52 protein-coding genes (1 of these 52 only partly in view) are annotated in these 55,907 nt (G+C 68.6%); 33 read left to right on the top strand and 19 right to left on the bottom strand.

What is annotated here, in order from left to right; genetic code table 11:
• Window positions 1-344 carry the 5' end (the start) of a site-specific integrase gene (locus tag L540_RS13300; protein ID WP_043208276.1) on the bottom strand. It extends 640 nt beyond the left edge of the window, so the window shows 344 of its 984 coding nt (coding positions 1-344); the start codon lies at window positions 342-344; the stop codon falls past the left edge of the window.
• Between the two features lie 215 nt (window positions 345-559).
• Between L540_RS13300 and L540_RS13295 the strand changes: the two genes are divergently transcribed.
• From L540_RS13295 to L540_RS13275, 5 genes are all read left to right on the top strand, one after another.
• Complete coding sequence (locus tag L540_RS13295) at window positions 560-1,540, top strand: DNA-binding protein (protein ID WP_043208279.1); 981 nt, start codon at window positions 560-562, stop codon at window positions 1,538-1,540.
• Between the two features lie 649 nt (window positions 1,541-2,189).
• A complete protein-coding gene (locus tag L540_RS13290; protein WP_043211928.1) occupies window positions 2,190-3,395 on the top strand; it encodes a hypothetical protein in 1,206 nt (401 codons plus the stop codon).
• A gap of 32 nt (window positions 3,396-3,427) precedes the next feature.
• Window positions 3,428-4,063 carry an NHL repeat-containing protein gene (locus L540_RS13285; protein ID WP_043211974.1) on the top strand — a complete coding sequence of 212 codons (636 nt, stop codon included), beginning with the start codon at window positions 3,428-3,430 and terminating at the stop codon, window positions 4,061-4,063.
• A 54-nt stretch (window positions 4,064-4,117) separates the two neighbouring features.
• On the top strand, window positions 4,118-5,029 hold the full coding sequence (locus tag L540_RS13280; RefSeq protein WP_043211927.1) for an NAD(P)-dependent oxidoreductase: 912 nt from the start codon (window positions 4,118-4,120) through the stop codon (window positions 5,027-5,029).
• A 125-nt stretch (window positions 5,030-5,154) separates the two neighbouring features.
• Window positions 5,155-7,242 carry a putative bifunctional diguanylate cyclase/phosphodiesterase gene (locus L540_RS13275; RefSeq protein ID WP_043211924.1) on the top strand — a complete coding sequence of 696 codons (2,088 nt, stop codon included), beginning with the start codon at window positions 5,155-5,157 and terminating at the stop codon, window positions 7,240-7,242.
• On the opposite strand, the gene L540_RS13270 is transcribed toward L540_RS13275, so the two are convergent.
• Window positions 7,214-8,191, bottom strand: a complete 978-nt coding sequence (locus tag L540_RS13270) for a SphA family protein (protein WP_043211923.1) — start codon at window positions 8,189-8,191, stop codon at window positions 7,214-7,216. The two genes, L540_RS13275 and L540_RS13270, sit on opposite strands and share 29 nt — an antisense overlap.
• Before the next feature lie 321 nt (window positions 8,192-8,512).
• Between L540_RS13270 and L540_RS13265 the strand changes: the two genes are divergently transcribed.
• The 15 genes from L540_RS13265 to L540_RS21245 all read left to right on the top strand — a co-directional run bounded on the left by L540_RS13265 (window position 8,513) and on the right by L540_RS21245 (window position 28,511).
• Window positions 8,513-9,655, top strand: coding sequence for a formylglycine-generating enzyme family protein (locus L540_RS13265; protein WP_043211921.1), 1,143 nt, complete (start codon window positions 8,513-8,515; stop codon window positions 9,653-9,655).
• 49 nt (window positions 9,656-9,704) lie between these two features.
• Entirely contained in the window at window positions 9,705-10,670 is a 966-nt protein-coding gene (locus tag L540_RS13260) for an AAA family ATPase (protein ID WP_043211919.1), read from the top strand.
• A 9-nt stretch (window positions 10,671-10,679) separates the two neighbouring features.
• The gene (locus tag L540_RS13255; protein ID WP_043211918.1) at window positions 10,680-11,606 is read left to right on the top strand and encodes a DUF58 domain-containing protein; all 927 of its coding nucleotides are present in this window, start codon (window positions 10,680-10,682) and stop codon (window positions 11,604-11,606) included.
• Window positions 11,603-12,091, top strand: coding sequence for a DUF4381 domain-containing protein (locus L540_RS13250; protein WP_043211916.1), 489 nt, complete (start codon window positions 11,603-11,605; stop codon window positions 12,089-12,091). The genes L540_RS13255 and L540_RS13250 overlap by 4 nt, the downstream gene beginning before the upstream one ends.
• Window positions 12,078-13,067 (top strand): vWA domain-containing protein, encoded by a 990-nt coding sequence (locus L540_RS13245; protein WP_043211914.1) that lies wholly within the window; start codon window positions 12,078-12,080, stop codon window positions 13,065-13,067. Before L540_RS13250 ends, L540_RS13245 begins: the two co-directional genes overlap by 14 nt.
• On the top strand, window positions 13,052-14,599 hold the full coding sequence (locus L540_RS13240; RefSeq protein WP_043211911.1) for a vWA domain-containing protein: 1,548 nt from the start codon (window positions 13,052-13,054) through the stop codon (window positions 14,597-14,599). Before L540_RS13245 ends, L540_RS13240 begins: the two co-directional genes overlap by 16 nt.
• Window positions 14,596-15,915: a BatD family protein gene (locus L540_RS13235; protein ID WP_043211909.1), complete on the top strand. Its 1,320-nt coding sequence runs from the start codon at window positions 14,596-14,598 to the stop codon at window positions 15,913-15,915. Before L540_RS13240 ends, L540_RS13235 begins: the two co-directional genes overlap by 4 nt.
• On the top strand, window positions 15,912-16,919 hold the full coding sequence (locus tag L540_RS13230) for an HAD family hydrolase (protein ID WP_043211907.1): 1,008 nt from the start codon (window positions 15,912-15,914) through the stop codon (window positions 16,917-16,919). The genes L540_RS13235 and L540_RS13230 overlap by 4 nt, the downstream gene beginning before the upstream one ends.
• 54 nt (window positions 16,920-16,973) lie before the next feature.
• Window positions 16,974-18,623 carry an arylsulfatase gene (locus L540_RS13225; RefSeq protein WP_043211905.1) on the top strand — a complete coding sequence of 550 codons (1,650 nt, stop codon included), beginning with the start codon at window positions 16,974-16,976 and terminating at the stop codon, window positions 18,621-18,623.
• A 57-nt stretch (window positions 18,624-18,680) separates the two neighbouring features.
• Complete coding sequence (locus L540_RS13220) at window positions 18,681-21,188, top strand: fused MFS/spermidine synthase (protein WP_043211901.1); 2,508 nt, start codon at window positions 18,681-18,683, stop codon at window positions 21,186-21,188.
• Window positions 21,185-21,484: a hypothetical protein gene (locus tag L540_RS22130; protein ID WP_043211898.1), complete on the top strand. Its 300-nt coding sequence runs from the start codon at window positions 21,185-21,187 to the stop codon at window positions 21,482-21,484. The genes L540_RS13220 and L540_RS22130 overlap by 4 nt, the downstream gene beginning before the upstream one ends.
• A 16-nt stretch (window positions 21,485-21,500) precedes the next feature.
• Window positions 21,501-22,982, top strand: a complete 1,482-nt coding sequence (locus L540_RS13210) for a GGDEF domain-containing protein (RefSeq protein WP_043211896.1) — start codon at window positions 21,501-21,503, stop codon at window positions 22,980-22,982.
• A gap of 37 nt (window positions 22,983-23,019) precedes the next feature.
• Window positions 23,020-23,790 (top strand): bestrophin-like domain, encoded by a 771-nt coding sequence (locus L540_RS13205; RefSeq protein WP_043211894.1) that lies wholly within the window; start codon window positions 23,020-23,022, stop codon window positions 23,788-23,790.
• Complete coding sequence (locus L540_RS13200; RefSeq protein ID WP_043211892.1) at window positions 23,787-24,737, top strand: hypothetical protein; 951 nt, start codon at window positions 23,787-23,789, stop codon at window positions 24,735-24,737. Before L540_RS13205 ends, L540_RS13200 begins: the two co-directional genes overlap by 4 nt.
• A 192-nt stretch (window positions 24,738-24,929) precedes the next feature.
• Window positions 24,930-28,511 (top strand): autotransporter outer membrane beta-barrel domain-containing protein, encoded by a 3,582-nt coding sequence (locus tag L540_RS21245; RefSeq protein WP_082384652.1) that lies wholly within the window; start codon window positions 24,930-24,932, stop codon window positions 28,509-28,511.
• A gap of 27 nt (window positions 28,512-28,538) precedes the next feature.
• Here the strand turns inward: L540_RS21245 and L540_RS13190 are convergent, their stop codons facing one another.
• From L540_RS13190 to gtdA, 6 genes are all read right to left on the bottom strand, one after another.
• The gene (locus tag L540_RS13190; protein WP_043211890.1) at window positions 28,539-28,943 is read right to left on the bottom strand and encodes a ribosomal maturation YjgA family protein; all 405 of its coding nucleotides are present in this window, start codon (window positions 28,941-28,943) and stop codon (window positions 28,539-28,541) included.
• 33 nt (window positions 28,944-28,976) lie between these two features.
• On the bottom strand, window positions 28,977-29,963 hold the full coding sequence (locus L540_RS13185; protein ID WP_043211887.1) for a Bug family tripartite tricarboxylate transporter substrate binding protein: 987 nt from the start codon (window positions 29,961-29,963) through the stop codon (window positions 28,977-28,979).
• Between the two features lie 57 nt (window positions 29,964-30,020).
• Window positions 30,021-31,241 (bottom strand): 3-hydroxybenzoate 6-monooxygenase, encoded by a 1,221-nt coding sequence (locus L540_RS13180; RefSeq protein ID WP_043211885.1) that lies wholly within the window; start codon window positions 31,239-31,241, stop codon window positions 30,021-30,023.
• A gap of 84 nt (window positions 31,242-31,325) precedes the next feature.
• The gene (gene maiA / locus L540_RS13175; protein ID WP_043211883.1) at window positions 31,326-31,967 is read right to left on the bottom strand and encodes a maleylacetoacetate isomerase; all 642 of its coding nucleotides are present in this window, start codon (window positions 31,965-31,967) and stop codon (window positions 31,326-31,328) included.
• A complete protein-coding gene (locus L540_RS13170; protein ID WP_043211881.1) occupies window positions 31,964-32,665 on the bottom strand; it encodes a fumarylacetoacetate hydrolase family protein in 702 nt (233 codons plus the stop codon). Before L540_RS13170 ends, maiA begins: the two co-directional genes overlap by 4 nt.
• A 59-nt stretch (window positions 32,666-32,724) precedes the next feature.
• Complete coding sequence (gene gtdA / locus L540_RS13165) at window positions 32,725-33,780, bottom strand: gentisate 1,2-dioxygenase (RefSeq protein WP_043211880.1); 1,056 nt, start codon at window positions 33,778-33,780, stop codon at window positions 32,725-32,727.
• 141 nt (window positions 33,781-33,921) lie between these two features.
• On the opposite strand from gtdA, the gene L540_RS13160 reads away from it, so the two are divergent.
• Window positions 33,922-34,860 (top strand): LysR substrate-binding domain-containing protein, encoded by a 939-nt coding sequence (locus tag L540_RS13160; RefSeq protein ID WP_043211877.1) that lies wholly within the window; start codon window positions 33,922-33,924, stop codon window positions 34,858-34,860.
• Window positions 34,861-34,868: 8 nt separating this feature from the next.
• Here L540_RS13160 and ykgO read toward each other — a convergent pair whose 3' ends face one another.
• The 5 genes from ykgO to L540_RS13135 all read right to left on the bottom strand — a co-directional run bounded on the left by ykgO (window position 34,869) and on the right by L540_RS13135 (window position 38,856).
• Entirely contained in the window at window positions 34,869-35,012 is a 144-nt protein-coding gene (gene ykgO / locus L540_RS13155) for a type B 50S ribosomal protein L36 (RefSeq protein ID WP_043211873.1), read from the bottom strand.
• 127 nt (window positions 35,013-35,139) lie between these two features.
• The gene (locus tag L540_RS13150) at window positions 35,140-35,763 is read right to left on the bottom strand and encodes a glutathione S-transferase family protein (RefSeq protein ID WP_043211969.1); all 624 of its coding nucleotides are present in this window, start codon (window positions 35,761-35,763) and stop codon (window positions 35,140-35,142) included.
• A 51-nt stretch (window positions 35,764-35,814) separates the two neighbouring features.
• A complete protein-coding gene (locus L540_RS13145; RefSeq protein ID WP_043211870.1) occupies window positions 35,815-36,843 on the bottom strand; it encodes a LacI family DNA-binding transcriptional regulator in 1,029 nt (342 codons plus the stop codon).
• Complete coding sequence (leuD, locus tag L540_RS13140; protein WP_043211868.1) at window positions 36,831-37,439, bottom strand: 3-isopropylmalate dehydratase small subunit; 609 nt, start codon at window positions 37,437-37,439, stop codon at window positions 36,831-36,833. Before leuD ends, L540_RS13145 begins: the two co-directional genes overlap by 13 nt.
• Before the next feature lies 1 nt (window position 37,440).
• Complete coding sequence (locus L540_RS13135) at window positions 37,441-38,856, bottom strand: 3-isopropylmalate dehydratase large subunit (RefSeq protein WP_043211862.1); 1,416 nt, start codon at window positions 38,854-38,856, stop codon at window positions 37,441-37,443.
• Between the two features lie 151 nt (window positions 38,857-39,007).
• On the opposite strand from L540_RS13135, the gene L540_RS13130 reads away from it, so the two are divergent.
• From L540_RS13130 to L540_RS13120, 3 genes are all read left to right on the top strand, one after another.
• Window positions 39,008-39,997: a Bug family tripartite tricarboxylate transporter substrate binding protein gene (locus L540_RS13130; protein ID WP_043211859.1), complete on the top strand. Its 990-nt coding sequence runs from the start codon at window positions 39,008-39,010 to the stop codon at window positions 39,995-39,997.
• A gap of 71 nt (window positions 39,998-40,068) precedes the next feature.
• The gene (locus L540_RS13125; RefSeq protein WP_043211857.1) at window positions 40,069-41,241 is read left to right on the top strand and encodes an enolase C-terminal domain-like protein; all 1,173 of its coding nucleotides are present in this window, start codon (window positions 40,069-40,071) and stop codon (window positions 41,239-41,241) included.
• A gap of 14 nt (window positions 41,242-41,255) precedes the next feature.
• Window positions 41,256-42,176 (top strand): ketopantoate reductase family protein, encoded by a 921-nt coding sequence (locus tag L540_RS13120; RefSeq protein ID WP_043211854.1) that lies wholly within the window; start codon window positions 41,256-41,258, stop codon window positions 42,174-42,176.
• A gap of 31 nt (window positions 42,177-42,207) precedes the next feature.
• Here L540_RS13120 and L540_RS13115 read toward each other — a convergent pair whose 3' ends face one another.
• From L540_RS13115 to L540_RS13090, 6 genes are read right to left on the bottom strand one after another with little or no spacing between them, the layout of a single operon-like run.
• Window positions 42,208-43,278, bottom strand: coding sequence for an ABC transporter ATP-binding protein (locus tag L540_RS13115; RefSeq protein WP_043211852.1), 1,071 nt, complete (start codon window positions 43,276-43,278; stop codon window positions 42,208-42,210).
• A gap of 17 nt (window positions 43,279-43,295) precedes the next feature.
• Complete coding sequence (locus L540_RS13110) at window positions 43,296-44,015, bottom strand: ribonuclease activity regulator RraA (protein WP_043211850.1); 720 nt, start codon at window positions 44,013-44,015, stop codon at window positions 43,296-43,298.
• Between the two features lie 20 nt (window positions 44,016-44,035).
• The gene (locus L540_RS13105; protein WP_048026407.1) at window positions 44,036-44,980 is read right to left on the bottom strand and encodes an aldo/keto reductase; all 945 of its coding nucleotides are present in this window, start codon (window positions 44,978-44,980) and stop codon (window positions 44,036-44,038) included.
• A 4-nt stretch (window positions 44,981-44,984) separates the two neighbouring features.
• Entirely contained in the window at window positions 44,985-45,815 is an 831-nt protein-coding gene (locus L540_RS13100) for a carbohydrate ABC transporter permease (RefSeq protein WP_048026406.1), read from the bottom strand.
• 4 nt (window positions 45,816-45,819) lie between these two features.
• Entirely contained in the window at window positions 45,820-46,668 is an 849-nt protein-coding gene (locus L540_RS13095; protein WP_048026404.1) for a carbohydrate ABC transporter permease, read from the bottom strand.
• Between the two features lie 37 nt (window positions 46,669-46,705).
• Window positions 46,706-47,998, bottom strand: coding sequence for an ABC transporter substrate-binding protein (locus L540_RS13090; RefSeq protein WP_043211849.1), 1,293 nt, complete (start codon window positions 47,996-47,998; stop codon window positions 46,706-46,708).
• A gap of 174 nt (window positions 47,999-48,172) precedes the next feature.
• Between L540_RS13090 and L540_RS13085 the strand changes: the two genes are divergently transcribed.
• From L540_RS13085 to speB, 9 genes are all read left to right on the top strand, one after another.
• Complete coding sequence (locus tag L540_RS13085) at window positions 48,173-48,898, top strand: GntR family transcriptional regulator (RefSeq protein ID WP_043211847.1); 726 nt, start codon at window positions 48,173-48,175, stop codon at window positions 48,896-48,898.
• 217 nt (window positions 48,899-49,115) lie between these two features.
• Window positions 49,116-49,949, top strand: coding sequence for a transporter substrate-binding domain-containing protein (locus L540_RS13080; RefSeq protein ID WP_043211845.1), 834 nt, complete (start codon window positions 49,116-49,118; stop codon window positions 49,947-49,949).
• Between the two features lie 13 nt (window positions 49,950-49,962).
• Window positions 49,963-50,670: an amino acid ABC transporter permease gene (locus L540_RS13075; RefSeq protein WP_048026402.1), complete on the top strand. Its 708-nt coding sequence runs from the start codon at window positions 49,963-49,965 to the stop codon at window positions 50,668-50,670.
• Window positions 50,667-51,314: an amino acid ABC transporter permease gene (locus L540_RS13070; protein ID WP_060831951.1), complete on the top strand. Its 648-nt coding sequence runs from the start codon at window positions 50,667-50,669 to the stop codon at window positions 51,312-51,314. The genes L540_RS13075 and L540_RS13070 overlap by 4 nt, the downstream gene beginning before the upstream one ends.
• A gap of 10 nt (window positions 51,315-51,324) precedes the next feature.
• Window positions 51,325-52,125: an amino acid ABC transporter ATP-binding protein gene (locus L540_RS13065; protein ID WP_043211840.1), complete on the top strand. Its 801-nt coding sequence runs from the start codon at window positions 51,325-51,327 to the stop codon at window positions 52,123-52,125.
• Window positions 52,122-53,402, top strand: a complete 1,281-nt coding sequence (locus L540_RS13060; protein ID WP_043211838.1) for a M20 family metallo-hydrolase — start codon at window positions 52,122-52,124, stop codon at window positions 53,400-53,402. The genes L540_RS13065 and L540_RS13060 overlap by 4 nt, the downstream gene beginning before the upstream one ends.
• A 36-nt stretch (window positions 53,403-53,438) precedes the next feature.
• The gene (locus tag L540_RS13055; protein WP_043211835.1) at window positions 53,439-54,131 is read left to right on the top strand and encodes a DUF1989 domain-containing protein; all 693 of its coding nucleotides are present in this window, start codon (window positions 53,439-53,441) and stop codon (window positions 54,129-54,131) included.
• A gap of 64 nt (window positions 54,132-54,195) precedes the next feature.
• On the top strand, window positions 54,196-54,759 hold the full coding sequence (locus L540_RS13050; protein ID WP_048026399.1) for a cupin domain-containing protein: 564 nt from the start codon (window positions 54,196-54,198) through the stop codon (window positions 54,757-54,759).
• Between the two features lie 16 nt (window positions 54,760-54,775).
• Window positions 54,776-55,723 (top strand): agmatinase, encoded by a 948-nt coding sequence (gene speB / locus L540_RS13045; RefSeq protein WP_043211834.1) that lies wholly within the window; start codon window positions 54,776-54,778, stop codon window positions 55,721-55,723.
• Window positions 55,724-55,907: the final 184 nt, after the last annotated feature.

Below are 55,907 nucleotides of genomic sequence, written 5' to 3'. Positions count from 1 at the left end.
AGGGCGCGCACGGCGCGGTCGCGGCAGGGGTTGGGCAGCGCCTGGGTCTCATGGGCTTCGGACAGCACCGCCAGGCGATGGCGCACGGTCGAGAGCTTCAGCGGCCCGGGCGCGCGCTTGGCTCCCGAGGCCAGCAATTGTTGCTCGATCTCCTTGGGCAGATCGTGCGCCAGCCCGGTGCCGGTGCTGTGCTCCAGGTGGTCGGCGATGAATTGCAGCACGGCTTCGACCGGCACCGGCAGGGCAAAAGGCCGCTCCAGCCGCAAGACATGCCAAGCCTCCCAATAGCGGATGGCCGCGCGATAGGCCGCCTGGGTATTGGGCGAGCTGCCTTCGCGCAGCAAGGCGCGCAGCGATTCGGCGCTGCCGCCCAGACGTTCCAGTGCCTGCCCCAAGGGGGTCGCGCTCGGCGCCGATCCCGGCGTTGCGGGCGGTTTTTGCTTGGATATGTTGTAAATCATATGTAGTATGTAGTGATTGATATTTTCTACATGCTATTAGCGCGGATAAACATCCATTATCCGCGCTAAATACGGCCTTGGCGCGCAAAGGAATGATGATGGCCATTGGGATTCAGCAACAGGATGTCTGGGCGGCGGCGGATGCCTTGCTGCGCGCGGGCGAGCAGCCCACGATAGAGCGCGTGCGCCAGCATCTGGGGCGCGGTTCGCCCAATACGGTGGGGCCGCATCTGAAAGCCTGGCTGCGCGAACTGGGCGGGCGGCTGGACGGCGCCGGGCCACCCGATGCCATCATGGAGGCCGCCCAAGGCCTGTGGCGCCAAGCCCAGGCGCTGGCGCGCGCTGAAGCCGCCGGCCTGGCCGCCCAGGCCCAAGCCGGGCTGGAGGCCGAGCGGGCGGCCATGGAGGCCGAGCGCCAGGCGCTGGCCCAGGCCCAGGCGCGGCTGGCCCAGCGCGAGGCCGACCTGGAAGCGGCCTTGGCCGCGGCGCAGGCCCTGGGCAGCGCCGCCCAGGCAAGGGCGCAAGCCCTGCAAGCGCGCCTGGAGGACGCGGAGGCGGAACTGCAGGCGCAGCGTCAGGCGACCGAGACCGCGCGGCAGGAAGCCCAGCGCGCCGAGCGGCAGGGCCGCGACAGCCTGGCCGCCGCGCAGCAACAATACCAGCAGGCCCTAGCCCAGGCCGAGGCCCGCCACGCCAGCCATGAGCGGCGCTGGCTCAATGACCTCGACGCGCAGCGCCAGGCCGCGCGCCGGCTGCAAGAAGAGCGCGATGCGGCGGCGCGCGGCCTGGCCGGGCGCGAACAAGCCCATGCCGAAGCGCTGCAGGCCTTGCGCGAAGACGCGCGCGCCGAGGCCGAAGGCCTGGCCCGCGCCCTGGCCGCCGCCCAGGCCGCGCAGGCGCACTGGCAGGCCCAGGCCGAAGCCGGCGCGCGCGCCCTGGCCCTGCAAGAACAGGCTCTCGCGCAACGCCATGCGGACATCGAGGCGCATGCGGCCCAGCTGCGCGCGCAATTGGCCATCAAAGACGAACAAATCGCCCGCCTCCTGGCCGCGCCGCGCCGCAAGGCGCGGCCGGGTTGAGGACGGGCGGCGGCTCGCCGCAGCGCCGCGCCAATCGCGGCGAGTGCTACAAGTGGCGGAGGCCGGTGGCGGCGGTGTCTGACACCGCGGGAGACAGTCGCGGTGGCGGCGGTGTCAGACACCGGGTGGCAGGCTGTTGCGGTCACGGACGGTGCTTGGGGGTGTCTGACACCGCGGGAGACAGTCGCGGTGGCAGCGGTGTCAGACACCGGGCGGCAGGCTGTTGCGGTCACGGACGGTGCTTGGGGGTGTCTAACACCGCGGGAGACAGTCGCGGTGGCAGCGGTGTCAGACACCGGGTGGCAGGCTGTTGCGGTCACGGACGGCGCTTGGGGGTGTCTGACACCGCGAGAGACAGTCGCGGTGGCAGCGGTGTCAGACACGGGTGGCAGGCTGTTGCGGTCACGGACGACGCTTGGGGGTGTCTGACACCGCGCGAGACAGTCGCGGTGGTGGCGGTGTCAGACACCGGGCGGCAGGCTGTTGCGGTCACGGACGGCGCTTGGGGGTGTCTGACACCGCGGGAGACAGTCGCGGTGGCGGCGGTGTCAGACACCGGGCGGCAGGCTGTTGCGGTCACGAACGGTGCTTGAGGGTGTCTGACACCGCGGGAGCGGAAGACCGCGGGCAGGAAACAGCAAGGAGGATCATGGACGCAGAGCTTGCCGCCGCCTGGCGGGCCCTGGCGCGCGGGGATGCGCTGGGCGCTTTGAATCTTGCGGCGCGGCGCGAGGACGCGCCGGGGCTGGCCGTGCGCGGCGTGGTGATGGCGCGCATCGGCGATTTTGACCGGGCGCGGGCCTTGTTGGCGCGCGCGGCGGCCGGCTTTGGCGTGCGCGAGCCGCGGTCGCGGGCGCGTTGTCAGCTGGCCTTGGCCGAGATCGCCTTGGCGCGGCGCGAGCTGCGCGGCATTGATGCGGCGCTGGCGCGGGCCCGCGCCGCGCTGCGCGGCGACAGGCATAACACGGCCTATGCCGTCTATCTGCAGGCGCGCAGCCGTTTGCTCGCCGGCCATGTGGGCCAGGCCCGTGCGCTGCTGGAGCAGGCCGATCCGCATGATCTGCTGCCCCGGCTGCGTCCGGCCTGGGATCTGCTGCTGGCCGGCATTCATATGCGCGATCTGGATGCGCGCGCGGCGCGCCAGGCCTTGGCGCGCGCCCGCGCGGGCGTGGTCGAGGCCGGTCTGCAAGCCGAGATCGCGCGCGCCGAAGCCTTGTGCGAGGGCCCGGCCGCCGTGCTGGCCGACGCCGCGGGCCCGCGCGTGCTGGACCTGGACGGGGTGCAGGCTTTGTTCGAGAGCGGCCGGCTGGTGGTCGACGGCTGCCGCCATGGTCTGCGCGCCGGCGGCTTGCGGGTGGATTTGCGCCGGCGCCCGGTGCTGCTGGCGCTGGCGCGTGAACTGGCGCAGGCCTGGCCGGCCGATGTGGACAGGGAAAGCCTGGCGCGCCGGGTCTTCCGCGCCCGGCGCATCGATGAGACCCATCGCGCGCGCCTGCGGGTGGAGATGGGGCGCCTGCGCCAGAAGATGGCGCCGCTGGCCGGGGTGCAGGCCACGGCCGGCGGCTACCGGCTGCTGCCCCTGGGGGCGGCCGGGGTGGCCGTGCTCCTGCCGCCGGCCACGCGCGCGCATCCGGCGATCGCGGCCTTGCTGGCCGACGGCCAGGCCTGGTCGGCCGCCGCCTTGGCCCAGGTCCTGGGCTTGAGCGCGCGCACCGTCCAGCGCGGCCTGCGCGCCCTGGCCGAGGCGGATCAGGCGCAGGCCATGGGGCAGGGCCGGGCGCGGCGCTGGACCGGCCCGCTGTTGCCGGGATTCCCGACAGACTTGTTACTCCCCGTCCACGAGCCGCCTGCCTAGAATGGGCTGCACCGATTCCTTTGGAGATCATCATGGCAAAGACAGTGCATCAGGCGGAAATCCTGCGCGAGTACGGTCCCTTCGAGGGCGCGCCGGCCGTCCATGGCGTGAGTTATGACGGCCGGCATGTGTGGTTCGCCACCGGCGGGCAGCTGCTGGCCATGGACCCCGGCAGCGGCAAGGTGGTGCGCGAGCTGAAACTGCGGGCCGATGCGGGCACGGCCTGCGATGGCCGCCACCTCTACCAGATCGGCGGCGACGTGATCCAGAAAATCGACATGGCCAGCGGCGAGGTCGTGGCCACGCTGCCTTTGCCCGGCAGCGGCTATTCGGGGCTGGCCTGGGGCGAGGGATCGCTGTGGGTGGGGCATTGGCGCGAACGCCTCATCCATGAAATCGATCCCGCCAGCGGCGCGGTGCGGCGCAGCTTGCGTTCGGACCGCTTCGTCACCGGCGTGAGCTGGGCCGGCGCGCAGCTCTGGCATGGGGTGTGGGATGACACAGGGCCGGGCGAGATCAGGCGCGTGGACCCGGCCTCGGGCGAGGTGCTGGAACGCATCGCCATGCCCGAGGGCGTAGCCGTCTCCGGCCTGGAGTCGGATGGTGCCTCGGGCTTTTTCTGCGGCGGGGGCGGCAGCGGCAAGCTAAGGCGGGTGAAGGCGGCGTGAGGCTGGCCTGCTATCCTCTGGGGACTCTTTGCGCCATTGAATAGGAAGCCCCGCATGCAAGCCGTTTTCATCGATGCCAATCCCACCCTGGCCGCCGTCGCCGAACGCCTGCACCGTCAGAGCGATCCCGGACTGGTCATCAATCGGCAGCCGGACATCCGGCCCGAGCAGATTCCGGGCGTGCTGGGCGGCGCCGAGATCGCGATCATCGACCACACGCATCTGCCTACCGAGGTGGCGCGGGCCTGCACGGCACTCAAGCATGTGGTCTTTCTGGGCACGGGCGCGCGCTCCTATATGAATCCGGAGGCGTTGGCCGGGCTGGGCATCGAGGTGCACATCATCAAGGGCTATGGCGACACGGCCGTGGCGGAATGCGCGTTTGCCCTGATGTGGGCGGCGGCGCGCAGCTTCAGCAAGATGGACCGCGCCATGCGCGCGGGGCAGTGGCTGCGCACCGATGCCGTGCAACTGACCGGCAAGACCCTGGGCCTGCTGGGCTTTGGCGGCATCGCCGCCGAGATGGCCCGGCTGGCGCAGGGCGTGGGCATGGACGTCCTGGCCTGGAACCGCAGCAGCAAATCGCATCCGGGCGTGCGCTTCGTGACGCCGGACGAGCTGCTGGCGCGCAGCGACGTCTTGTCGCTGCATCTGCTGCTCAATGACGAGACCCGCGGCTGGCTGTCGGCCGAGCGCATCGCGCGGATGCGCGACGGCGCCATCCTGGTGAATACGGCGCGCGGCGCCCTGGTCGATGAAGCGGCCATGATCGCCGCGCTGCGAAGCGGCAAGCTGCGCCATGCCGCGCTGGATGTGTTTGATGTCGAGCCTATGCCGGCCAGCCATCCGCTGTATGCGCTGGACAATGTCACCTTGTCGGCGCACTCGGCTTTCCGCACGCCCGAGGCCAGCGACAACCTGATCGAAGCCGCCTTGCAGCATTGCCGGCGGGTGGCGTCGGCCTGATGCTCGCAGCGCTGCGAATCTCGCAAAAATCCAAAATTCGCAGCGTACGTCGCTTATCGTCGTTCTTCTTGCCTTGATTCCTGCCGCGATCTAATCTGAGCGCATACTGACTCTGGCGCGCCGATATGGTCCAGGCAGGCTATAGCCCCGCACTCGTTCTGCTGTCCGTCGCCCTGGCGGTCCTGGCTTCGTATACGGCGCTTGCGATCGCCGCGCGCATCGTGGTCGAGCGCGAGGGCGTGGGCTCGGCCTGGCTGTGGGTGGGCGCCTGCATTACCGGTTTCGGCCTGTGGGGCATGCATTTCGTCGGGCTGCTGGCCTTCGGCCTGCCCTTGCCCTGGGGCTATGGCCGCCTGGCGACCCTGATCGCGCTGCTGATCGCCGTCGCCTTCGCGGCCCTGGCGCTGTGGCTGATGACACAGCCGGGGCTGGCGCGATGGGAGCGGGCGCTGGGGGCGGTCATCGTGGGCGCCGGGATCGCCGGCATGCATTACACCGGGATGGAGGCCGTGCGCATCCCATCGGGCTTCTCCTGGCCCCTGGTGCTGCTGTCTTTTGCCGCGGCCATTCTGGCCGCCGGCCTGGGGATATGGCGCGGCGCGCGCCAGCGCGCCCATCCCGAGCGCGCCTCCTTGCGCGCCTGGGAGGCGGGCGCCATGGGCCTGGGCTTTTCCGCCATGTACTACAGCGGCATGGCCTCGGCCGTGCATGCGGGGGGCGCCGGCACGCTGTCGCTGGCGATCAGCGCCGATGGCTTGGCCGCCACCATCCTGGGCCTGACCGTGGCGCTGTCGCTGGCGGCCAACAAGCTGTCGGCCAGCTATGCGCAGACAAGCGCCAGGAGCGCCGAGCTGGCCACCTCGCTGCAGGAGGCCCGCCACCGGCTTTCCTATCTGCATGCCCATGATAGCGTCACCGGCGCGGTCAACCGCCGCATGTTCGATAAGCGCTTGGCCGCCGCCATCGATCGCGGCCGGGCCGAAGGCGGCATGCTGGCCCTGCTGGTGATCGACGTGGACAGTTTCCGGGCCATCAACGATGCCTACGGCTATCCGGTGGGCGACGAGGTCCTGATGCACGCGGCCCAGCGGCTGTCGCAGGCGGCCGGCCCCGACGACAGCTTCGCGCGCCTGGGCGGCGATGAGTTCGTGGCGGTGGCGGCGGTCGAGCGCGCGGCCTACGCCAGCCATGTGGCCGGCAACTATCTGGCCAGCCTGCGCCCGCCTTTCCGGGTGCTCGGCCAGGAGATCCGGATCTCGGCCAGCGTGGGCATCGCCGTCTATCCGCATGACGGCGTGGATCCGCATGCCCTCATGGCCAAGGCCGAGGCCGCCAAGGCCTACGCCAAGAACCTGGGCCGCGACCGCTATGCCTTCTTCGAACCGTCGATGGAGGCCGGCAGCGACCGTCAGCTGCGCGTGGTCGAGCAGCTGCGCCTGGCGATCGAGCGCGGCGAGCTGCGCTTGTTCTACCAGCCCAAGGTCAAGGCGGCCAGCGGCGAGCGCGTCGGCGTCGAGGCCTTGCTGCGTTGGCGGAGCAAGGCGCTGGGCGATGTGCCGCCCGATGAATTCATTCCGCTGGCGGAACAGACCAGTCTCATCCTGCCTTTGCAGGCCTGGGTGCTGGACGAGGCCTGTCGGCAGATGGCCGCCTGGGATCGTCAGGGAGCCGATATCCGCACCGTGGCGGTCAATATCCCGGCGCTGCAATTCCAGCAGGCCGGTTTCGCCGATGACATCGCCGCCGCGCTCAAGCGCCACGGGCTGCATCCCAACCGCCTGGTGCTGGAGATCACCGAAACCACGGCCATGAAACAGGCCGCCCAGAGCGTGACGATCATGCGGCGGCTCTATGCCATGGGGGTGGGGCTGTCCCTCGACGACTTCGGGACCGGTTACTCCAGCCTGTCCTATCTGAAGCGCTTCCCGGCGCGCGAGCTGAAAATCGACCGCGGCTTTGTGCGGGAATTGGAACGCGATACCGAGGATGTGTCCATCGTCTCGGCCATCCTGGCGCTGGCCCATGCCCTGCGCCTGTCGGTGGTGGCCGAAGGCGTGGAAACCGAGGCCCAGCGGCAGCTGCTGGTGGAGCTGGGCTGCGATGTGCTGCAAGGCTATCTGACCGGCCGGCCCGCGCCGGGCTGGGCCTTTGATCCCGAGGCGCCGGGCCCGCTGGCATACGGCCTCAGAACACCAGCGCCGCGCTCACCATGAAGGTGCTGGTGCTGTCCAGGCGCCGCGTGCTGCTCACCGTCGGCGTCCAGCGCGCCGACAGCGACAGCGAGCGGTTGTTCGCCAGTTTGCGGTCATAGGTGAGAATCGGCCCCAGGGCCCAGTCGTGGCCTTTGAAACCATTCAGGCGGTCGGCCGTGGGGCCCGAGTCGGCGCCCAGTTGCTGCTGGGTGCCCACGACCAGGCCGGCGCCCACGCCATTGCCGAACATATGCCGGGCCATGACGTCCAGCCCGAAGATGGGGGCGTTGCGATAATCCGTGGCCTGGTTGCGCGTATACAGCTGCAGCGAGGCCACGGCGTCGAGCTGCATTTTGGATTCCGGAAAGATGCCCGTATAGGCCACCTGGGGAACAAAAGTCCAGTTATTCAAACTGGGGTTGGCCAGCGAGTTTTCATCATATTTACCCGTGGGCGCCCAGATATTCAGGCTCAGCGCCATGTGCTGGGTCTGCGAGAAGTGGTAGCCGGCGATAATCGGCGTGAAATACAGGTCAAACAGATTGGATGCCGTGTCGCTGGTCTCGCGGCTATTGCCGCGCGGGCCGGCCACCCTGGCCTTGACCTGGGTCCATACATAGGGAAGGGTGAGGCTGGAGGCGAAATTCCAGCTGCCCGCTCCGGTATCCCAGACCTTCATGAGCGTGGCCAGCGTGAAAGCCACCTGGCCATCCAGGCCCAGGGCGATCTGCCCGCCCACGGGCACCTGGCGCCGGCCCTCGATCTTGCCGTCGAGATAAAGCTCGGAAAGGCTGACGACCGTCATCGGCTCCGGCGCGACGATGCCGATATTGGCCTGCACCGTCGTGCCGGTCACCTGGCGTCCCAGCGCGCCTTCGGTGGCGTGCGCCGCGCCGGGCAGGGCGGCCAGAAAGGCAAGGCCGCAGACATAATGCCGGCCGCACAGCTTCGGGCTTCTCGCGCCACGCATACCACCTCCGGATCACATCGCCGAACACTGTTTCGAAAACCGCGCGATTGCGGGAAAAGGCGGTCGCGGCTTATGCGCAAGTGTTGCGAGAAAGTGGCGCAAACGTCAAGGCATGGCGCCCGCCATGCGCAGTTTCATACCCGGTTTTTAAATGGGGTTTGCCACACTGGAAAATCCCCAAAAACGTCAGTATTCTGTCCGGGTCATTGCTCACGCATTATGTCCGTGACCGATGGCGTCCATGCACGGCCAGCAAGCGGTAAGACCCCTTAAGCGCCTCCCAACGGCGCCGCGTTTTGCAACGAAATGTGGAGCGGGCAAGTGAAACAGCAGCTGAAAGTCGGTGTGGCGGTCACGGCGATTCTGGCCGCTGCGGCGGCCTTGGGTGCTTATGTCGCGGGCGGGCAACAGAAACCCGCCGGGCCGGTGGCCAAATTGGGCGATGGCAAGCAGGGGCCGGCGGGCATGGCCTGGGTGCCGGAGGGCGAGTTCCTGATGGGCTCGAATCACAAACTGGCCCAGCCCAATGAACGCCCGGCGCACAAGGTCAAGGTCAGCGGCTTCTGGATGGACGTGCACGACGTCACCAATGCCGAGTTCCGACGTTTTGTCGAAGCGACGGGCTATGTCACGACGGCCGAGCAGAAGCCGCGCTGGGAAGACCTGAAACCGCAATTGCCGCCCGGCACGCCCCGTCCGGACGACAGCCTGCTGGTGCCGGGCGCCATGGTCTTTGTCGGCACCGAGAGCGAAGTCTCGCTGCGCGACTACACACGCTGGTGGCGTTATGTGCCGGGCGCCGACTGGCGCCATCCGCTGGGCCCGGGCAGCAGCATCGCGGGCAAGGATGATCATCCCGTGGTGCAGGTCTCCTACGCCGACGCGCAGGCCTATGCCCAATGGGCGGGCAAGCGCCTGCCCACCGAGGCCGAGTGGGAACATGCCGCGCGCGGCGGGCTGGAGCAGGCGACCTATGCCTGGGGCAATGAACTCACCCCCCAGGGCAAGCCCATGGCCAATATCTGGGACACGCAGCGGCAACAGCCTTTCCCCGTGGTCAAGGACGAGAAAGTGCAGGTCGGCACCACGCCGGTCGGCAGCTTCGCGCCCAATGGCTATGGCCTGTACGACATGGCTGGCAATGTCTGGCAGTGGACGGCCGACTGGTACCGGGCCGATGCCTTCCGCATCCAGGCGCAATACCGCCAGCCGCCGCTGAACCCCGCCGGGCCCTCCGACAGCTACGACCCGGACGACGGCAACGTGCCCACGGCCGCGCCCAAGCGCGTGACCCGGGGCGGGTCCTTCCTCTGTAGCGACACCTATTGCATCAGCTACCGCGCCAGCGCGCGGCGCGGCACGGATCCCATGAATGGCATGTCCCACCTGGGCTTTCGCACGGTGATGACGCCGGAGCAGTGGAAACTGGCGCAGGCCCGCAGGGACAGCGTCGCCAGCCGTTGACATCCGCGCCGGCGGCCGCCGGCGCGCACGATAAGCTAAAGGGCAGGGTATGCCGTATCGCGAAGGGGTTCTTGCGCTTGAGCGCCTGGTGGGCCAGGCGGTGTTGGGCCAATCGGAAGTCATCCGGCAGGTGCTGGTGGCGCTCCTGGCCGACGGCCATGTGCTGCTCGAAAGCCTGCCCGGCCTGGCCAAGACGCGCACCGTCAAGGCGCTGGCCTCGCACATGGCGGCCGAGATGCGCCGCATCCAGTTCACGCCCGACCTGCTGCCGGCCGACATCACCGGCGCCGAGGTGCTGCAGCAGGATGCCGCCGGCGGGCATCGCATCCAGTTCCAGCCCGGGCCGCTCTTTGGCAACCTCATCCTGGCCGATGAAATCAACCGCGCGCCGGCCAAGGTGCAATCGGCGCTGCTGGAGGCCATGGAAGAGCGCCAGGTGACAGTGGGCGGCGTCACGCGCGCCATGCCGGCCCTGTTCATGGTGCTGGCCACGCAGAATCCCATCGAGCAGGAGGGCACCTATCCCTTGCCCGAGGCGCAGATGGACCGTTTCTTGATGAAGATACGCCTGGACTATCCCGACGCCGAGGACGAGGCCGCCATGCTGGCGCTGTTGCGCGGCGCTTCGGCCGCGCCGGCCGCCGAGACCGCGCCGCCCCTGGCTCAGGAGGATTTGTTCGCCTGCCGCGCCGAGATCGAGGCCCTGCACGTGGCCGCCGCCGTGGACCGCTACATCGTGGACCTGGTCAACGCCACGCGGCGTCCGGCCGACAAGGAGCTCGCGCGCTGGATACAGGTGGGCGCCAGCCCGCGCGGCGCCATCGCGCTGGATCGGGCGGCGCGCGCCCATGCCTGGCTGGAGGGGGCCGATTTCAGCTCTCCCGATGATGTGCGCGCCATGGCCCATCCGGTGTTGCGGCATCGCCTGCATCTTTCCTACGACGCCATTGCCGACGGCGTGACCGAAGACCAGGTCATCGACCGCCTGCTGGACGTCGTGGCGGTCCCTGTCTAGGCGCTGGCCATGAATTCGCCGGTCCATGTGCCCCTGTCTGAGCTGATGGCGCTGGAAGGCGCGGTGCGCGGCCTGAATTTCGCCGCCCATCAGCCGCTGCGCAGCGTGCTGGCCGGCGCGCATGGTTCGCGCCTGCGCGGCCGGGGGCTGGACTTCGCCGAACTGCGCCGCTATGTGCAGGGCGATGATTTGCGCCAGCTGGATGCGCGGGCCTCGCTGCGCCTGGGCAAGCCTTTCGTGCGCGTCTATACCGAGGAGCGCGACCGGCCGCTCATCCTGCTGGTGGACCAGCGCATGAATATGTATTTCGGCTCGACCCGCGCCTTCAAGTCGGCCGTGGCCGCGCGGCTGGCGGCCCTGAGCGCCTGGGCCTGCCTGCGCGCCGGCGACCGCGTGGGCGGCATTGTGATCGGCGATGCGGCGCTGAAGCAGTGGCGGCCGCTGCGCAGCCGCGCCCGGGTGCAGGCCTTGCTGGCCGCCGTGGTCAGCGAAAACCAGTCCCTGTCGGCGGCGCGCCCGGACGTGCCCGCCGGCCCGCGCCTGAACGAGGCGCTGCGCGCCGCCCAGGCCATGGCGCCGCATGATTGCCTGGTGGTCGTGATCAGCGATTTCGCCGGGGCCGATGCGCAGACCTTGCGCCATTTGCGCCTCTTGCGCGCGCATAACGATGTGATCGGCATGCTGGTCTTCGATCCCATGGCGCAGCAGCTGCCGCAAGGCGGACATGTCGTCGTTTCCCAGGGCGAGGTGCGGCTGGAGCTGGCCATGGGCAGCGAGCGCCTGCATCGGCCGCTGGCCGATTTCTTCAGCGAGCGCCTGCGCGATGTGGCCACGCTGCTGCGGCAGGCCCAGGTGCCCATGCTGTCCATCGATACGGTCGAGGACGCGCGCCTTCAGCTGCGGCGCGAACTGGGTTTGCGGGGAGGGCAGGCATGAGCGCGCCCGAGGTGCCGACCCTGGACCAGTTGCGCGAGCTGCCGCTGCCCGCGCCGGTCAGCCTGTGGCCGCAGACCTGGGCTTGGGCCGTGCTCGGCGGCCTGCTGCTGCTGGCGCTGGCCGCCTGGGCCCTGCTGGCCTGGCGCCGCTGGCGGCGCAACCGCTATCGCCGCGAAGCCCTGGCCGAGCTGGACCGCCTGCTGGCGGCCACGCGCGGCGATGCCGGCGCGGCGCGCGCCTTGCCCGCGCTGCTCAAGCGCACCGCGCTGGCGGCCTTGCCGGATACGGCACGCGCCGAGGTGGCGGGCCTGCGGGGCCAGGCCTGGCTGGACTGGCTCAATGCGGGCGCCCGGGTGTTTCCGGACGAGGCGGCCGAGCAGCTGCGCCGCCTGGCCTATGCGCCCGAGGCGCGCGGGCCGGCGGAGCTGGAGGCCTTGTTCGCCGCCAGCCGGCGCTGGGTGGAGAGCCATCATGTGGCAGCTTGATTATCCCTGGCTGCTGCCGCTTGCCTTGCTCGCCCTGGCGGCGCGGCGCTGGCTGCCGCCCTATCCGCCGGCGCAGCAGGCGTTGCGCGTGCCGTTTTTCGAGGCCGTGCAGCGCGTGACCGGCGTGGCGCCCTCGCGTCCCAAGACGCGCCGCGGCCAAGGCTGGCTCAATCTGCTGGTCTGGCTGCTGGTGCTGCTGGCCCTGGCCCGGCCGGTGCGCGTCGATCCGCCGCGCACGCAAGACCAGCCCCTGCGCGACATCATGCTGGCCGTGGACCTTTCGCAGTCCATGGACGCCACGGATTTCGTCGATGCGCAGGGGCGGCATCAATCGCGGCTGGAGGCGGTCAAGACGGTGGTGGCCGACTTCATCCGCCGCCGTCCGCAGGATCGCCTGGGCCTGATTGTCTTCGGCACGGGCGCCTATCCGCAGTCGCCGCCGACCATGGACCACGCCACGCTGGGCTTTCTGCTGGGCGAGATGGGCGTGGGCATGGCCGGCCCGCACACGGCCATCGGCGACGCCATCGGGCTGTCCATCCGCCTGCTGCAGTCCTCGCCCGAAAAAGAAAAGCTGCTCATCCTGCTGACCGACGGCAATGACACCGGCAGCAAGGTGCCGCCCGACCGGGCCGCCGCGCTGGCCGCGGGCCAGCACATCACCGTCCATACCATCGGCATCGGCGACCCCAAGGCCACGGGCGAGGACAAGGTGGATTTCGACGTCTTGCGCGCCATTGCCAAGACCACGGGCGGCCAGTTTTTCCCGGCGGCCGACCGCCAGGCGCTGGAACAGGTCTATGCCACGCTGGACCGCATCACCCCGCATACGGTCCAGGTGCTCAAGCACCAGGCGCGGCATGATTTCTTCTGGGTGCCGCTGGGCCTGGCCATGCTGCTCCTGGCGGGCTGGCATCTGGTGGCGGCCCTGGCCGGATGGCGCGGGCGCAGGGAGGGCGCATGGATATCGACCTGAGCGCCTTTCATTTTCTGCGCCCGGCCTGGCTCTGGCTGCTGCCGCTGGCCCTGGTCCTGCTGGCCCTGTGGCGGCTGCGCCAGGGCGCGGGGCGCTGGAGCGGCCATATCGCGCCGCAGCTGCTGCCCTATCTGACCCTGAGCCCCGGCGGCGGGCGCGGCCTGCGGCCGGTGCATGGGCTGGCCCTCATGCTCGCCCTGGGCGGCCTGGCCGCGGCCGGACCGGCCTGGCAGCGCGATACGCCGGCCTTCCTGGACAACACCGCGCCCTTGATCGCGGCGGTGGATCTGTCGCCGTCCATGGACGCCAACGATGTGCCACCCACCCGCTTGGAGGCGGCCAAGCATAAGCTGCGCGATCTGCTCGAACGCCGCAAGGGCGCGCGCACGGGCTTGATCGCCTATGCCGGCAGCGCCCATCTGGTGCTGCCGCCGACCGATGACGCCGCCTTGCTGGCGGTCTTTATCGATGCCCTGGACACGCAGCTGATCGCCCGCCCCGGACGCGATGTCGGCGCGGTGCGGACGCTGGCCGCGCGCGTGCTGGCCGCCGAGCAGGCCGGCGGCACGCTCTTGCTGCTGACCGATGGCGGATCGCGGCAGACCGGCTCGCGCGAGGCCAAGGTGGAGATGCAGACCATGGTGCTGGCCGTGGGCGCGCGCAATGTGGGCGGCGTGCTGGACGGCCAGGGGCGGCCGCGGACCGATGCCCAGGGCAATCCGGTCAGCGATGATTTCGATGCCCAGGCGCTCAGGGCGCTGGCGCGCAGCCTCGATGCGCCCCTGGCCAGCTTGACCGCCGACGGCGATGACCTGGATTGGGTCGAGCGGCATGCCCAGCGGCATTTCCAGGCGGTGCAGGGCAAGGGCGAGGCCAATTGGAAGGACGCGGGGTATTGGCTGTGCTGGCCGCTGGCCCTGCTGGCTTTGCTGAGTTTGCGGCGCGGCGGCGGCGTGGCCTGGATGCTGGCGCTGGCGGCCGTGCTGGCGGCCCCGCCCGCGCCGGTCCAGGCCGGGGCCCTGGCCGACGCCTTCTTCACCCCTGACCAGCAAGGGCGGCGGGCCTTCGAGCGGGGGGATTTCAAACAGGCGGCCGAACGTTTCGAGGATCCGTATTGGAAGGGGCGCGCGGCCTACGAGGGCGGCCAGTATCCGGCCGCGCTGGCCGCTTTCGCCCGCCTGCGCACGCCCGAGGGCTGGTTCTACCAGGGCAATACCCAGGTCAAGCTGCATCACTACGACGCGGCGCGCCAGGCCTATCGGCAGGCGCTGGCGCTCAAGCCCGATTGGGAGGCGGCGCGTTTCAACCTGCGGATCGTCGAGTCCTTGTTGAGCGCCATGGCCGAGGAGGACGAGGGGCAGGGGGCGGACAAGCCCGATCAGACCACGGTGGACAAGGGCGCGGCCCAAGGCCGCGAGCGCACGCCCGCGGCCGGGCAGGCGGTGTCGGAGGCCGATTGGCTGCGCAACCTGAGCTTGTCGCCGGCGCAGTTCCTGCGCGGCAAGTTCGCCATCGAGGACGCCAAGCCATGAGGCGGCTGGCGGCCCTGCTGGCGAGCGCCTGGCTGCTGGCCGCGGCCTGGACCGCGCAGGCGGCCGAACCGCTGTTGCGCGTGCGCGCCAGCCTCGGCCAGACCTCGGACGTGATGGCCGGCGCCACGGTGACGTTGCGGCTGGATGTCTTGACCTCCACCTGGTTTGCCGATCCGCCGGCCTTGCCGGATCTGCGTCTGCCGCGGACCCTGGTCACGCCGCCCAGCGGTCGGGCCGAGATCCTGCATGAGCAGGACAACGGCGTGGCCATGAATGGCCTGCGCTACACCTATGTGATCACGCCCCAGGCCGCGGGCCCGCTCGATATCCCGGCGCTGACGGTAAGCGCCCGCCTGGGGCAGGCCAGCGGGCCGCTGTCGGCCAGCAGCGCGCCGCTGCGCCTGGCGGTGCGGGAGGCGGCGGGCCCTGGCGTGGCGGCGCAGGCCTTGCAAGCCACGCAGGCTTTCGAGACCTCGGCCGCCTCGCTGACCGTCGGCGGACGGGTGACGCGCAGCATTACGCAGCGCGCCCAGGGCGCCCAAGCCATGCTCATCAAGCCCGCGCCCTTGACCGATGTGCCGGGCTTCAGGCGGTATGCGCGCGAGCCCGAGATCCGCAATCTGGATGATGGCCGCGGCGGCTTCGTGGGCGGCGAGCGGGTGGACCGCGCCGACTATGTGGCCGAGCGCGCCGGCACGCTAAGCCTGCCGGCCCTGCGCCTGGCGTGGGTGGACGGCGCCAGCGGCAAGCCGGCCGTCATTGAACTGCCTGCCCAATCTTTCGAGATCGCGCCCGCGCCGGCCGCGGCCTCGCCATTCCCCATTGAAGAAGAGCTGCGCCAATGGGTGCTGCATATCCCGGCCGGCGGCTTATGGGCCGCGGCCGGGCTGATCGCGCTGGCCCTGGCCGGCTGGCTGGGCGGTCCCGGCCTGCGTCGCGCCGCGCGCGCCCTGGGCGAACGCTGCCGGACCTGGCGCGCGCGCTGGCGGGCCTCGGAGCCCTGGGCCTGGCGGCAGTTGCGGCGCGAAGCGGGCCGCTCAGGCCTGGGCAGCTTTTATCTCTGGCTGCGGCGTGCCAGCGGGCGGGCCAGCTTGGGCCAGGCCCAGCGTGGCTGGAGCGCGCCAGCGCGCGCGCCAGCCCTGGAGATGCTGCGCGCCGATTATGGCCAGCCGCCCGATGCGGCCCGGGGGCAGGCGCTGCTGCGCCAGCAGGCGCCGCGGTGGCGCACGCGCTGGCGCGCCGCGCGCCGGCCGGCGCCCAGGCATGGGCTGGGGCCGCTGAACGACACGATCAACCACAGGGGAGAGACATCATGATCGGATTCTTGCGCCGCTGGCTGGCGCCGGCCTTGCTGGCCTTGTTGACGGCCTGTGCTTCGGAGCCGCCGGCGCCCACGCCGCAGTCCCAGCTGCCGTCTTGGAAGGCGGGCCCTTCGCGCGAGGCCATCATCGCCTTCGTGCAGGCCGTGACCCAGCCCGGCCCGGACTATGTGCCGCCGGCCGAACGCATCGCCGTGTTCGATAACGACGGCACGCTCTGGAGCGAGCAGCCGGTGTACTTCCAGCTGCAGTTCGCCCTGGACCAGGTGCGCGCCCAGGCCCCCTCGCATCCCGAGTGGAAGCAGCAGATGCCCTATAAGGCCGTGCTGCAAGGCGACAGCGCGGCGCTCAAGCAGCTCGATGAGCGCGGGCTGCTGCAGATCGTGGCGGCCACCCATACGGGCATCAGCACGGAGGAGTTCACGGCGCGGGCCAAGCGCTGGGTGGCTTCGGCGCGCCACCCGCGCACCCAAAGGGCCTATACCAGCATGACTTTCGCGCCCATGCGCGAGCTGCTGGACTATCTGCGCGCGCAGGACTTCAAGACCTATATCGTGTCCGGCGGTGAAACCGATTTCATGCGGGCCTGGGCCGAGGAGGCCTATGGCATCCCGCCGGAGCAGGTCATCGGCAGCACCTTTGTCCTGAACTACGAGATGCGCGACGGCAAGCCCGTGCTGATGCGCCAGCCCAAGCTGGAGTTCAACGATGACGGCCCGGGCAAGCCGGTGTCCATCCATCGCTATATCGGCCGGCGGCCCATCCTGGCCTTCGGCAATTCGGATGGCGACCTGGAGATGCTGCAGTGGACGGCGGCCGGCAAGGGCAGGCGCTTCGCCGGGCTGGTGCATCACACCGATGCCGCGCGCGAATGGGCGTATGACCGGCAATCATCCATAGGCAAACTGGACCGGGCGCTGGATCAGGCGCGCGCCCAGGGCTGGACAGTGGTCGATATGAAAACGGAGTGGAGGAGGATTTATCCGTTCGAGCAACCTTGATTGTTTGTGTTGCGTGTTTGCAGGTCAGGCCCTAGCGGCAAGGAGAAGCAAGTCATGAACGTCAGACAGTTTTTAGGTGGAACGCTGCTCGCCGTGGGAGGGCTCGCGCTCTCCTGCGGCGCGCATGCGCAGAACACGGGGCAGGGGGCCAAGCCGGAGGCCAAGGCGGCCGCCTCGGGCAAGAAGCCCAACATCCTGGTCATCTTTGGCGATGACATCGGCCAGGCCAATATCAGCGCCTATACGCGCGGCGTGGTCGGCTACAACACGCCCAATATCGACCGCATCGCCAAGGAAGGAGCGATCTTCACCGACTACTACGCCGAGAACAGCTGCACGGCGGGCCGCTCTTCCTTCATTACGGGCCAGTCGCCGCGGCGCACCGGCCTGTCCAAGGTCGGGGTGCCGGGCGCCACGGTGGGCCTGCAGGACCGCGACATCACCATCGCCCAGGCGCTCAAGGGCCACGGCTATGTGACGGCGCAGTTCGGCAAAAACCATCTGGGCGACCGCGACGAGTACCTGCCCACCAAGCACGGCTTTGATGAGTTCTTCGGCAACCTCTACCACCTGAATGCCGAGGAAGAGCCCGAGCGTCCCTATTGGCCCAAGAACCCCACCGATCCCGTCATCAAGGCGTATCAGCCGCGCGGGGTCATCAAGGCGACGGCCGACGGCAAGATCGAGGACACCGGGGCCTTGACCACCAAACGCATGGAGACCATCGACGATGAGACCGTGGGCGCGGCGATCGACTACATCGATCGCGCCGCCAAGGGCGACAAACCCTTCTTCGTGTGGATGAACACCACGCGGATGCACATCTTCACGCACATCCGGCCGGAGTACAAAGGCAAGAGCGGCATGCCGGGCAATGACTACGCCGATGGCATGTGGGAGCATGACCAGGACGTGGGCAAGCTCCTGAAAAAGCTCGACGACCTGGGCATCGCCGACAACACCATCGTGGTCTACACGACGGACAACGGACCCAACCAGTTCAGTTGGCCGGATGCCGCGACGACGCCGTTCCGCAACGAGAAGGACTCCAACTGGGAAGGCGCTTTCCGCGTGCCGGCCATGGTGCGCTGGCCGGGCCATATCCCGGCCGGCGAGGTGCGCAATGGCATGGTCTCGGGGCTGGACTGGTTCCCGACCTTGCTGGCGGCGGTGGGCGACACCGACGTCAAGGAGCGCCTGCTCAAGGGCTGGGCGCCGGCCAGCGGCGGCAAGAACTACAAGGTGCACCTGGACGGCTACAACCAGCTGGACTACCTGACCGGCAAGAGCGACAAGAGCGCGCGTGAAGACTTCTACTACTTCAACGACGACGGCATGCTGGTGGCCATGCGTTTCGAGAACTGGAAGGTGGTCTTCTGCGAGCAGCGCCAGCCGGGCGGCTTCGGCGTCTGGCAGGATCCCTTTGTCTGCCTGCGCGTGCCCAAGGTGTTCAACCTGCGCATGGACCCGTATGAGCGCGCCGACATCGTGTCCGACCAGTACAACGACTGGCTGACCAAGAATGCCTACCTGTCCTTCATCGGGTCGGCCAAGGCGTCGGAGTTCCTGAAGACCTTTGTCGAATATCCGCCCAGCCAGCGCCCGGCCAGCTTCAGCGTGGACCAGGTGCAGGAAGCGGTCGACAAGGCCATCGAAAAGCACTTTGAAGAGCAGAAAGCCGGCGCCAAGCCGGGGGCCAAGTAAGCAGTCGGGCCAAGTCGCGGACACGGCGGCGCCGTGTCCGCATTCCAAAGGATGTCAATGCAGACGGCGACGATGAAAATGGGCAAGCGCGGCATGGGCGCCAGCGCAAGGACAGGCCTGGGCCTGGCCGCCTTGCTGCTGTTGTTCTCGGGCGCCGCCTCACTGATTTTCCAGATCGTCTGGATCAAACAGCTCTCGCTGGTGGTGGGCGTGGAGATCCACGCCATCGCCACCGCGGTGAGCGCCTTTTTCCTTGGCCTGGCGGCCGGCGGCTGGCTGCTGGGCCGGCTGGCCGCCAGGCTGTCCCGGCCTATCAGGCTTTACGCTGCGCTGGAGGCGGGCGTGGCGCTGCTGGGCCTGGCCGTGACGGGGCTGCTCGCCCATGGCGCGCCCTGGTTCGCGGCCTATGAGGGGCCGCTGGCCTGGCTGGCGCTGTTCCTGGCCGTGGGCGCCGCGCCTTTTCTCATGGGCGGCACCTTGCCGGCGCTCTTGCAGGCCCTGCGCGCGGCCGGGCCGGTGGCGCGTTCGGGCGGCACGCTTTACGCCGCCAATACCGCCGGCGCCATCGCGGGCGCCTTGCTGCCGGCTTTTGCGCTCATCCCGGCCCTGGGCGTGATGGGCACGGCTTGCGCGGCCGCGGCCCTGAACCTGGTCTCGGCCCTGGGCGCGCTAGGCCTGGACCGCGCCGTGCCGGCGCCCGAGCCCGCGCGCGCGGCGCCGCTGGAGCGCGAGGCGCGCTGGGCCATCGGCCTCTATACCCTGGCCGGCGCGCTGGCCCTGGGCTATGAAATCCTCTGGGCGCAAATGGTGGTGCCCTTCATGAGCACCCGCGCCTTCGCCTTTTCCATCGTGCTGGCCATCTACCTGGCCGGGCTGGCGGCGGGCTCGGCCGCCTATGCGCGCTGGGGCGAACGCCTGGGCGAACCCTGGCGCGTCTTCGGTTGGCTGATCGCGCTGGCCGGGGTGACGGCCCTCCTGGAGGCGGCCTTGCTGGGGCGCTGGCTGGTGCCGCTGCAAAGCCTGGCCGAGGCCGGGGTGCTGCGATGGACCGACAATCGGCTGGCCGGCATGAGCGCGCGTTTCGCCACGGCCGGGGCGGCGGTCGTGCTCCTGCCCACCTTTTTGCTGGGCGCGGCCTTTCCGGCCGTGCTGCGCATCGCCGCTGGCCGGGATGGACAGGCCGGCCGCCGGGCGGGCGCCGTGCTGGCCGGCAATACGCTGGGCGGCATCGCCGGCACCCTGCTCACCGGCTTTGTGCTCTTGCCGGCGCTGGGCGCGGTGCGCACCCTGGCCGTGCTGGCCGCGGGCGCTTGCGCGCTGGGCCTGGCCGCGCTGTGGCGCGCGCCCGGCGGGATGCTGCTGGGCCGGGCCAGCGCCCTGGCGCTGCTGCTGGGCACGGCCGGCGTGGGCGCGGCCTTGCCGGCGGACCACCTGGCGCGGCTGCTGCCCGGCGCGCAAGGCGCCGATCTGGTGTTCTATCAGGAGAACCATGGCGGCACCGTGGCCGTGGTCGAGCGCGGGGAGGGCGAGCGGCGCTTCCGGCGCCTCTACATCCAGGGCGTGTCCAATTCGGGCGATGCCATGCCCTCGCTGCGCTATATGCGGCTGCAGGCCTTGCTGCCGCTCATCATCCACAACGGCGAGCCGCGTTCGGCGCTGGTGATCGGCTATGGCACCGGCATCACGGCCGGCGCCTTGTCGCGCTATGCCGGCCTGCGGCAGCGCGTGGTGGCCGAACTGCTGCCCGCCGTGGTGCAGGCCGGTCCCTTGTTCCGCGGGACTTATGGCGCGAGCCAGGACCCGGGCCTGGAGATCCGCCTGCGCGACGGCCGGCGCGAGCTGCTGGCCAGCGAACAGCGCTATGACCTCATCACGCTGGAGCCGCCGCCGCCCTCGGCCGCCGGCGTGGTCAACCTGTATTCGAGCGACTTCTACGCCTTGGCCGCGCGGCGGCTCAATCCCTCGGGGGTGGTGGCCCAGTGGCTGCCGCTGCCCACCCAGAACCTGGAAGACACGCGCGCCCTGGTGGCGAGCTTTCTGGCGGTCTTTCCGCATGTCTCGCTCTGGACCACCGAGGTGCACGAGATGCTGCTGGTCGGCTCCATGCAGCCCATGGCGCTGGATGCCGCGCGCATCGCCGAGCGCTTCGGCCAGCCGCGCGTGCAGGAGGCGCTGGCCGAGGTCGGCGTGCGCAGCCCCGCGGCGCTGCTGGCGACCTGGGTCTGCGGGCGCGAAGCGCTGGAAGGTTTCGTCGCCGGCGTGGCGCCGGTGACCGACGACAGGCCGGCCATCGAGTACGCGCCCTGGGTGCGCCAGCGCGAGATCGTGCGCGCCTTGCCGGCCTTGATGGCCTTGCGCGAGGCGCCGCCGCTGCAGGGCGGCAGCCCGCAGCTGGACGAGGCGATGCGGCGCGAGCGGGTGCAGCTGGATCTCTTTTACCGCAGCACCATCGCCGCCTACGCGGGCGACCAAGAGGGCTGGTCGCGCGACGTCATCGCCCTGAGCCGGCTGGCCGACGGCAACCGCTATCTGCGCTGGTTCCTGGACCAGGGGACGGGCCGATGAGGCTTGCGCTGCTGGCGGCGACGCTGGCCGCCGCGCTGGCCGCGCCGGCGTGGGCCGAAGACATGCGCGATCCGGAGGACGGCGCCTTCGATATGAGCGACGATCTCTTGCATCGCAGCGGCCTGTTTCCCGTGCCTGCCCTCATCACCGAGCCGGCGGTGGGTTATGGCGGGGGGCTGATGCTGATGTATTTTTCGGAATCCTTGGCCGAGGCCGGCGAGCCCATGGGCGTCGATGTGGCCCACAGCAAGGAGCAGAACGCTTTTTATATTCAAGTGGGCAGCGCCTGGCGCTGACCGGTGGACAAGGATCATGGCCTTCAAACCGCGCTTGTTCGGTCTGCTTCTGGCGCTGGCGGCAATCAGCGTCGGGGTGGGTTTCGTCAACGCGCTGCACGCCGGCTATCTGGTGCAGCGCGCCCAGGTCATACAGAATTCGCTGACCTCCGGCCAACACTATGCCGAGAAGCTGGCCCAGGCCATCGACCTCTATCTCGATGCGCTGCACCAGCAATTGGCCGTCATGGCGCTGCCGCTGGAGGACAGCGCGCGGCGGCAGGCGGTGCTGGAGCGCCTGCGCCAGCAGGCGGACACGCTGGATGCCTTGGCCGTGGTCGATGCCCAGGGCCGCGTGCTGCAGTACGCGGCGACCGAAGCGGGCGCCGCCTTGCTGCAGGGCAGCGGGGAGGCCGACCAGGTGCTGCCGGCGCAAGCGGGGCTGCCCGCCCGGCTGGTGATCGCCCAGGCCCTCGCTTCCGGCGATGAAAGACTGCTGGCGGTCATGGCGCTGGAGCGGGGCTCGGGGCTGGATCGCCTGATCACCGGCCAGCTGGGAGCGGCGGCGTATTCGGTGCATCTGGTAAGCGACGAGGGCATGGCGCTTTACGGCGCGGCGCCGCCGGCCGAGCTGTCCTGGGCGCGTCTGTCGGGCGGCTCGGGGGCCGTGCTGCGCGAGTCCCCATCCGGCGCCGCCGAGGTCGTCGGGCATGCGCCGGTGGGGCAGGGGCGCTGGATGGTCGTCTTGCGCCAGCCGCTGGCCCCGCGCCTGGCCTCCCTGTCCCTGGTCTGGCGCGAATCGCTGGCCAGGGCCACGCCCGCGGCGCTTTTCATGCTCTTGCTGGTGGGCCTGCTGGCCTATGCCATCGCGCGGCCGCTTACGCGCCTGGCCCGCGCCATCGATCGGGGCAGCGAAGCCGGCGCGCGCCGGACCCGCCCCTGGTATTTCGAGGCGGACCGCCTGCGTTCGGCCGCGCTGGCCGCGCTGGGCAAGCATCAGACCGAAGTCCAGCGCCTCAATACCGCCTCGATGACGGATCCGCTGACCGGCCTGGCGAACCGGCGGGCGCTGCAGCCCTGTCTGGAGGCGCTGGCCGACAGGCGGCAGGAATTCGCCCTGCTGGCCCTGGATGTCGACCACTTCAAGCAGATCAATGACCGCCATGGCCATCCGGCCGGCGATGCCGCGCTGCGCGCGCTGGCCGAGACCGTGGGCGGCTGCATCCGCCCGCAGGACCGCTTTTTCCGCATCGGCGGCGAGGAGTTCCTGGCGGTGGTGCCGGGCGACATCCAGGCCGCCGGGCAGATCGCCGAACGCATCCGCCAGGCCGTCGCCGGCCAGGCCATGCCGGCCGGCGTGGGTTCGATGACCGTCTCGCTGGGCCTGGCGCGTTGGCCGGCCGACGCGGCCGATATACCGGCCGTGCTGGCCCGGGCCGACCAGGCGCTTTATGCCGCCAAGCAGGGCGGGCGCAATCGCGTGGTTCGCTGGGACGAGTGCAAACCGGGCCCGGCCTAGCCGGCCCACTTTTTCTATAGCCTGATCGAGGTTGGACATGAACTACTCGCTGTTGCTTGTCGTCGTGGCCTTGGTGTTCTTTCTGCTCTTGCTGGCGGCCATGCAGCTGGGCCGTCTCGCGCGCGGTCGGGCGCCCGCCGACAGCCCGGGCGCGGCGGCGATCGAGGCCTCGGTATTCGCGCTTCTGGGCCTGCTGATGGCCTTCACGTTCTCGGGCGCCGCGCAGCGCATGGCCGAGCGCCGCGATCTGCTGGTGCAGGAGGTCAACGCCATTGGCACGGCCTGGCTGCGCGTCGACCTGCTGGATGCCGCCGACCAGCCCGCGCTGCGCGACCAGTTCCGCCGCTATGTGGATGAGCGGATCAACTACTACGCCCATGTCACGGACTTGCAAGGGCGCGATGCCATCGCCGACCAGGTGTCGGCCTTGCAGAAAGCCCTTTGGAGCGGCTCCGTCCAGGCCAGCCGGCACACCGCGCCGCCGCTCGCGGCCGCCTATATCGGCGCGGTCAACGAGATGTTCGACGTCGCCAGCGCGCAGACCGTGGCGCAGAAGGTCCATCCGCCGGCCGCGACCTATGCCTTTCTGGGCTTTCTGGCCCTGATCTGCGCCTGCCTGGTCGGCCGGCACCTGGCCAGCGCCCAGGGTCGCGGCCTGTTTCATCAACTGGTGTACGCGGTCGTGATGACCACGGCGCTCTACATCATCGTGGACTTCGAGTTTCCACGCCTGGGCGTGATACGCATAGACCAGAGCGATGCGCTGCTGGCCGCGCAGCGCGCCGCCATGACGGATCCCGCGCCATGAAGCGGGCCGCACTCTCCTGGCTGCGCGGCCTGGCGCTGGCCTTGCTGGCCCTGCCCGCGGGCGCGCAGACGCTCAAGCTAGGCAAGGATGATCTGCAAAAGCGGGCCAATGGGGTGCTGGCGCTGATGTCGTTTTCCATCGTGCCGGATATCACGACCAGCGCGCTGAACATCGGCAGCGGGGGCGCGTCGACCTCGGGCTCGACCGATTTCTACATGACCCAGCTGGGCGGCGGCGACACTCTGTCCAAAAGCGTGCCCATTTATCTGGAGGGAGTGCTGGCGGGCAGCCGCTATGATCCGGTCTTCATCGCCACCCAGGGCGCCGAGACGCGCCGCATCCCCACCAAATGGAACAGTATTTCGGCCACGGGCGGGGTGGGCTGGGATTTCAAACTGACCGACGAACTCAAGCTGCGGCCCATCTTCAATGTGGCGCTGGGCAATGTGACCAGCGACCTGCGGGCGGCCAGCTGGTATGTGGGGCAGAAAACCGGGCACGACATCGATTTCCTGGACCGGGGCTCGCTCAATGCCTATGGCCTGGGCGGCTCCCTGATGCTGGACTATGAGCACTACCGGCCCGGCTATGAGGTGGATGTGGAGCTGCGCTACTCGGATATCCGCTTGCGCAGCTTCGACAGCTCGGCGGCGGTGCGCGGCCAGGCGACGGCGCAGTCGGCCAATCTCTGGATGCGTTACCGGGCGCCGACCGGCATCACGCTCTTGCAGCGGCCGCTGCGCTACGTGCTGGAGGCCACGCATTCGGAATTCCTGGGCGACCAGCGCGGCATCCTGGGCTTTGACCGCCTGACCTCGCTGGGCCTGGGCCTGGAGCTGGATTCCAGCGCCTACAACGTCATCATCACGCGCACGCGGCTGGTGGGGCGTTATGTCTTTGGCAACAATGTCTCAGGCTTTTCGGTGGGCCTGGCGGTGAGTTTTTGAGGGGGTTGAGATATTTCTTTACAGCTGTTCGCAACCATGCGAATAATGTCTTCGAGTCATTTTTCGTGGCGTCCTTCGATTGCCTCGGCGCCCGGGCAAGCAGCCGGTCTGGCTTGCTTCAACCAAGCGAGTGCGTGACCCCGCTTCGCGGCGGGCCGATGAGCGTAGCCTTGATTGATTCTGGAGGATGCCATGAGCAAGCGTAGGCTTGCCGGGCCGCTGTTCGCGGTCCGGCCTATGATCGTCGCCTTGGGATATTGTGTCTTGCCCCTGGGTCTGGCGGGGCCGGTATTCGGCCAGGTGTTCATCCAGGGGGCCGATGTCGGCCCGAGCCGGACGGAGTCCGGGATGGATTATTCCAACTCGGCCACGACCATCATCCGCGCCGCCAGCGGCGGCAGCTATACCGGCACCAACATCACCGGCAGCACCACGGCCAACGGCGCGTATGGCGCCTATGCCCAAAACGGCGGGCAGATCACCCTCAATGGCGGGACCTTTCTGCTTAACGCGACCGCCACCAATGCGCACGGGCTCTTTGCCTCGGGCGCGGGCTCGCAGATCAATGCCAATGGCGTGACCATCACCACGACGGCCGGCAATTCCAGCGCGGCGATAAGCAACGCCGCCGGCGGGGGCATCGCGCTGGGCACGGGTTCGATATTGAGTTCGGACGCCGGCACCACGCTGCAGGTGAGCGCGGGCGCGGTCAGCGGCAACAACCTCAGTCTCACCAGCAACCGCCTGGGCGCGGCGCTTACGCCCCAGCTCATCGCCTTGCCCAGCTATCCGGGCGGGCTGGCGGGCACCGACCCCATCGATTCGGACCATAGCGGAGACGATGCCGCGCTGGCGCCGTATCTGATCGCTTCGCCGGCCCATGCCGTCTCGATGGGTGGCGGCACGCTGAACCTGACCGGCTTGACCACGGTCAACGCGGGCGGCATGGGCATGCAAGTGACCGGCGGCGTCGTGCAGCTGGAGAACCTGAACCTGACCGCCGGGCCGGGTGGCGCCGACAATACCTGGATGCATGGCGTGTCCGTGACCAATGCCAGCTACACCCAGAACGGCAACCTGACCGCGGTGGTCGACAGCGTGGCCGGCAATGGCATCTATGCGCGTACGAACGGCATCGTGGCGCTGGGCGGGGCGGGCAAGACCGTCAGCGTGACCTTGTCCAATGTGCGCAACAATAGTATCAACCAGGTCAACGAGGCCAGCGCGCTGCGCGCCGATCTGGGCACGCTCACGGCCACGGGCACGGTGCAGCTGCTGGCCTCGCAGGGCCGCGGCTATGGCCTGTGGACGGGCGCGTCCGGAGGCACCATCACCATCAACGGCAATACCGCCATCGAGACGCGCGGCCGCGAAGGCCTCGGCATCCGCCAGGATAACGGCGCCATCACCCTCAATGGCGATCTCTCCATCATCACTGGCAAGAATCCCGTGGCCGATGCCCTGGACGGCGCCGGCTCGGCCGGCATGCGTCTGCTCAAAGGGACGATCCGCGTGACGGGCAGCACGACTGTCGAGACCCATGGCGGCGTGGTGGCCGTGGGCACGGCTTCGACCCGGGAGTCGGCCTACGGCATCTGGGCGACCAGCGCCAGCCGCATCGCCGGCCTCGACGTGCAGGGCGACTTCATGGGGCCGGTAAACGTGACCACGACGGGCGCCGCCGCGCATGGCATCTACAACGACATGACCTCCGGCACCCTGGTGTTCCACGACACGGTCACCGTCGGCACCTCGGGCGGGACGGGTTCGGTGACCTGGGCGCGCGCCAGCCTTAGCGCCTTTGGGACCAACGAGACCGTGGGCGCCTGGGGCGTGAACAACATGCTCAACAGCGTGACCACTTTCCAGGGCGCGCTGACGGTCAACAACACGGGCGATCAAGGCGGGGGCGTGCGGGCCATGGGCGGCACGGTCAACCTGGCCTCGGCCAATATCACGACCTCGGGCGCCGGGGCCCATGGGGTGATGGTGGGGTCGAACACGGCGAGCGGCACGACCTATCGCGGCACGATCATCGCCAGCGGTCCGGTCAATGCCAGCACCAGCGGCGCGGCCGCGCACGCGGTCTATGGTTCAGGCGCCGGCACCACCCTCAACCTCAATGGCGGCGGCCGCTTGCGCGCGACCGGCGCCGCTTCCTTCGGCATCCTGGCGGCCAATAGCGCCACCGTCAACGGCACGGGCGTTTTCGACATCGAGGGCGCGCTGCAATCGCAGGACACGGCCACCGCCGCGCTGGACATGAAGGCCGGCAGCCTGTTTACCGGCACCACGGCCCGGCTGAACACCTCGACCTTCAACATGACCCAGGGCGGCACCTGGAATATGACGGGCAACTCCACCTTGTCCGACCTCAATGTGGCCGGCGGGCAGGTGCTCTACAGCGCGCCGGCGGGCGGGGTGTACAAGACCCTGACCGCCACCAACGTGACTGGCGGCAATGGGGGCATCATCGGCCTGAACACCTACCTGGGCGCCGATGGCTCGCCCTCGGATCTGCTGATCGTCGATGGCGGCGCGGCCACGGGCTCCACGGGCTTGCGCATCACCAATAACGGCGGCCCGGGCGTGCTCACCACGGCCAATGGCATCCAGGTGGTGCAGGCCACCAATGGCGCGACCACGGCGGCCAGCGCCTTCAGCTTGAGCGGCCGCGCGGTGGCGGGTCCCTATGAATACCGCCTGTACCGGGGCTCGAGCGATCCGGCCGACGAAAGCTGGTATTTGCGTTCGGAGAAAACGCCGGTGCCGCCCACACCGCCGGATCCGCCGACGCCGCCCAACCCGCCCGAACCTCTTTATCGTCCGGAAGTGGCGGCATACCTGGCCAATCAGCGCCTGGCCTCGGAGATGTTCGTGCACAGCCTGCACGACCGCCTGGGCGAGCCGCAATACATCGAAGGCCAGCAGTTCGACAACGAGGACGATAAGCGGCGCGCATTGTGGCTGCGCATGACCGGGCGCTGGCAGAAAAGCCGCAGCGGCAACGGCGAGTACCGGGTCGACAGCGACACCGTCCTGCTGCAAGGCGGCGGCGACATCGCCCAATGGCAACTCGCCAGCGAGACCGATCGCCTGCACCTGGGCGCCATGGCGGGCTATGGCGATGCCCGCAGCAGCGCCAGGGCCGACGGCAACCCGTATAAGGCGCATGGCCGTGTCGAAGGCTATACGGTGGGCCTGTACGGCACCTGGTACCAGAACGACGCCGAGCGCCTGGGCGCCTATGTGGACACCTGGTTCCAGTATGGCTGGTTCCGCAACCGCGTCGAGGGCGACGCGCTCGATACGGTCAAGTACGACGCGCAGGGCTGGGCCATATCGGGCGAGGCTGGCTATGCCTTGCGCGTGAAGGGCGACTGGATACTGGAGCCGCAGGCCCAGCTGATCTACACCGAGTACGACCCGGACAGCGTCACCGAGGCCAATGGGACCAAGGTCGGCGGCGGGCGCTCCGATGGCACCATCTGGCGCCTGGGCCTGCGCGGCCACCGGACCTTCGATATGGAAAACGGCCGCAAGATTCAACCTTTCCTGACCTTGAACTGGTGGCATAACGACACGGACGGCCAGTACCGGTTCAACCAGGTGACCCAGGGGGGCCTCTATCCGCGCGACACCTATGAAGTCAAGCTCGGCCTGCATGCGGACTTCACCAAGGGCTGGACGGGCTGGACCAATGTGTCGGGTTCATGGGGCGCGCATCACTACCAGCAATACGCGGCGCGCATAGGGATGAAGTACACCTGGTAGGGCGCGGCGGGGCGCCCGCCGTATCCCTCACACCCAACCGCTTGTCTGCCCATCCGCCTGCCTGCGCGGGCGCGGCAGTTCGATGGCGACAACCGCCACCCAGCCCAGGGCATAGGCCAGGATGTCCCACCCGTCGGCGGTGCTGCCCAGCACAATGCGCAGCAGGGGGTTGGGCAGGCGCCAGCCGAGGTAGGCGGCCGCGTACTGGCCCATCTCGATGAATACGCCCATGCCGAAGGCCAGTCCGGCCAGCGCCAGCACATGGGCGCGCAGGAAGATCTTGAACAGGTAGTACACCCAGACCACGGCCAGGGTGTCGCCCAGGAAGCTGCGCGCCCAGCCCCAGCCCGCGCCCGCCGTGGCCAGCACGGCGAGCGCGATGCCCAGCAGCACGGCGGCGGCCAGGGCGCGGGGGTTGAAGCCTATCGTCATGCGCGTGATCGTAACCCGCGCGGCCCGAAGGCGTCAGTCCAGGCGGATATTGGCCGCTTCGATCAAAGACTTGTAGGTCTGCGACTTCTGGTCCAGGCGCTGGCGCAGCTCGGGCAGGGGCCAGGTCAGGGGCTCGAAGGCGAAGGTGTCCAACCGCTTGCGCACCTCGGGCATGGACAGCACGCGGCTCACGTCGGCATGGATTTTGTCGCGCACCTCCGGCGGCAGCCCCTTGGGCGCGAGCAGCGACACGATGGAGTTGACGTCCAGCTGAGGCGGGCCGCCGGCCTCGGCCACGGTGGGCACATCGGGGAACTGGGGGTGGCGTTTGGGCGCGGCGATGGCCAGGTAGCGCAGCTTGCCGCTGTCATAGACCGGGCGGGTGGAAGGGATGGTGCCAAATGCCCAGTCCACGTCGCCGTTGGCCACCGCGGTGTAGAGCTGGCTGACTTCCTTATAAGGCACATGGATCATCTTGGTGCCCGTGAGCGAGGCCAGCCATTCACCGCCCAGGTGGCCGGGGCTGCCCACGAACCAGGAGCCATAGGTCAGGCTGTCCTTGCGGGTCTTGGCCGCCTCGATCAGGTCGCTCATGTTCTTCCACGGCGATTTCTGGCTGACGGACACCATGAACGGGGTGTAGAACAGCGGCGCCACCAGGTCGAACTTCTGCAGCGGCACGTAGTTGCGCGTCTTGTACAGATGGGGCAGGGCCGAGACATGTTCGCTGTCGAGCTGCAGCAGGGCATAGCCGTCGGCTGGCAGCTTGGCCACCGCCTCCATGGCGATGAAGCCGCCGCCGCCGGGGCGGTTTTCCACCACCACGGGCTGTTTCCAGAGCTTGCCCAGCTCCTGGCTCAGGATGCGCAGCACCACGTCCGGGCCGCTGCCCACCGAGAAGGCGGTGTACAGCGTGACGGTGTGGCTGGGATAGGCCGGGGCCTGGGCCCGGGCCCAGGGGCTGGCCAGCAAGCAGCCGGCGGCCAGGGCGGCGGACAAGAGTTGACGGCGGCGTTTCATGGTTTGTCTCCTGGAGCTGTTGTTATGGCTGGGGAAAGCGAAACGGCGGGAAAAACGTCAGAAGCGGGGGCCTTGCATGCAGTTCTCGGCCTTCCAGCCGTATAGCCATTGCAGGCCGTCATAAAAGCGCGATTGGGGGCAGCCCTGCCACAGCGCATTGCGCACCGCGCGCTCCACGCCCTTGGCGTGGTAGATGCGGCCCATTTCGCGGGTGGACCACACCACGCGCGCGCTGCGCGGGATGCGCAGGGACTGATAGAGCTGGAGCGCGGCGGGCAGATCGCCTTCGCATTGCTGCACCGACAGGCCCAGCGTGACGGCATCTTCCAGCGCCATGCAGGCGCCCTGGGCCATGTACTGCGACATGGGATGGGCGGCGTCGCCCAGCACGGTGGCGCGGCCGAAGCTCCATTGCTCGACGGGCTCGCGGTCGGCGGTGGCCCAGCGGCGCCAGGAGGTGGGGCGGTCCAGCAATTGGTGGGGCCGCGCGTGGATGCCCTCGAAATACGACAGCACTTCCTCCTTGCTGCCGTCGCGCACGCCCCATTCTTCCTGCTCGCGGCTGTGGAAGGTGACCACCAGGTTGTACTGCTCGCCGCCGCGCAGCGGATAGTGCACCAGGTGGCAGCGCGGGCCGGCCCACAGCACCGGCGCGTTGATGCGCAGGTCTTCGGGCATGTTGTCGCGCTCGACCACCGCGCGGTAGACGACGTGGCCGGTCACGCGGGCCGGATCGCCGATCAGGCTTTGGCGGACCACGGACTTTACCCCGTCACAACCGATGACCATGTCGGCGCGATAGACATTGCCTTCCGTGTCGCGGACCTGGGCATAGCCGTCGCCCTGCTCGAAGGACTGGATCTGGGTGGAGGTGCGAAAGGTGATCAGGGGGTCGTGCCTGACGCCTTCGAGGATGGCTCCATGGATATCGGCGCGGTGGATCACGGCATAGGGGCCGTTGAAGCGTTCGCGGAAGGCCTGGCCGGTCTCGATGCGCACGACCTCGGTGTTGTCCACCGCGTCCATCATGATGATGTGATCGGTGAACACGGCCTTCTGGCGCGCCATCTCCCCGACGCCCAGGGCGTCCAGGGCCGCGAAGGCGTTGGGCCCGAGCTGGATGCCGGCGCCGATCTCGCCGATGTGCGAGGCCTGCTCCAGCAATTGAACCTGGATGCCTTGGCGGGTGAGGGCCAGGGCGGCGGCCAGGCCGCCGATGCCGCCTCCCACCACGATGGCCGTTTGCCGGGCGGATTTGCCCGCCGATGCTGTTTTCATGTCTCGTCTCCAGACCCCGCCGCCGGCGGAGTCGTGCTGTCCTTGTCCGGGGCCGGCCTGCGCCTGGCGGCCCCGGGGTGCTGCTTACTTGGAAAAATCCGGCTGGCGCGAGGGCGCGGCGGCCTGGAAGGCAGGCTGCGCCGAGCAGTGTTCGTACACCCGCAACACGCGCGCATAGGGCGCCAGGTCGCAGTTCATGCGTTGGGCATTGGCCACCTGCGGCACCAGGCAGCAGTCGGCCAGCGTGGGCGCGTCGCCAAAGCAGTACTCGCCGTGGCCGTGGCGGGCGAGCAATGCCTCGACCGCGGTCAGCCCCTCTTGTATCCAGTGGGCGTACCAGGCGTTCTTCTGCGCCTCGGTCGCGCCCAGCACATCCTGCAGATAACGCAGGATGCGCATATTGTTGACGGGATGGATGTCGCAGGCGATGGCCTGCGACACTTCCAGCACGCGGGCGCGCGCCAGCGCGTCGGCCGGCAGCAGGCGCGGCTCGGGATGCGTGGCGTCCAGATAGTCGATGATGGCCAGCGACTGCGACAGCCGGAGTTCGCCCTCGACCAGCAGCGGCACGCCGGCCGAGGGGTTGAGCGTCACATAGCCGGCCTCGCGCTGCTCCTGCTTGCGCAGGTTGATGGGCAGGTACTCGTAGGGCAGTCCCTTGAGCGCCAGCGCGATGCGCACGCGATAAGAGGTCGAACTATTGAAGAAGTTGTACAGCTGGGTCACGGCGTCACCTTGACCTTGAGCGTGCCCAGGCCATCGACGCCGCCTTCCATCAGCTGGCCGGCCACGACCGGGCCCACGCCTTCGGGCGTGCCGGTGAAGATCAGGTCGCCCGCCTCAAGGCGGAAGTAGCGCGACAGATAGGCGATGGTCTCGGCCACCGACCAGATGAGCTTGTCCACATTGCTTTGCTGCTTGGCCTGGCCATCGACGTTCAGCCAAAGGCCGGCATGGTGGATGTCGCCGGCCTGCGCGGCCGGGTAGAGCGGGCCGATGGGCGCGCTCTGGTCAAAGGCCTTGCCCAGCTCCCAGGGACGGCCGGCCTCGCGCATCTTCATCTGCAGGTCGCGGCGTGTCATGTCCAGGCCCACCGCATAGCCCCAGACATGGTCCAGCGCGGTCTCGACCGGGATGTTGGCGCCGGCCTTGCCGATGGCGGCCACCAACTCGATCTCGTAGTGGTAATTGGCGGTCTCGGACGGGTAGGGCAGCGACAGCGTTTCGTTCTGCGCCACGGGCACGACGGCGTCGGTCGGCTTGCAGAAGAAAAAGGGCGGCTCGCGGTCCGGATCGAAACCCATTTCGCGGGCGTGCGCGGCGTAGTTGCGGCCCACGCAATAGACGCGGCGCACGGGAAATTGTTCGGCGCTGCCGACCACGGGAATGCCGACCACGGCCGGCGGGGCGAATACATAAGCCATGAGAAAACCCTTGCGGAAAACAAAGAAGAAAGCAGGGCGCCGGCCGGCGCCCCGGGGATTCAGCCTTCGCGGGACTCGCGCCACAGGCCGAGCGCGGCCTGCACCGGACGGTCCGAGTAGCTAAAGAGCACCGCGTCATTGAGCGCGGCCAGCTGCACCGGCATCCACGAAGGCACCACGAAGACATCGCGCGGCCCGAAGGCGAAGTCCTGGTCGCCGATGCGCGCGGTGCCGCGGCCTTCGACCACGCTATAGATGGTCGAGTCCGTGCTGCGATAGGTGCGGCCCTGGAAGCCCGCCGGCAGGAATTGCATAAAGGTGGCCATCGTCGGAATGGCGTGGCCGCCGGTGGCCGGATTGACATAGCGCAGCTTCACGCCGTCCCAGGCATCGAGCTCGCCATGGCGATAGAGCTGGTCCAGCGCCTCGCGGCTGCGGACGTAGGGATAGTTGAAGATGGGCGAGGCGCCGACCCGGGGGGCGTCGTGGCGCACCGGCAGCATGTTGTAGCCATAGCGGGCCGCGCTGTCGCCTTCGGCGCGCGTGACCGGCTGGGTGGCGGACGGATAGTTTTCGGCGAAGCCGGCGTCCAGGGCGCGGATCAGCGGAATGTCCAGGCCGTCGAGCCAGACCACGGGCTCGCCGCCATCGACCGTCTCGGCATTGCCATGGTCATGCCAGGTCCACGAAGGCGTGATGATGAAGTCGCCCGGGTGCATGGTGGTGCGCTCGCCATTGACGGCCGTGTAGGCGCCGCTGCCTTCGACGATGAAGCGCAGCGCCGATTGCGTATGGCGATGGCTGGGCGCGACCTCGCCCGGCAGGATGAGCTGCAGGCCGGCATACAGCGTCTGCGTGATGCTGGCCTGGCCGGGCAGGCCGGGGTTCTCCAGGATGAGCACGCGGCGCACGGCTTCCTCGGCGCTGATGAGCTCGCCCGAGGTCAGCACATCGGCGCGCAGATCGTCGTATTTCCAGAGAAAGGGGATGCAGCGCGGCGCCGGCTTGGGCGGAACCAGGCTGTGCAGCGACTCCCACAGCGGGCTGAGATGCTTGGCGGCGATGCGGGCGTAGTAGTCCGCGCGAGCCTGGGCGGAAGATTGTCCATCGGCCATATCTGTCTCCTTGCGCCGGTCTTCCGGCTTGTCCTGGGCGGCTGACGCCCGATATGGAGCGCATTATGGTGCTTCAGGTATGTCGAAAAAAATGATATTTTCTTATCGGTCATACAAAATAAAGTATATCTGGAGCGAGACATGGACTGGACCCACCGGCTGCGCCTGCGGCACGTCAGGATGTTGCTGAGCCTGGCGCAGACTCACAACCTCAGCCACTCCGCCGTCATCCTCAACACCACCCAGCCGGGCCTGTCCAAATGGCTCAAGGATCTCGAGGAAGACATCGGCCTGCCGCTGTTCGAGCGCCACGCCCGCGGCCTGGTCCCCACGCCTTATGGCGAAGTGCTGATCGCCCATGCCAAGCGGCTGGATTCGCAGCTCGACCGCGCCAGCAGCGACATGGAGGCGCTGCGCGAAGGCGGCAGCGGCCGCGTGGTCATCGGCGCCAGCGGCGTGGCCGCCTCCGATACGGCGCCGCTGGCCATCATGCGCATCCTGGACCGCATGCCGCTGGCCCGCGTCAGCCTGGTCGAAGGCACGACGGACCGCCTGACCGAACAGCTGGCCCAAGGCGATCTGGACCTGGTGCTGGGCCGCGCCGATCCGGAGTTCCGCGATCCCGTGCTGGAGATGGAGTCGCTCTTCGTGGACACCATCCATCTCGTGGTGCGGCCGCGCCATCCGCTGCTGCAGATCAAGCAGCCGCGCTGGGCGGAAATGCAGGCCTATCGCTGGATCCTCTGGCCCAAGGGCACGCCCGTGCGCAACGCCCTGGACAATGCCCTGGCCGAGGCGGGCCAGGCCCTGCCGCGCGACACGCTGGAGACCAACTCGGTCACGGCCAACCTCACCCTGCTCAACAACAGCGACATGATAGGCGTGGCCTCGCACCGCGCGGCCCTGCGGCTGGCCCAGCTCAATGTGATCCGCATCCTGCCCGTGCGCCTGTCGGGCTTTGGCGCCGTCGCCATGTATTGGTCGCGCGACGCCTTCATGTCGCAGGCCTTGCGCCTGGCCATGGACTGCCTGCGCGAAGTGGTGGCCGGCGCCGACCGGGATGGCGTCGCGCCGGCCTGAATCCGCCCTCAGCCGCGCTTGCGCGCGCCGCCCTGGCGCGCCTTGAAGCGCGGCTGGGATTTGCAGATCACATAGATGCGCCCGCGGCGGCGCACCACCTGGCAATCGCGGTGGCGCGCCTTGGCGTCCTTGAGGGAGGCGAGGACTTTCATGAGGCTTCCTTTAGCGTGGAGAGATTCGACAGGACGGGCTCATGGGCGGCGGGTTTTAGAAAAGAAAACGTTATAACATAACATCGTATGGATGGAAAAAACCAGCCCGACGGGCTGGCTTGGGTCTTCAGGCCTGGGCCTCGGCCAGGGCGCGCTGCACGGCCGGGCGGGCGGCCATGCGGGCCAGGTAGTCGGACAGCTTGGGGAATTGGCTCATGTCCACGCCGTCGCCTTCCAGCCAGCTGCCGATGGTGAAGAGATAGCCGTCGACGGCGCTATAGGCCTCGCCAGCCACCCAGGGGCCGGCGATCTGCGATTCCAGATAGGCCGCGCAAGCCGTCATGGTCTGCGGCACCTTGGCGCGCATGGCTTCCTGCGCGGCCGCGTCATCGGCCCAGCGCGCGCCGCGGCGCTTGTGCGCATGCGCGACGTGGGCGGTCGAGGCCAGGTAGCTCGCCAGCTCCTGCATGCGCGCGAAGGCAAAGGGGTCGTCCAGGGGCGCCAGGCGCGCGGCCGGGAAACTTTGGGCGACAAAGGCCAGCAGGGCGGGGGTCTCGGTCAGCACGCCGCGCTCGGTGGCCAGGGCCGGCACGCGGCCTTTGGGATTGACGCTCAGATAGGCCGGGCTTTGCTGTTGGTTGGCCGACATGTCCAGCTTGACCAGGTCGAACTCCGCGCCGGCTTCATGCAGGGCGATATGGGTGGCCAGCGCGCAGGTGCCGGGGGCGGTGTAGAAAGTCCAGCGAGACATCGTCATCCTCGAGTGGTGGAGTGGGAACCGTATTATCCGCCCGCCAGGCATTCAAGGCGCGTAGGGCCGGGTCGAACCGCGTATGGTGAGCGTGGCCGGAAAGCGCGAAGGCCAGGCATGGCCGGCCGGTTCGGATTCGCCGTGGATGCGCGCCAGGAGCAGGTTGATGGTGTAAGCGCCCATCGGATAGACGGGCGGGGCGACCGTGGTCAGGCCTTCGCCTATCAGCTCGAACCAGTCCGGATCGCCATAGCCGACCACGGACACATCGCGGGGGCAGGCCAGGCCCAGGCCGCGCAGCGCCTTGAGCGCGCCCACGGTCAGGCGCGAGCTGCCCACGATCAGGGCGCTGGGCGGCTTGGCCCCGCCCATCATGCCATGCACGGCCCGATGGGCGAATTCGACCCGGGGCGGCCCCACGGCCGTCAGGCTGGCGTCCAGGCCGGCGTCGCGCATGGCGCCCTGAAAACCTTCGAGACGATCCTCGCCGCAGCTCAGGTCGGTCGTGGTGCCCACATAGGCGATGCGGCGATGGCCGTAATTGATGAGGTGTTCGGCGGCCGCGCGCGTGGCCGCCCGCTCGTCGATGACCACGGCCTCGGCTTCCATGGCCGCGTGCTGGCGTATGAGCTGGATGGCGTGGATGTTCTTGAGCAGCGCCACGGTTTCGGCCTTGGGCGAGACGGTGGGCGTGATGATGACGCCGGCCGCGCGCGAGACGACGAAGGCGCGCAGGTCATTGAGCTCGCGCTCCGGATTGTCTTCGGTGATGCTCAGCGCCAGCTGAAAGCCGCGCGCCACGGCGGCGTCGGCCACGATCTTGGCCGTGGCCGCGTAGAAGTCGTTCTGGATGTCAGGCACGATCAGGCCGATGACCGGGCTGTGCGCGGTGCGCATGTTCTGCGCCGTGCCGTTGGGCACGTAGCCCATCCCGCGCGCGGCCTCGCGCACGCTGGCCTTGGTCGCCGCGCTGATCTTGGGATGGTCGGCCAGGGCGCGCGAGACGGTCGTGTGCGACATGCCCAGGGCGGTGGCGATGTCCTTGATGGTGACGTTGGTGCGGGCGACTATGCCAGCCATGGTCTTTGTGCTTGTTGCTCGGTTTGAAAGCGTTCGATGGCCGCGGCGCGGCGCCAGGCGAGGTCGATGTCGTCGATGCCGTCGAGCAGCAGGCGCCGCTGGCCGGGGTCGAGGTCAAAGCCATACGCCTGTCCGTCGGGGCCGGTGACGCGCTGGGCGGCCAGGTCCACGGTGCAGCCGGCGCCGGGCAGCGCCAGCGCCTGGCGTGTCAGCGCCTCGATGGCGGCGGCCGGCAGGGTCACGGGCAGCAGCCCGTTTTTCAGGCAGTTGTCGTGAAAGATGGGCCCATAGCTCTCGGCCACGATGGCCTGGATGCCGTATCCCTGATGGGCCCAGACCGCGTGCTCGCGCGAGGAGCCGCAGCCGTAGTTCTTGCGCGCCACGACGATGGCCGCGCCTTGGTAGCCTGCTTGATTGAGCACGCAATCGGGGCGCGGACGGCCTTGCCCGTCGTAGCGCCAGGCGCCCATGAAACCGTCGGCCAGGCCGCCGCGCGCAACGGTCACCAGCCAGCGCTGGGGCACGATGGCATCGGTGTCGATGTTGTCCTGGTTCAAGGGGAGCATGCTGCCGTGGGCGCTGAGGAAGGGCTTCATGTTAGACCAATTCCCTGTGGTCGACGATGTGGCCGGCAAGGGCCGCGGCGGCCGCGCTGGCGGGGCTGGCCAGGTGGCTGCGCGCGCCCGGGCCCTGGCGGCCCTCGAAGTTGCGGTTGGATGTGGTCACGCAGCGCTGGCCGGCCGGAACGTGATCGGCGTTCATGCCCACGCACATCGAGCAGCCCGGCTCGCGCCATTCAAAACCCGCCTCGATGAAGATGCGGTCCAGCCCCAGCGCTTCGGCGGCGCGCTTGACGCGCCGCGAGCCGGGCACCACCAGCGCGCGCACGCCGGCGGCCACCCGTCTGCCTTGCGCGATGTCCGCGGCCGCGCGCAGATCCGACAGCCGGCCATTGGTGCAGGAGCCGATGAAGACCCATTGCACCGGGGTGCCCGCCAGCGGCCGGCCCGGCGCGAGATCCATATAGCGGTAGGCGCGCAAGAGCGCGGCGCGGCCGGCCTCGTCAGCGGCCTGGTTCGGGTCGGGCAATGCCTCGCCCACGCCGGCGACCTGGGAGGGATCGGTGCCCCAGCTCAGCTGCGGCTCGCGCAGGGACAGCTCCAGCGCCAGCTCGGTCTCGTAGCGCGCCTGGGCATCGCCGCGCCAGCGCTGGAAATCCGCCATGGCGCGCGGATCGGCGCAGACGTCGGGCGCGTGCTGGCGCAGGTAACGCAGCGTGACGGCGTCGGGCGCGATGACCGCCGCCCGCGCCCCGGCTTCGATGGCCATATTGCAGACGGTCAGGCGCCCCTCCATGGGCAAGGCGGCGACCGCCGGACCCGCCAGTTCGAGAAAGCCCACGGGCGCGCCGCGCACGCCGATGCGGCGCAGCACATGCAGGGCCATGTCCTTGGCGCTCAGGGCCGGGGGCAGGGCGCCGGTCAGCGTCAGGCGCATGGCGGCCGGGCGGCGCATGGCCAGGGTCTGGGTGGCCAGCACATGTTCGGCCTCTGAGGTGCCTATGCCCCAGGCCCAGGCGCCCAGGGCGCCGAGCGTCGAAGTGTGGCTGTCGCCGCAGGCCACCGTCATGCCGGGCAGCACCAGGCCCAGCTCGGGCGCCAGCACATGGACAATGCCCTGGTCCGGATGGTCCTGGCCGTAATGCCGCAGGCCGAACTCGGCCGCGTTGGCGGCCAGGGCGTCCAGCATGGCGTCGCCGCCGGGCACGCGCTCGGCCTGGCGGCCGGGGGCGGTGGAGACGATATGGTCGGCGATGGCGATGTTGCGCCCCGGGCTTTGCACGCGGCGGCCGGCGGCGCGCAGGGCGTCGAAGGCCTGCGGGCTGGACAGGTCGTGCAGGAGATGACGGTCGATGTGCACCAGGCTGCGACCGTCCTCCAGGTCGGCGACGTGGTGGCTGGCCCAGAACTTGTCGAACAAGGTCCGCGGCCGCTTGGGGATGGATGGCGTCATGTCTCCCTCTTTAGTGCACACGTATGAAAAATGACGTTTATGTTTTTACTCGGGTAAACGAGTAGTTATTCATCGTCATGGCAAGGATTATAGTCCACTTAATGCAAACGTGTGCATTAGACACAACGACAACAGCAGCAGGGAGACATCGATGACAGGCATCAAGCAAGTCCGCAATCGCGCGCTGGCCATGGTGGCGGCGATGGGCCTGGCGCTGGGCGGCGCGCCGGCGCAGGCCTCTGGCTACCCTGAACGGCCCATCCGGCTGATCGTGCCTTTCGGCGCGGGCGGCACGACCGATATCCTGGGCCGGATGCTGGGCCAGGCCCTGGGCGCGGCGCTGGGGCAGACCGTGGTGGTGGAAAACCGTCCCGGCGCCAACGGCAATATTGGCAGCGATGCGGTGGCCAAGGCCGCGCCCGACGGCTATACGCTGCTCTTCGCGGCCGACGCCACGCTGGTCATCAATCCCTCGCTGTACAAGCAGCTGCCCTTCAAGCCGCAGAGCGACTTCGCGCCCATTTCACGCATCGCCAACGTGCCCCTGGTGCTGGTGGCCAACCCTCGGCTCAAGGCCGATACGCTGCCCGAGCTGGTGGCGCTGGACCGCAAGGAGGGCGGCACGCTGGACTTCGGCAGCGCGGGGGCGGGCAGCATGGGCCATCTGGTCGGCGAACGGCTTGCCCGCGCCACCGGCATGAAGATGACCCATATCCCCTACAAGAGCGGCGCTCAGGCCATCGCCGACATCGTCTCGGGGCAGATCCCGCTGCTGGTCACCGGACTGGCCGTGGCCGATCCCTTCCTGAAGAACGGCAAGCTCAAGGCCATCGCCGTGACCTCGGGGCAGCGTTTCCCGGGCGCGCCCGCCATCCCGACCATCGCCGAGGGCGGTGTGAAGGATTTCGACTCCCCGAGCTGGTATGGCCTGCTCGCGCCGGCCGGCACCCCCGTGCCGGTGCTGGACAAGCTGCACGCCGCGCTCGGCCAGGCCCTGGGAGGCGAGACCATGAAGGCGCGCATGATCGAGCTGGGCGCCTGGCCCGTGGTGGACAGCCGCCAGGATTTCGCCAGGCTGATTCATGACGACACCGCGCGCTGGGCGCAGATCATCCAGGCGGCCGGCATCTCCGTGCAATGACACCGCCCTCCGCGGGCCGCCCTGCGCGGGCCGCCCCGATTCCTCACCTCAACTTTCTCGAGCCTCACCCCATGCGCATCACCGCCATCCGGGAAATTTCCGTCCCTCTTCAAGGCAATCTCTCCAATTCGCTGGTCAACTTCGCCGAGCACACGGTCTCCCTGGTGGCGATCGAATGCGATGTGCGCCGCCAGGGCAGGCCGCTGGTGGGCTATGCCTTTGATTCCATCGGCCGCTATGCCCAGCCCGGCCTCTTGCGCGAGCGCTTCATCCCGCGCCTGCTGGCCGCCGCGCCCCAAGCGCTGCTGGACGACAGCGGCGGCGCCTTCGATCCGGCGCGCGCCAGCGCCATCATGATGCGCAATGAAAAACCCGGCGGCCATGGCGACCGGGCGGCGGCGGTGGCCGCGCTGGAGCTGGCCTTGTGGGACCTGAACGCCAAGCTGCGCGACGAGCCCGCCTATCTGACCATCGCGCGCCACGCGGGCCGCGCGGTGGACGAGGCCAGCGCGCCGGTTTATGCCGCCGGCGGCTATTACTACGACAGCGGCGATGCGCGGCAGCGCCTGCGGCAGGAGTTCCAGGCCTACCGTGACCAGGGATTCGGCAAGTTCAAGATGAAGATAGGCGGCGCGCCCCTGGCCGAGGACCTGTCGCGCATCGAGGCGGCGCTGACCGTGGCCGGCGAGGGCGCCAACCTGGCGGTCGACGCCAACGGGCGTTTCGACGAGGCCGCCGCGCTGGCCTATGCGCGGGCCATGGAACCCTATGCCTTGCGCTGGTACGAAGAAATCGGCGATCCGCTGGACTACGCGCTCAACCATCGGGTGGCCCAGGCCTATGGCGGCGCCATCGCCACGGGCGAAAACCTGTTCTCGCTGCCCGACGTCAACAATCTGCTGCGTTTTGGCGGCATGCGGCCCGGACGCGATATCCTGCAGATGGACGCCGGCCTGTCCTATGGCCTGACCGAATACCTGAAGATGCTGGCGGCGGTGGAGGCGGCCGGCTTTGACCGGCGGCAGCTGCATCCGCATGGTGGACACCTGATCAATCTGCATATCGCCGTGGGCCTGGGCCTGGGCGGCTGCGAGGCCTATCCGGGCGTCTTCCAGCCCTTCGGCGGCTATTCGCCCCAATGCGCGCTGGGCGGCGGCCGCGTCCGGCCCACCGATGCGCCGGGCTTCGGCCTGGAGCAAAAGCCGGAGCTGGCCGGGCCCATCGCCGCGCTGGCCGCGCGCTGAAGAAGGAGCGTCATATGAAAATCGCCATCATGGGCTGCGGGGCGATGGGCTCGGTCTACGCCGGTCTGTTGGCCTCGGCCGGCCACGACGTCATCGCCATCGCCCGCTGGGCCGAGCATATCGCCGTCATGGCCGAACGCGGCCTGCGCGTGGAGGGCGCCAGCGGCGACCGCACGGTGCGCCTGCGGGCCTATACCCGGCCTCCCGAGGAGCCGGTCGACCTCATCATCATCGCCGTCAAGGCGGCCCAGGCCGCGGAGGCGGCCGCCCAGGCGCGCGCCATGACCGGGCCCGATACGCTTGTGCTGACCCTGCAGAACGGCCTGGGCAGCGCCGACGACGTGGCCGGCGCCATCGGCGCGGACCGCCTGGCCGTGGGGATCGCCGCGGCTTTCGGCGCCTCCTTGCCCGCGCCCGGACATGTGCACCATAACGGTATGTCGGCGGTGCGCATGGGCGCCTATGCCGGCATGCGCCCCGAGCAGGTGGAGCGGATCGCCGACATCTGGCGCGCGGCGGGCTTCACGGCCGAGGCGGTGAGCGACCTGGCGGCCATGCAATGGGAGAAACTCATCTGCAACGTCGCCTACAGCGCGCCGTGCACCTTGAGCGGCCTGACCATAGGCGGCGTCATGGACGATCCCGATGTCAGCCTGGTGAGCCAGGCCGCGGCCACCGAAGCCTGGACCGTGGCGCGCGCCTTGGGCGTGCCGATCGCGGTCGCCGACCCGGTGGCGCATGTGCTGGCCTTCGGCAACCGCATCCGCGACGCCAAGCCCTCGGTCATGCTGGACCATGAACGCGGGCGCGTCAGCGAGATCGGCTATATCAATGGCGCCATCCCGGTGCAGGCCGCCAAATGCGGCATGACCGCGCCCGTGAACCAGACGCTCACGCGGCTGGTCAGGCAGCGCGAGCGCGGTTTTGGCGGCTAGCCCCGGGGCGGCGGCCCGGCCTAGCGGGGCGTCATAGCGCCAGGCGCTGGCCGGAGGCGGCGTCGAACAGGTGCACGCGGTCGGCGCGCGGCGCCAGGCGCACGGCGTCGCCCGGCTTGTGCGCCACCCGCTCGCGCGAGACCCAGGTGATGGGCTGGCCATGCAGCTCGACGCCCACATGGACTTCCGCGCCGGTGGGCTCGACCACGGACACGCCCACCGCGACGCCGTCCTCGGCCGGCGCCAGATGCTCGGGGCGCATGCCATAGACGCAGTCGCGGCCCAGATGGGCGCGCGCGGCTTCGGGCAGGGGCAGGCGCGCGCCCTTGGGCGTGGCCAGGTGCAAGCCGCCTTCGGCCTCGCGCACGGCGCCGTGCACCAGATTCATCGTCGGCGACCCCAGGAAGGTCGCCACGAAGAGATTGGCCGGCTCGTCATAGAGGGCCAGGGGCGCGCCGACCTGCTCGACCACGCCATCCTGCAGGACCACGATCTTGTCGGCCATGGTCATGGCCTCGATCTGGTCGTGGGTGACATAGACCGTGGTGCATTTCAGGCGCTGGTGCAGACTCTTGATCTCGGCGCGCATCTGCACGCGCAGCTTGGCGTCCAGGTTGGACAGCGGTTCGTCAAAGAGAAACACCTTGGGGTCGCGCACCAGGGCGCGGCCCATGGCCACCCGCTGGCGCTGGCCGCCGGACAGCTGCTTGGGATAACGCTTCAGATAGGGCTGCAGGCCCAGTATCTCGGCCGAGGCCTGCACGCGGCTGGCGATGCTGGCCTTGTCCACGCCGCGCATTTTCATGGAAAAAGCCATGTTGTCGAACACCGTCATATGCGGATAGAGCGCATAGTTCTGGAAGACCATGGCGATATCGCGCGACTTGGCGGGCAGGTCGTTGACGCGCGCGCCGTCGATGCGCAGCTCGCCGCCCGAGATGTCTTCGAGGCCGGCGATCATTCTCAGCAGGGTGGATTTTCCGCAGCCCGAGGGGCCGACCAGCACGACGAATTCGCCATCGGCGATATCGATGCTCACGCCCTTGATGGTGTGGGTATCGCCGTAGCGTTTCTCAATATTGTCGAGTGCGACGGATGCCATGATGTCTCGTTCCGTTTTCAGCGATGGTTGTCGCGCTGCCAGGCCTCGAAAACGGCCTTGGCGGCTTCCGAGGGCGGGTAGAGGCCGAAGGTGCTGGCGCCTTCGCGCACGCGCTCGGTCACATAGTCCTCGAATACCGTCATCTCGCTGGCTTCATCGGCGATCTCCTGCGCCAGATGGGCGGGGATCACGATCACGCCTTCGGCGTCGCCGACGATCACATCGCCCGGATAGACGGGGACGCCGCCGCAGCCGATGGGCAGATCGATGTCGGCAGCATGATGCCGGGTCAGGTTGGTGGGCGCCGACGGCCGGGCGCAATAGACCGGATAATCCATCGCCTTGAGTTCCGGCGTGTCGCGAAAACCGCCATCGGTCACGATGCCGCGCACTCCGCGCACCATCAGGCGATTGATGAGGATGCTGCCGGCCGAGGCCGCGCCGGCGTCCTCGCGGCTGTCGATGACCAGCACATTGCCGGCCGGCATGCGTTCGACGACCTTGCGCTGGGCGTTCTCCGGGTCGGCGAACACGCCCACGTGGTCGAGATCCTCGCGCGAAGGGATGTAGCGCAGCGTGGTGGCCGCGCCGACCATGCGGGGGGCGTCCGGATTCACGGGCAGGACGCCCTGGATCACCGTATTGCGTAAACCGCGCTTGAACAGCGCCGTGGACAGCGTGGCGATGCTGACTTGGGACAGTTGCTGGCGAAGCGCTTCGGAAACGGGGGTGCTCATGATGTCGTGGGCTCGTGGGGTCAGAGGATGAATCGCGCGCGATTGGTCTCGCGCAGCGTCCGCAAGGCGGGGGCCGCGAACAGGCGGTCCAGGGTATTGAGGTCGTCGCTGTCCAGCCGGCGCGAGGCCAGGGCGTCGAGGCTGGCCTGCAGCTGGGCTTCGTCCTGCGCGCCGAGGATGCAGGCGTCGATGCCGGTCAGGCTCAACACCCATTTGTAGGCGGCGCGCGCGGCGCCGGCGGCGGGCAGGCCAAGGTCGCGGGCGATGCGAAACAGCTCGCCCTTGAGGTAGATCTCGCGGGCCACCACCCGCATGCCGCGCGCCCGCGCGGCCGGGATCACCTCGTCCAGGGCGTGGTCGTCGGCCAGGTTGAAATTGATATTGATGCTGTCGAAGGCGCCGCAGGCGATCATGGCGAGATAGCAGCGCGCGCCCGAAAAACTGTCGGCCGCGGCGTGAGCGATAAGGCCTTCCTGCTTGAGGCCGCCCAGGATGTCCGCCAGCCTGGACAGGTAATCGGCATCGGCGTCCAGGGCGTCGCGCAGGATGCCGATATTGAGGATGTCGATGCGGGGCACTTGCATCATGTCGATGATGCGCCGCACTTCGGCGCGCAACAGCCCTGGGGTGACCAGCTTGCGGTTGGCGGGATCGTAGCCATAGAGCATGCCCTCCGGGCGCGTCTGCACGGTTGCGTCCCGCGCGCCCAGTTGGCGCAGGTTGCGGCCCAGGGCCTCTTTTTCGGAGTCTATGGTCACGTCAAAGGCGCGCACCCCGGCGTCGAGCGCGCGGCGCAGCACCGCCAGGCGGCCGGGGCCGCCAAAGCCGGGAAACACCACGCCCGGCGTCACGGCGCGGGCCATGTCTTCGTTGAAGGCGCGCGAACGGCCATCGGGCAGGTATTCGTGGCCGCCCAGGATCAGTTCGCTGAGGCTGCCGCCATTGGGCAGATCGATAACATGCACGTCATTACCCCTTGACTGCCGAACCGGCAGAACTCTGGACCAGATAGCGCTGGAGGAAGACATAGGCGAACGCCGGGATGGCGCAGCCGATGACAGTGGCCGCCATGACGTCCGACCACAGCACGCGGAACTGGCCGACCAGGTTGGTGATGCCCAGGGTCATGGTCTGCCTGGCCGGATCGTTGATCAGGCACAGGGCCCATAGCAGATCGCCCCAGGCCAGCAGAAAGGCGAAGATCATGGTGGCGACCAGGCCCGGCAAGATATTGGGCAGAATGCAATAGCGCAGGCATTGCAGTTTGGAGGCGCCGTCCATCTCGGCCGCCTGGTCGATTTCGGTGGGCACCGTGTCGATATAGCCCTTGAGCATCCAGACCGAAAACGGCAGAGTGAGGGTGGTCTGCGCCAGGATGAGCGCCAGATGGGTGTCATAAAGCCCGGCCAGCGTCACCAGCTTGAAGTAAGGGCCGACCAGCAGCACCCCGGGAATGACCTGGCTGGCCAGGAAGAGAATCATCAGCAGCTCGCGGCCGCGGAAACGAAAGCGCGAGAAGCCATAGGCGCAGAACAGGCCGGCCGCGGCCGACAGCAGGGCGGTGGCCGCCGAGACCTGCACGCTGTTCAAGAAGTAGCGCACAAAGCCTTCCTGCTCCCAGATACGGCTGTAGGCGGCCGTGGTCAGTTCGTGCGGGAAAAGGGTGGGCGGCACGGCCGTGACTTCCTGGTCGGTCTTCAGCGACGAGGACACCATCCAGAAATAGGGCAGCAGGTTATAAGCGGCCATCGCGAACAGCGCGGCGTAGGTCCATATCCAGGCAGTGAAACGGGATCGCATCGGATTACCTTTGTTCCTTCAGGGTCGTGCGCACATAGGGGACCGCCAGCACCAGCAATAGGGCGGCCAGCACAACGGCGATCGACGAGGCGTAGGCGCTGTCGAAGAACTGGAAGTAGTTCTTGTAGACCAGCAGGGTCAGGTTCTGGGTGGCATAGCCCGGTCCGCCGCCCGTCATGCCGTAGATCATGCCGAAGAGCCGGCATTCCCAGATGGCGTCCAGGATGAGCGCGATGGCGATCATGGGGCGCAGATTGGGCAAGGTGATGTGCGCGAAGACCTTCCACTTGCCGACGCCGTCGATCTCGGCGGCCTCGTATTGATCGCGCGGGATGGCTTGCAGGCCGGCCAGGAGGATCAGCATCACATAGGGATAGCCGCGCCAGGCTTCGGCCAGGATGACGGTCATCAGCGACCATTGCGGATGGCCCAGCCAATCCACCGGCGTGCCGCCCGCCAGCTGGATGACCAGGTTCACGCCGCCGGACAGCGTATCGAAGATAAAGCGGAAAATCAGCCCGCCGATCACATCGGGCATGGTCCAGGGCAGGATGGCGATCACCCGGAACAGCCAGCGGCCGCGGAACTGCTGATTGAGCAGCAGGGCCACGCCCAGGCCGAGCAGGAAATGCAGCCCGACGACACAGACGACGAAGATGACCGTGTTCAGCAGGGATGCCCGGAACTCCGCGTCCTGGACCAGCCGGGCATAGCCGGCCAGGCTGGGCCCCGCCGCCTCGCCGATGCTCAGGCTCTGCAGGACCGCCATGACGGCCGGAAATCCCAGGATCAGGATGAGCAGGATCACGCCGGGCGCCACGAAGGCATACCCGGCCCATTGCCTCTTTTCCATTGATACTCTCGTTGAAGGCGGGCCGAAGCCCGCCGGTTCAGGGCTGTTGCAGCAAGGCCTCGGCCTGTTTGTGCGCGTCTTCGAGCGCTTGGTCGCGCGTCTTGGACCCGGCCACCGCCGCCTGCAGGTTCTGGCGGAAGGCCTCCTGGATCTGCGGCCACTTGGGCGTCTGGGGCAGGAAGGCGCCGTGCTCGATCTCGGCCGACACGATCTTGGCCGACTCGCTGCCGCTGATCTTGTCGTAGCCCTCGTTGACGCTGCGGCGCGACGACAGCATGTTGTTGAAGTCGTACCAGGTCTTCATGGCGGCCGCGTCCGTCAGGTATTTGGCCAGCAGCCAGGCCTGCTCGGGATGCTTGCTGTTCTTGTTGACGAAGAGGGACTTCTGGAAGAGGGTGGTGCGGATCTTCTCGGTGCTGCCCTCGGGCTGAGGAATGGGCGCCAGGCCCAGGGTGCGCCAGCCGTCGAGCTTGGGATTCATGGCGCTGACCTCGGGCAGGCTCCAGGTCGTGCCGATCTTCATCGCCGTGGTCTGGTTGGCCAGCAGGCGCCGCGCGCCATTGGCGTCGACCTGGGTCACGCCGGGCGGAATGGACTTGTCCTTTTCGACCATGTCCAGCAGCAGATTGAAGGCGGCCTTGCTCTGCGGGGTGTTCAGGGCGGAGTGTTTGCCATCGGGCGTGACGAAGTCGCCGCCGAAGCCGCGCAGCATGGCCGAGAAGCGCAGGTCGAAACCGGCCGGCGCGAGCACGAAGCCGAACCCCCAGCGGTCTATGGTCTGGCCGCCGGTCGACGAGCGGGTGAGCTTGCGCGCGTCCTCGCGAAAGGCCGTCCAGGTCTTGGGCGGGCCGTCGATGCCGGCCTCCTTGAACAGCGTCTTGTTGTAGACCAGCACCATGGCCACGGTGTTCATGGGGATGCCATAGGTCTTTTTGTCGACCGTGACCGGCTCCAGCGCGATGGGGTAGAAGTCGGACAGAAACTGGGCGCCGCCGGCCTGCTGCACCTGGGGCGTCAAGTCGCGGACCCAGCCCTCGGCGATGTACTGGCGCACCGGATTGGCGTCCAGCGCGAAGACGTCCGGGCCGGCGCCGGCCCGGATGGCGGTGCTGTACTTGACGTCGCGCTGGCCCAGCGGCACCGGCTCGCGCTTGACCTTGATATCGGGATGTTCTTTCTCGAACTGGTCGATCACCTGGTTGAGGGATTTGCCCCAGACTTCCTGGGCGAGCTGCCAGTCGCCATAGGTGAGGGTCACCGTGCCTTGCGCGCCGGCCAGCGGCGTGAAACCGGCGCCCAGCAGGGACGCCGCAACAATGAGCTTGCGCATGTTTGTCTCCGGAAGTTATCGCTTATCATTAATTGGTATACTAGGATACTTCAATGCGAAGTCTAAGCATCTTCCTCTCGGGCGTCAACGATTTCCTGCACGGGCGCGGCGTCCGCGCCGGTCTTTGTTTTGATGCTACCTTTGGCGCTCGGCTCACCCGTCCAACCAGGATCTATGGCACGCACCGCTAATCATCTCGCCAGCACGCCCGGCCTGGCGTCGTCGCTCGGGCCCCTGGCCATCGCCACCCGGGGCACGGCCAGCACCCAGGTCTACGACGCGGTGCGCGCGGCCATCGTGCGCGGCATCCTGCCGCCGGGCACCGCCATGTCGGAAGTGGAGATAGGCGAGATGCTGCACGTCAGCCGCACGCCGGTGCGCGAGACTTTCCGCCGCCTGGCCGCCGAGGGCCTGCTGACCGTGGCGCCCCAGGTGGGCACGACCGTGCGCAAGATGAGCCGCCAGGTGCTGGCCGACGCTTTATTCATCCGCGAAACCATCGAATGCGGCGCGGCGCGCCTGGCCGTCCAGGCCCCCGAGGCCGACCGGCGGGCGGTGCTGGACATCGTGCGGCGCCAGCGCGAGGCCATCGGCCGCAACGACGTCGAAGGCGGCCTGGACCGCGACGAAGACCTGCACAAGGCCATCATCGACCTCTCCGGCCATCCCGGCGCCTGGGAGCCGGTGCGCCAGGCGCGCACCCATATGGAACGAGTGCGCCGCATGGCCATCCCGGCCTTGCAGAGCAATACCAAGGCGCTGGACCAGCACGAGATCATCGTGGCCGCGCTGGTGGAGGGCGATACCGAAGCGCTGGTGGCGTCGCTGCGCAACCACATCCGCCTGATCGAGAGTTTTGTCGACGGCCTGGCCGCGCGGTATCCCGACTACTTCGAGTAAGCGCGCCGGCGCCCTGTGATGGTGCCGGTCCGCCATGCATTGCGCACAAGCCCGGTGCGCCGGTCGGCCGCCCGGGCCGCGTTCCGCTCTTTTCCCCTCTGTCGCAAAACTGGCATGCAACTTGCTTGCTAGTCATGCAAGTCACTTGCATCCGATGCCAGTGACTTGCCAGGCCGGGCCGCCGCCCGGGCCAGGAATCCGACACAGGGGAATTGCCATGCTGCTACGCCAAGTATTTGCGGGACTGCTGTCTTTGTTCGCGGCCGGCGCCGCCCAGAGCGCCGACCTGCTGGACACCATCAAGCAGAAGAAAGAGATCGTGATCGGCACGGAGGCGCAGTTCGCGCCCTTCGAGTCCATACAGGATGGCAAGATCGTGGGCTACGGCCCGGACTTGATGAAGCTGATCCTGGCCGGCATGCCGGAGGTCAAGGTCAAGCAGCTCGACGTGCCTTTCCAGGGCATTCTGCCGGGCCTGGCCACCAAGCGTTTTGACTTCATCGTCACCTCGGTGACGCTCACCAAGGACCGCGTGAGCAAGTTCGCCTTCACCGTGCCCATCGCCGACGCCACGACGGCGCTGGTCAAGCGCAAGGACGACGCCGCGCTCAACGATCCGGCCGGCATCGCCGGCAAGGTCGTGGGTTCGCAGGCCGGCTCCGCGCAATTGAAGGCCCTGCAGGACTACGCCAAGAAGCTGCAGGCCGAGGGCAAGCCGCCGGTCACCATCCGCGAGTACGTCAGCTTCGACGAGGCCTATGCCGACCTGGCCGCCGGGCGCCTGTCGGCGGTGGCGCAGTCGCTGGCCAACCTGGCCTCGCTGGTGAAAACACGTTCGGACGTCTATGCCGTGCTGCCCACGCCCATCGGCCCCAAGACCTATTTCGGCTGGGTCGGCCGCAAGGACGCCGACAGCGCGACGCTGGTGAAGTTCTTCTCCGACGGCATCGCCCAGGCCGCCAAGTCCGGACAGTTGCAGGCGCTGCAGACCAAGTGGTTCGGCTTCACGATGGACATCCCCACCGACGCCGTGCCGGCTCCCGAACTCTGAGCCGCGCCGCGCGATGAATGCCGCTTCTTTGCTTGAACGGTGGCAGGCCTATCTGCCGGCGCTGCTTCAGGGCGCGGGCATGACGCTGGTGGTGTCGGCCTCGGCCATCGTGCTGGGCTTCGTGCTCGGCGCCGCCTTGCTGGGCCTGTCGCTGCGCGGCCGCGGACCCTTGCGGCGCGTGGTGGCCGGCTATGTCGGCTTTTTTCGGGGCACGCCCTTGCTGGTGCAGCTGCTGATGCTGTTCTACCTGCCCAGCGCCTTCGGGCTGGACCTGCCGCCCTTGCTGGTGGCCATCCTGGTCATGAGCATGAACTCGGGCGCCTTCCAATCGGAGATCCTGCGCGCCGGGCTGGCCGCCGTGCCGCCCGGCCAGGTCGAGGCGGGGGCCGTCTTCGGCCTGAGCCGGCAACAGGTGTTCCGCTACGTGCAGCTGCCCCAGGTGGCCAGGGCGGTATGGCCCGCCGTGGTGTCGGAAGCCATCGATGTGGTCAAGAACTCGTCCATCGTGTCGGTGATCGCCGTGGCCGAACTGGCCCGCGCCGGGCGCCAGATCGCGTCGGCCAACTTCCGGCCGCTGGAGGTCTATCTATCGGTGGGCGCGCTCTACCTGCTCATGACCGGCGCCATTTTCGTATTGGGTTCCTGGCTGGGCAGGCGGCTGGGACAGGGGCGGCGCGCCAGCGCCGCGGTGATGAACCGCATGGCGATCAACAAGACATGATGGATATCACGATGCTGGGCGAGCTGCTGCCCGTATTCGGCCTGGCCGCGCTGCGCACCCTGGCCCTGGTGGCCGTGGGCCTGGCCGGCGGCCTGGCGCTGGGCTTTGCCGCCCACGTATTGCGCGAGACGGGGCAGCCGGCGCTGCGCGGGCTGTACTGGATCTATACGGCGGTCTGGCGCGGCGTGCCTTTCCTGATCCATCTGTTCATCGTCTATTTCGGCCTGCCGGCCGCGGGCATCACGATGGATCCCTTTACCGCGGCGGCCGTGACGCTGTCGGTGTATGGCGGCGCCTATTTCGCCGAGATTTTCCGCGCCTGCTGGCAGGCGGTGCCCAAGGGCCAGATCGAGGCGGCGCGCTGCATGGGCCTGAGCCGCCGGCAGGTTTTCCTGCGCATCCAGGCGCCGCAGGCCCTGCGCGCCAGCGTGCCGCTGGTCCTGAACCAGACCATCCTGCTGATGAAGGAGTCGGCGCTGGCCTCGGTAATCACCTATCCCGAGTTGACCATGACGGCGGGCAAGGTGGTGTCCGAACAGTTCGTCTACATCGAACCGTATTTCCTGTTGGCGCTGAGCTATCTGCTCCTGGCGCTGCTGATCCAGCGCCTGGGCGCCGCGCTCAAGCGCCGCCTGGCTAGTTGAGGAGCCGTCCATGAATACTGCCGTTCCCATGCTGTCCCTGCGGGGCGTGGGCAAATCCTTCGATGGCCACCGCGTGCTGGGCGGGGTGGACCTGGACGTGGCGCGCGGCGAGGTCGTGACCCTGATCGGCCCGTCGGGCTCGGGCAAGACCACGCTGCTGCGCTGCATGAACTTCCTGGAAGCCTACGACGAAGGGGAGGTGAGGGTGCGCGGCGCCTTGCTGGGCTATCAGCGCGACGCCTCGGGACGCCTGCGGCCCGAGTCCGACCGCGTCATCGCCGAGGTGCGCGCGCCCCTGGCCATGGTGTTCCAGCAGTTCAATCTCTGGCCGCACATGAGCGCGCTGGCCAATGTGATGGCGCCGCTGACGCTGGCCAAGGGCATGCGCGCCGACCGCGCGCGCCAGATCGCCGGCGAAGCCCTGGCGCGCGTGGGGCTGTCGGCCAAGGCCGACGCCTTGCCCGCCAACCTGAGCGGCGGCCAGCAGCAGCGCGTGGGCATCGCCCGCGCCCTGGCCATCGGGCCCGAGGCCATGCTGCTGGACGAGCCGACCTCGGCCCTGGATCCCGAGCTGGTCGACGAAGTGCTGGAAGTCATCAAGTCGCTGTCGCGCGAGGGCATGACCATGGTGATGGTCACGCACGAAATGAGTTTCGCGGCCGAAGTGTCCGACCGCATAGTCTTCATGGAAAAAGGCGGCATCGTCGCGGTGGGCACGCCGCGGGAGATTGTCTACCAGCCCGAGCACCCGCGTGTGCAGGCCTTTCTGCAGCCCTGGATACGGCGCAGCCTCGCCGGAGCGGCGCCATGAGCGCGGCCCTGGCGGCCCGCCTGGCCGAGGCCATCGATCCCGCCCGCCTGGAGGCGCGCCAGCGCGGCCTGGCCGGCCATGGCGGCCAGGCCGCCGGCGGGGTGGCGCGCCAGGCCTTGAGCGCGGCGGAACTGCGGGCGCGCCGCTGGCTGGCCCAGGCCTTCGGGCAACGCCCCGGCTACCGCCTGGGCATCGATGCCGCCGCCAACGTCTATGTGCGCCGCCTGGGGCAGGATGCCCAGGCCGAGCCCGTGATGACGGGCAGCCACGCCGATACCCAGCCCCTGGGCGGTTGGCTGGACGGCGCTTTCGGCATCGTGGCCGGCCTGGAGGTCTTTGACGCCCTGGACAGCCTGAGCATCGCCACCCGGCGGCCGCTGGAGGTGGTCATGTGGACCAATGAAGAGGGCTCGCGCTTCGCGCCCGGCCTGATGGGCTCGGTTTCCTATACCGACCCGCGACGCCTGGCCGGCTTTCTCGAGGTGGCCGACGCCGACGGCGTATCGTTCGAGCGCGCCCGCGATCAGGCCGTGGCGGATTTCGCCGACCATGCGGCCGCCGCGGGCTGGAACTGGATGGCGCGGCGCCTGGGCGAGCCCGTGCATGCCTATATCGAGGCGCATATCGAACAAGGCCCGGTGCTGGAAGCCCAAGGCCTGCAGGTCGGCTGCGTGAGCGCTATCCAGGGCGTGCGCTGGTATCGCGTGACGATAGCCGGGCGCAGCGCCCACGCCGGCACCACGCCGCTGGCCAGCCGCGATGACGCCCAGGCCAAGGCCGTCCGCATGGCCCATGCCGTGCTCGAGCATGCCCGGGCCGCCGGCGACGAGCGGCTGCGGGTCACCATCGGCCGCTGGGACTGCTCTCCGGGTTCGATCAACACCATCGCCGACCGGGTTGTCTTCACCGTCGATGCGCGCCATCCCGAGGCGCACGCGCTGGATGCCTTGCGCGCCGTGATGGATGCCGCGCTGCCCGAGGGCGGCCGCATCGACGTCCTGCAGGACAAGCCGACCGTGCATTTCGCGCCCGAGCTGGTCGCGCTCGCGGCATCGGCCTGCCAGGCGCTGGACCTGCCGCATCGCCGGATGCTGTCCGGCGCTTTTCATGACGCGATGCCGATGGCCGGCTTTTGCCCGACCGCCATGTTGTTCGCGCCCAGCGTGGCGGGCGTGAGCCATCACCCGGCCGAGGACACGGCGATCGCCGACCTGGCGGCCTGCACGCGGGCGCTGGCCTGGTGCCTGCTGCAACTGGCCGAACCCTGTTCATCCTGATTCTCCGTCCCACCCACAACCCTCAAGGAAACCCGCATGGACACCCATCTCGCCGCCACCGTTGCCGACAATGGCGAAGCCGTCGGCCTGAACAACACGCATCTGGAGCCCATCTCGCCCGATGGCCGGCCCGAACCGGGCAAACGCTATGAGGTCCCCGCGCGCCATGGCCGCGCGGTCCGCCTGGCGCGCGGCCAGGTGATCCGCATTTTCAATACCCATGGCAGCCAGGTCTGCGATACCTGGGCCTTCAAGAGCGATGACCTGAGCGAGTTCATGTCCATGGAGCATGCGCGCGCGGCGATCGACCGCATCATTCCCAAAGTGGGCGACCCGCTCTACAGCAACCGCCGACGCAGCATCATGACCCTGGTGGCCGACACCTCGCCCGGCGTGCATGACACCTTGATGGCCGCCTGCGACGCCTACCGCTATCGCAACCTGGGCGTGGAGCACTATCACGACAATTGCGCCGACAATATGCGCCTGGCGCTCAAGGCCATCGGTCTGCGCGCCCGCGAAGTACCGCAGCCCCTGAACCTGTGGATGAATATTCCGGTGGGCCCGGACGGCGGCATCCAATGGCTGCCCCCGGTCTCCAAGGCGGGCGACTATGTCGACCTGCGCGCCGACATGGACTGCGTCGTGGTGCTTTCGGCCTGCCCGCAGGACATCGTGCCCATCAACGACAACCGGCCGGTCGAGATCCATTTCTCGGTATTGGCCTGAGACGCGCGCCGCCATGACGCCGCCCGCCTCCCGCCCAAGGCCGCCCGCGCCGGACGACGCAGCCATGCAGCCCGCCCTGGGAACCAGGATCAAACATGCCCGCCGGGTGCACGGCCTGACGCTCAAGGCCCTGGCGCAGGCGGCCGACTGCTCCGAAAGCCTGCTGTCGCGCATCGAAAGAGGGCAGGTCATGCCGTCGCTGGCCAATCTGCACCGGCTGGCGCGGGCGCTGGACACCAATGTGGCCGAGCTCATGGCGGCCCACGCGCCGCCCTCGTCGCCGGTGATACGCCAGGGCGACAGGCCGGTCATCGAGTTCACCAGCGCGCGCGGGCGCAAGCCCGGGGTCAAGCTGGAGCGCGTCATCGTGCCCATGCGCGGCCAGCTGCTGCAGGCCGACATCCACCAGCTCGAACCCGAGGCGGAAAGCCCGGAGCAGATCTCGCATGCGGGCGAAGAGATGGGTTATGTGCTCGAAGGCGAGTTCGAACTGCGCCTGGGCGAGGCCGTCCACCATATGCGCCAGGGCGATTCCTTCTACTTTTCGAGCGAGGTGCCGCATAGCTACCGCAACCCGGGCCGCACCGTGGCCCGCGTGCTGTGGGTCAACACGCCGGCCACCTTCTGACCACCAGGAAGCCTTCATGAGTACAGACACCACGATGCAAAGCCTGCCGCGCTACAGCGGCATGCCGACCTTCATGCGGGTGCCGCAGGCCGCGCCCCATGACGATTTCGATATCGCGCTGGCCGGCGTGCCCTTTGACGGCGGCGTGACCCTGCGCCCGGGCGCGCGCTTCGGCCCGCGCGAAATCCGCAATATGTCCAGCATGACGCGCGCCATCCACCATGTGACCGGATTCAACCCCTTCGCCGTGTGCAAGGTGGCCGACGTCGGCGACGTGCCGTTCACGGGATTCGGGCAGCTCGAAGGCGCCCATGAGGATATCCGGCGCTTCTTCGCGCCCATTTTCGCGGCGGGCAAGAAAGCGCTGACCGCCGGCGGCGATCACTCCATCACTTTTCCCATCTTCCAGGCCATCGCGCCGCGTCAGCCCCTGGGCATGGTGCATATCGACGCCCATACCGATACCTGGGACGAACACGCCGGCTCCAAGTTCAGCCATGGCTCGCCCTTCAGGCGCGCCGTCGAGGCCGGGCTGCTCGACCCCAGGCGCACCATACAGATCGGGATCCGCGGCGCGCAGAACACCGACGAAGGCTGGCGGTATTCGCTGGACCATGGCATGCGGGTGGTGTTCATCGAGGAATTCGACGCCGCCGGCGTCGACGCCATCGTCCGCGAGGCGCGGCGCGTGGTCGGCGAGGGGCCGGCCTATCTGTCGGTGGATGTCGACGGCCTGGACCCGGTCTATGCGCCGGGCACCGGCACGCCGGAGGTCGGCGGGCTGTCCACGCGGGAGACCCTGGCGCTGCTGCGCGGCTTGGACGGCCTGGATTTCGTGGGCGCCGACGTGGTCGAAGTCGCGCCGCCCTACGACCCCAGCGGCAACACGGCGCTCTTGGGCGCCACGCTGATGTACGAATGCCTGTGCCTGCTGGCGCGCAGTCACGCGCCGACAGCGTCCTGAGCGCGCTTGGCGCCGCCGCTGCTTCCGCCGGGCGGCCCCGATAGGGGCCGCTTTTCTTTTGCGCGCACGCCGGATTCAACCTTTCGGATATTCCGAATAATCCATCTCAATTTTTCATTGGATTTGGATTAAGCCGCTTCCTATCATGGCCTCCGTCACATGAACGCTTTTCGGGAGAACAGGA

Origin of the sequence: Bordetella pseudohinzii (genome assembly GCF_000657795.2) — a bacterium.
In the GTDB taxonomy this organism is placed as follows: Bacteria; Pseudomonadota; Gammaproteobacteria; order Burkholderiales; family Burkholderiaceae_B; genus Bordetella; species Bordetella pseudohinzii.
The sequence above is the reverse complement of the archived record's forward strand: the minus strand, read 5'-3'. Positions and strand labels throughout refer to the sequence as shown.

What these genes read in the sequence shown, in the direction of transcription:
- L540_RS13295 (WP_043208279.1), top strand. Translation starts at nt 560, where the DNA reads ATGGCCATTGGGATTCAGCAACAGGATGTCTGGGCGGCGGCGGATGCC.
- L540_RS13290 (WP_043211928.1), top strand. Translation starts at nt 2,190, where the DNA reads ATGGACGCAGAGCTTGCCGCCGCCTGGCGGGCCCTGGCGCGCGGGGAT.
- L540_RS13285 (WP_043211974.1), top strand. Translation starts at nt 3,428, where the DNA reads ATGGCAAAGACAGTGCATCAGGCGGAAATCCTGCGCGAGTACGGTCCC.
- L540_RS13280 (WP_043211927.1), top strand. Translation starts at nt 4,118, where the DNA reads ATGCAAGCCGTTTTCATCGATGCCAATCCCACCCTGGCCGCCGTCGCC.
- L540_RS13275 (WP_043211924.1), top strand. Translation starts at nt 5,155, where the DNA reads ATGGTCCAGGCAGGCTATAGCCCCGCACTCGTTCTGCTGTCCGTCGCC.
- L540_RS13270 (WP_043211923.1), bottom strand. Translation starts at nt 8,191, where the DNA reads ATGCGTGGCGCGAGAAGCCCGAAGCTGTGCGGCCGGCATTATGTCTGC.
- L540_RS13260 (WP_043211919.1), top strand. Translation starts at nt 9,705, where the DNA reads ATGCCGTATCGCGAAGGGGTTCTTGCGCTTGAGCGCCTGGTGGGCCAG.
- L540_RS13255 (WP_043211918.1), top strand. Translation starts at nt 10,680, where the DNA reads ATGAATTCGCCGGTCCATGTGCCCCTGTCTGAGCTGATGGCGCTGGAA.
- L540_RS13250 (WP_043211916.1), top strand. Translation starts at nt 11,603, where the DNA reads ATGAGCGCGCCCGAGGTGCCGACCCTGGACCAGTTGCGCGAGCTGCCG.
- L540_RS13245 (WP_043211914.1), top strand. Translation starts at nt 12,078, where the DNA reads ATGTGGCAGCTTGATTATCCCTGGCTGCTGCCGCTTGCCTTGCTCGCC.
- L540_RS13240 (WP_043211911.1), top strand. Translation starts at nt 13,052, where the DNA reads ATGGATATCGACCTGAGCGCCTTTCATTTTCTGCGCCCGGCCTGGCTC.
- L540_RS13235 (WP_043211909.1), top strand. Translation starts at nt 14,596, where the DNA reads ATGAGGCGGCTGGCGGCCCTGCTGGCGAGCGCCTGGCTGCTGGCCGCG.
- L540_RS13230 (WP_043211907.1), top strand. Translation starts at nt 15,912, where the DNA reads ATGATCGGATTCTTGCGCCGCTGGCTGGCGCCGGCCTTGCTGGCCTTG.
- L540_RS13225 (WP_043211905.1), top strand. Translation starts at nt 16,974, where the DNA reads ATGAACGTCAGACAGTTTTTAGGTGGAACGCTGCTCGCCGTGGGAGGG.
- L540_RS13220 (WP_043211901.1), top strand. Translation starts at nt 18,681, where the DNA reads ATGCAGACGGCGACGATGAAAATGGGCAAGCGCGGCATGGGCGCCAGC.
- L540_RS22130 (WP_043211898.1), top strand. Translation starts at nt 21,185, where the DNA reads ATGAGGCTTGCGCTGCTGGCGGCGACGCTGGCCGCCGCGCTGGCCGCG.
- L540_RS13210 (WP_043211896.1), top strand. Translation starts at nt 21,501, where the DNA reads ATGGCCTTCAAACCGCGCTTGTTCGGTCTGCTTCTGGCGCTGGCGGCA.
- L540_RS13205 (WP_043211894.1), top strand. Translation starts at nt 23,020, where the DNA reads ATGAACTACTCGCTGTTGCTTGTCGTCGTGGCCTTGGTGTTCTTTCTG.
- L540_RS13200 (WP_043211892.1), top strand. Translation starts at nt 23,787, where the DNA reads ATGAAGCGGGCCGCACTCTCCTGGCTGCGCGGCCTGGCGCTGGCCTTG.
- L540_RS21245 (WP_082384652.1), top strand. Translation starts at nt 24,930, where the DNA reads ATGAGCAAGCGTAGGCTTGCCGGGCCGCTGTTCGCGGTCCGGCCTATG.
- L540_RS13190 (WP_043211890.1), bottom strand. Translation starts at nt 28,943, where the DNA reads ATGACGATAGGCTTCAACCCCCGCGCCCTGGCCGCCGCCGTGCTGCTG.
- L540_RS13185 (WP_043211887.1), bottom strand. Translation starts at nt 29,963, where the DNA reads ATGAAACGCCGCCGTCAACTCTTGTCCGCCGCCCTGGCCGCCGGCTGC.
- L540_RS13180 (WP_043211885.1), bottom strand. Translation starts at nt 31,241, where the DNA reads ATGAAAACAGCATCGGCGGGCAAATCCGCCCGGCAAACGGCCATCGTG.
- L540_RS13170 (WP_043211881.1), bottom strand. Translation starts at nt 32,665, where the DNA reads ATGGCTTATGTATTCGCCCCGCCGGCCGTGGTCGGCATTCCCGTGGTC.
- gtdA (WP_043211880.1), bottom strand. Translation starts at nt 33,780, where the DNA reads ATGGCCGATGGACAATCTTCCGCCCAGGCTCGCGCGGACTACTACGCC.
- L540_RS13160 (WP_043211877.1), top strand. Translation starts at nt 33,922, where the DNA reads ATGGACTGGACCCACCGGCTGCGCCTGCGGCACGTCAGGATGTTGCTG.
- ykgO (WP_043211873.1), bottom strand. Translation starts at nt 35,012, where the DNA reads ATGAAAGTCCTCGCCTCCCTCAAGGACGCCAAGGCGCGCCACCGCGAT.
- L540_RS13150 (WP_043211969.1), bottom strand. Translation starts at nt 35,763, where the DNA reads ATGTCTCGCTGGACTTTCTACACCGCCCCCGGCACCTGCGCGCTGGCC.
- L540_RS13145 (WP_043211870.1), bottom strand. Translation starts at nt 36,843, where the DNA reads ATGGCTGGCATAGTCGCCCGCACCAACGTCACCATCAAGGACATCGCC.
- leuD (WP_043211868.1), bottom strand. Translation starts at nt 37,439, where the DNA reads ATGAAGCCCTTCCTCAGCGCCCACGGCAGCATGCTCCCCTTGAACCAG.
- L540_RS13135 (WP_043211862.1), bottom strand. Translation starts at nt 38,856, where the DNA reads ATGACGCCATCCATCCCCAAGCGGCCGCGGACCTTGTTCGACAAGTTC.
- L540_RS13130 (WP_043211859.1), top strand. Translation starts at nt 39,008, where the DNA reads ATGACAGGCATCAAGCAAGTCCGCAATCGCGCGCTGGCCATGGTGGCG.
- L540_RS13125 (WP_043211857.1), top strand. Translation starts at nt 40,069, where the DNA reads ATGCGCATCACCGCCATCCGGGAAATTTCCGTCCCTCTTCAAGGCAAT.
- L540_RS13120 (WP_043211854.1), top strand. Translation starts at nt 41,256, where the DNA reads ATGAAAATCGCCATCATGGGCTGCGGGGCGATGGGCTCGGTCTACGCC.
- L540_RS13115 (WP_043211852.1), bottom strand. Translation starts at nt 43,278, where the DNA reads ATGGCATCCGTCGCACTCGACAATATTGAGAAACGCTACGGCGATACC.
- L540_RS13110 (WP_043211850.1), bottom strand. Translation starts at nt 44,015, where the DNA reads ATGAGCACCCCCGTTTCCGAAGCGCTTCGCCAGCAACTGTCCCAAGTC.
- L540_RS13100 (WP_048026406.1), bottom strand. Translation starts at nt 45,815, where the DNA reads ATGCGATCCCGTTTCACTGCCTGGATATGGACCTACGCCGCGCTGTTC.
- L540_RS13095 (WP_048026404.1), bottom strand. Translation starts at nt 46,668, where the DNA reads ATGGAAAAGAGGCAATGGGCCGGGTATGCCTTCGTGGCGCCCGGCGTG.
- L540_RS13090 (WP_043211849.1), bottom strand. Translation starts at nt 47,998, where the DNA reads ATGCGCAAGCTCATTGTTGCGGCGTCCCTGCTGGGCGCCGGTTTCACG.
- L540_RS13085 (WP_043211847.1), top strand. Translation starts at nt 48,173, where the DNA reads ATGGCACGCACCGCTAATCATCTCGCCAGCACGCCCGGCCTGGCGTCG.
- L540_RS13080 (WP_043211845.1), top strand. Translation starts at nt 49,116, where the DNA reads ATGCTGCTACGCCAAGTATTTGCGGGACTGCTGTCTTTGTTCGCGGCC.
- L540_RS13075 (WP_048026402.1), top strand. Translation starts at nt 49,963, where the DNA reads ATGAATGCCGCTTCTTTGCTTGAACGGTGGCAGGCCTATCTGCCGGCG.
- L540_RS13070 (WP_060831951.1), top strand. Translation starts at nt 50,667, where the DNA reads ATGATGGATATCACGATGCTGGGCGAGCTGCTGCCCGTATTCGGCCTG.
- L540_RS13065 (WP_043211840.1), top strand. Translation starts at nt 51,325, where the DNA reads ATGAATACTGCCGTTCCCATGCTGTCCCTGCGGGGCGTGGGCAAATCC.
- L540_RS13060 (WP_043211838.1), top strand. Translation starts at nt 52,122, where the DNA reads ATGAGCGCGGCCCTGGCGGCCCGCCTGGCCGAGGCCATCGATCCCGCC.
- L540_RS13055 (WP_043211835.1), top strand. Translation starts at nt 53,439, where the DNA reads ATGGACACCCATCTCGCCGCCACCGTTGCCGACAATGGCGAAGCCGTC.
- L540_RS13050 (WP_048026399.1), top strand. Translation starts at nt 54,196, where the DNA reads ATGCAGCCCGCCCTGGGAACCAGGATCAAACATGCCCGCCGGGTGCAC.
- speB (WP_043211834.1), top strand. Translation starts at nt 54,776, where the DNA reads ATGAGTACAGACACCACGATGCAAAGCCTGCCGCGCTACAGCGGCATG.